The 55,000-nt window shown below is 60.2% G+C and carries 49 protein-coding genes and 1 pseudogene (1 of these 50 cut by a window edge); 26 read left to right on the top strand and 24 right to left on the bottom strand.

The annotated features are described in order from the left end of the window. Positions 1-765: 765 nt before the first annotated feature. The 3 genes from BLW62_RS18610 to BLW62_RS08075 all read left to right on the top strand — a co-directional run bounded on the left by BLW62_RS18610 (position 766) and on the right by BLW62_RS08075 (position 4,055). Positions 766-1,173, top strand: a complete 408-nt coding sequence (locus BLW62_RS18610; RefSeq protein WP_175459708.1) for a hypothetical protein — start codon at positions 766-768, stop codon at positions 1,171-1,173. Positions 1,174-1,461: 288 nt separating this feature from the next. Further along, the gene (locus BLW62_RS08085) at positions 1,462-2,097 is read left to right on the top strand and encodes a chalcone isomerase family protein (protein WP_090506604.1); all 636 of its coding nucleotides are present in this window, start codon (positions 1,462-1,464) and stop codon (positions 2,095-2,097) included. Between the two features lie 695 nt (positions 2,098-2,792). Continuing rightward, positions 2,793-4,055 (top strand): hypothetical protein, encoded by a 1,263-nt coding sequence (locus BLW62_RS08075; protein WP_245726694.1) that lies wholly within the window; start codon positions 2,793-2,795, stop codon positions 4,053-4,055. A gap of 127 nt (positions 4,056-4,182) precedes the next feature. On the opposite strand, the gene larC is transcribed toward BLW62_RS08075, so the two are convergent. Then, entirely contained in the window at positions 4,183-5,559 is a 1,377-nt protein-coding gene (gene larC / locus BLW62_RS08070) for a nickel pincer cofactor biosynthesis protein LarC (RefSeq protein WP_090506602.1), read from the bottom strand. A gap of 236 nt (positions 5,560-5,795) precedes the next feature. Here larC and BLW62_RS08065 point away from each other — a divergent pair, with 236 nt between their 5' ends. After that, positions 5,796-8,027 carry a CDC48 family AAA ATPase gene (locus BLW62_RS08065; RefSeq protein WP_090506601.1) on the top strand — a complete coding sequence of 744 codons (2,232 nt, stop codon included), beginning with the start codon at positions 5,796-5,798 and terminating at the stop codon, positions 8,025-8,027. Between the two features lie 413 nt (positions 8,028-8,440). Here the strand turns inward: BLW62_RS08065 and BLW62_RS08060 are convergent, their stop codons facing one another. Then, on the bottom strand, positions 8,441-9,406 hold the full coding sequence (locus BLW62_RS08060; RefSeq protein WP_090506600.1) for an NADPH:quinone reductase: 966 nt from the start codon (positions 9,404-9,406) through the stop codon (positions 8,441-8,443). A gap of 139 nt (positions 9,407-9,545) precedes the next feature. Here BLW62_RS08060 and BLW62_RS08055 point away from each other — a divergent pair, with 139 nt between their 5' ends. After that, the gene (locus BLW62_RS08055; protein ID WP_090506599.1) at positions 9,546-10,103 is read left to right on the top strand and encodes a type 1 glutamine amidotransferase domain-containing protein; all 558 of its coding nucleotides are present in this window, start codon (positions 9,546-9,548) and stop codon (positions 10,101-10,103) included. Between the two features lie 6 nt (positions 10,104-10,109). Here the strand turns inward: BLW62_RS08055 and BLW62_RS08050 are convergent, their stop codons facing one another. Further along, positions 10,110-11,231 carry a pyridoxal phosphate-dependent aminotransferase gene (locus tag BLW62_RS08050; protein WP_090506598.1) on the bottom strand — a complete coding sequence of 374 codons (1,122 nt, stop codon included), beginning with the start codon at positions 11,229-11,231 and terminating at the stop codon, positions 10,110-10,112. 144 nt (positions 11,232-11,375) lie between these two features. On the opposite strand from BLW62_RS08050, the gene BLW62_RS08045 reads away from it, so the two are divergent. From BLW62_RS08045 to BLW62_RS08035, 3 genes are all read left to right on the top strand, one after another. Next, complete coding sequence (locus BLW62_RS08045) at positions 11,376-12,032, top strand: DUF6517 family protein (RefSeq protein ID WP_090506597.1); 657 nt, start codon at positions 11,376-11,378, stop codon at positions 12,030-12,032. Positions 12,033-12,189: 157 nt separating this feature from the next. Further along, the gene (locus BLW62_RS08040) at positions 12,190-12,564 is read left to right on the top strand and encodes a hypothetical protein (protein WP_139305385.1); all 375 of its coding nucleotides are present in this window, start codon (positions 12,190-12,192) and stop codon (positions 12,562-12,564) included. Positions 12,565-12,750: 186 nt separating this feature from the next. Then, positions 12,751-12,972 carry a hypothetical protein gene (locus BLW62_RS08035; protein WP_090506595.1) on the top strand — a complete coding sequence of 74 codons (222 nt, stop codon included), beginning with the start codon at positions 12,751-12,753 and terminating at the stop codon, positions 12,970-12,972. A gap of 158 nt (positions 12,973-13,130) precedes the next feature. On the opposite strand, the gene BLW62_RS08030 is transcribed toward BLW62_RS08035, so the two are convergent. Beyond that, positions 13,131-13,493 (bottom strand): helix-turn-helix domain-containing protein, encoded by a 363-nt coding sequence (locus BLW62_RS08030; RefSeq protein ID WP_090506594.1) that lies wholly within the window; start codon positions 13,491-13,493, stop codon positions 13,131-13,133. On the opposite strand from BLW62_RS08030, the gene BLW62_RS18605 reads away from it, so the two are divergent. Further along, positions 13,492-13,647 carry a hypothetical protein gene (locus BLW62_RS18605; protein WP_175459707.1) on the top strand — a complete coding sequence of 52 codons (156 nt, stop codon included), beginning with the start codon at positions 13,492-13,494 and terminating at the stop codon, positions 13,645-13,647. The genes BLW62_RS08030 and BLW62_RS18605 overlap by 2 nt on opposite strands. 207 nt (positions 13,648-13,854) lie before the next feature. Here BLW62_RS18605 and BLW62_RS08025 read toward each other — a convergent pair whose 3' ends face one another. Continuing rightward, entirely contained in the window at positions 13,855-14,718 is an 864-nt protein-coding gene (locus BLW62_RS08025) for a 2-oxoacid:ferredoxin oxidoreductase subunit beta (RefSeq protein WP_090506593.1), read from the bottom strand. Beyond that, positions 14,715-16,472: a 2-oxoacid:acceptor oxidoreductase subunit alpha gene (locus BLW62_RS08020; protein WP_090506592.1), complete on the bottom strand. Its 1,758-nt coding sequence runs from the start codon at positions 16,470-16,472 to the stop codon at positions 14,715-14,717. The genes BLW62_RS08025 and BLW62_RS08020 overlap by 4 nt, the downstream gene beginning before the upstream one ends. Before the next feature lie 321 nt (positions 16,473-16,793). Between BLW62_RS08020 and BLW62_RS08015 the strand changes: the two genes are divergently transcribed. Both BLW62_RS08015 and BLW62_RS08010 read left to right on the top strand, forming a co-directional pair. Further along, the gene (locus BLW62_RS08015) at positions 16,794-17,471 is read left to right on the top strand and encodes a ferredoxin--NADP reductase (RefSeq protein WP_090506591.1); all 678 of its coding nucleotides are present in this window, start codon (positions 16,794-16,796) and stop codon (positions 17,469-17,471) included. 132 nt (positions 17,472-17,603) lie between these two features. Continuing rightward, complete coding sequence (locus tag BLW62_RS08010; protein WP_090506590.1) at positions 17,604-17,987, top strand: hypothetical protein; 384 nt, start codon at positions 17,604-17,606, stop codon at positions 17,985-17,987. A gap of 79 nt (positions 17,988-18,066) precedes the next feature. On the opposite strand, the gene mce is transcribed toward BLW62_RS08010, so the two are convergent. From mce to BLW62_RS07985, 5 genes are all read right to left on the bottom strand, one after another. Beyond that, the gene (gene mce, locus BLW62_RS08005) at positions 18,067-18,450 is read right to left on the bottom strand and encodes a methylmalonyl-CoA epimerase (protein ID WP_090506589.1); all 384 of its coding nucleotides are present in this window, start codon (positions 18,448-18,450) and stop codon (positions 18,067-18,069) included. Between the two features lie 79 nt (positions 18,451-18,529). After that, a complete protein-coding gene (locus BLW62_RS08000) occupies positions 18,530-20,212 on the bottom strand; it encodes an acyl-CoA mutase large subunit family protein (protein WP_090506588.1) in 1,683 nt (560 codons plus the stop codon). 182 nt (positions 20,213-20,394) lie between these two features. Next, positions 20,395-20,979 carry a GNAT family N-acetyltransferase gene (locus tag BLW62_RS07995; protein WP_090507539.1) on the bottom strand — a complete coding sequence of 195 codons (585 nt, stop codon included), beginning with the start codon at positions 20,977-20,979 and terminating at the stop codon, positions 20,395-20,397. Between the two features lie 149 nt (positions 20,980-21,128). Beyond that, complete coding sequence (locus BLW62_RS07990) at positions 21,129-22,049, bottom strand: phosphatase PAP2 family protein (RefSeq protein WP_090506587.1); 921 nt, start codon at positions 22,047-22,049, stop codon at positions 21,129-21,131. 135 nt (positions 22,050-22,184) lie between these two features. Beyond that, positions 22,185-22,850 carry an HAD family hydrolase gene (locus BLW62_RS07985; RefSeq protein WP_090507538.1) on the bottom strand — a complete coding sequence of 222 codons (666 nt, stop codon included), beginning with the start codon at positions 22,848-22,850 and terminating at the stop codon, positions 22,185-22,187. A gap of 206 nt (positions 22,851-23,056) precedes the next feature. Here BLW62_RS07985 and BLW62_RS07980 point away from each other — a divergent pair, with 206 nt between their 5' ends. Next, positions 23,057-24,733 carry an aldehyde ferredoxin oxidoreductase C-terminal domain-containing protein gene (locus BLW62_RS07980; protein WP_090506586.1) on the top strand — a complete coding sequence of 559 codons (1,677 nt, stop codon included), beginning with the start codon at positions 23,057-23,059 and terminating at the stop codon, positions 24,731-24,733. A gap of 30 nt (positions 24,734-24,763) precedes the next feature. Here the strand turns inward: BLW62_RS07980 and BLW62_RS07975 are convergent, their stop codons facing one another. The 4 genes and pseudogenes from BLW62_RS07975 to BLW62_RS07960 form a co-directional block, all read right to left on the bottom strand. After that, complete coding sequence (locus tag BLW62_RS07975; protein ID WP_245726693.1) at positions 24,764-25,090, bottom strand: ubiquitin-like small modifier protein 1; 327 nt, start codon at positions 25,088-25,090, stop codon at positions 24,764-24,766. A 440-nt stretch (positions 25,091-25,530) separates the two neighbouring features. After that, positions 25,531-26,193 (bottom strand): helix-turn-helix domain-containing protein, encoded by a 663-nt coding sequence (locus tag BLW62_RS07970; RefSeq protein WP_090506585.1) that lies wholly within the window; start codon positions 26,191-26,193, stop codon positions 25,531-25,533. A gap of 117 nt (positions 26,194-26,310) precedes the next feature. Beyond that, positions 26,311-26,834, bottom strand: a pseudogene (locus BLW62_RS07965) (YciE/YciF ferroxidase family protein). Positions 26,835-26,902: 68 nt separating this feature from the next. Next, positions 26,903-28,315, bottom strand: a complete 1,413-nt coding sequence (locus BLW62_RS07960) for a uracil-xanthine permease family protein (protein WP_090506584.1) — start codon at positions 28,313-28,315, stop codon at positions 26,903-26,905. 378 nt (positions 28,316-28,693) lie between these two features. On the opposite strand from BLW62_RS07960, the gene BLW62_RS07955 reads away from it, so the two are divergent. Then, positions 28,694-29,137, top strand: a complete 444-nt coding sequence (locus BLW62_RS07955; protein WP_175459706.1) for an ester cyclase — start codon at positions 28,694-28,696, stop codon at positions 29,135-29,137. Positions 29,138-29,411: 274 nt separating this feature from the next. Here the strand turns inward: BLW62_RS07955 and hpt are convergent, their stop codons facing one another. From hpt to grpE, 5 genes are all read right to left on the bottom strand, one after another. Next, positions 29,412-29,957, bottom strand: coding sequence for a hypoxanthine/guanine phosphoribosyltransferase (gene hpt / locus BLW62_RS07950; RefSeq protein ID WP_076581946.1), 546 nt, complete (start codon positions 29,955-29,957; stop codon positions 29,412-29,414). An 85-nt stretch (positions 29,958-30,042) separates the two neighbouring features. Next, positions 30,043-30,798 (bottom strand): hypothetical protein, encoded by a 756-nt coding sequence (locus tag BLW62_RS07945; RefSeq protein ID WP_090506582.1) that lies wholly within the window; start codon positions 30,796-30,798, stop codon positions 30,043-30,045. Between the two features lie 102 nt (positions 30,799-30,900). Beyond that, positions 30,901-32,070: a molecular chaperone DnaJ gene (gene dnaJ, locus BLW62_RS07940; protein WP_090506581.1), complete on the bottom strand. Its 1,170-nt coding sequence runs from the start codon at positions 32,068-32,070 to the stop codon at positions 30,901-30,903. 454 nt (positions 32,071-32,524) lie between these two features. Next, positions 32,525-34,459 (bottom strand): molecular chaperone DnaK, encoded by a 1,935-nt coding sequence (dnaK, locus tag BLW62_RS07935; RefSeq protein WP_090506580.1) that lies wholly within the window; start codon positions 34,457-34,459, stop codon positions 32,525-32,527. A 201-nt stretch (positions 34,460-34,660) separates the two neighbouring features. Further along, the gene (gene grpE, locus BLW62_RS07930; protein ID WP_090506579.1) at positions 34,661-35,782 is read right to left on the bottom strand and encodes a nucleotide exchange factor GrpE; all 1,122 of its coding nucleotides are present in this window, start codon (positions 35,780-35,782) and stop codon (positions 34,661-34,663) included. A gap of 235 nt (positions 35,783-36,017) precedes the next feature. On the opposite strand from grpE, the gene BLW62_RS07925 reads away from it, so the two are divergent. The 5 genes from BLW62_RS07925 (at position 36,018) to BLW62_RS07905 (ending at position 41,426) form a co-directional block, all read left to right on the top strand. Next, positions 36,018-37,088, top strand: a complete 1,071-nt coding sequence (locus tag BLW62_RS07925) for an ABC transporter substrate-binding protein (RefSeq protein ID WP_090506578.1) — start codon at positions 36,018-36,020, stop codon at positions 37,086-37,088. A 119-nt stretch (positions 37,089-37,207) separates the two neighbouring features. Beyond that, a complete protein-coding gene (locus tag BLW62_RS07920; protein ID WP_090506577.1) occupies positions 37,208-38,272 on the top strand; it encodes an ABC transporter ATP-binding protein in 1,065 nt (354 codons plus the stop codon). Next, a complete protein-coding gene (locus BLW62_RS07915) occupies positions 38,269-39,129 on the top strand; it encodes an ABC transporter permease (RefSeq protein ID WP_090506576.1) in 861 nt (286 codons plus the stop codon). Before BLW62_RS07920 ends, BLW62_RS07915 begins: the two co-directional genes overlap by 4 nt. Continuing rightward, positions 39,126-39,908, top strand: coding sequence for an ABC transporter permease (locus BLW62_RS07910; RefSeq protein ID WP_090506575.1), 783 nt, complete (start codon positions 39,126-39,128; stop codon positions 39,906-39,908). Before BLW62_RS07915 ends, BLW62_RS07910 begins: the two co-directional genes overlap by 4 nt. Before the next feature lie 48 nt (positions 39,909-39,956). After that, positions 39,957-41,426: a DEAD/DEAH box helicase gene (locus tag BLW62_RS07905; RefSeq protein ID WP_175459705.1), complete on the top strand. Its 1,470-nt coding sequence runs from the start codon at positions 39,957-39,959 to the stop codon at positions 41,424-41,426. Between the two features lie 1,021 nt (positions 41,427-42,447). Here the strand turns inward: BLW62_RS07905 and BLW62_RS07890 are convergent. After that, the gene (locus tag BLW62_RS07890) at positions 42,448-42,834 is read right to left on the bottom strand and encodes a CopG family ribbon-helix-helix protein (RefSeq protein WP_076581929.1); all 387 of its coding nucleotides are present in this window, start codon (positions 42,832-42,834) and stop codon (positions 42,448-42,450) included. A gap of 125 nt (positions 42,835-42,959) precedes the next feature. Here BLW62_RS07890 and BLW62_RS07885 point away from each other — a divergent pair, with 125 nt between their 5' ends. Further along, positions 42,960-43,733, top strand: a complete 774-nt coding sequence (locus BLW62_RS07885) for an ABC transporter permease (RefSeq protein WP_090506571.1) — start codon at positions 42,960-42,962, stop codon at positions 43,731-43,733. Positions 43,734-44,332: 599 nt separating this feature from the next. Next, complete coding sequence (locus tag BLW62_RS07875) at positions 44,333-45,892, top strand: DUF790 family protein (RefSeq protein ID WP_090506569.1); 1,560 nt, start codon at positions 44,333-44,335, stop codon at positions 45,890-45,892. Positions 45,893-45,916: 24 nt separating this feature from the next. Here BLW62_RS07875 and BLW62_RS07870 read toward each other — a convergent pair whose 3' ends face one another. After that, positions 45,917-47,236, bottom strand: coding sequence for an MATE family efflux transporter (locus BLW62_RS07870; protein WP_090506568.1), 1,320 nt, complete (start codon positions 47,234-47,236; stop codon positions 45,917-45,919). A gap of 336 nt (positions 47,237-47,572) precedes the next feature. Here BLW62_RS07870 and BLW62_RS07865 point away from each other — a divergent pair, with 336 nt between their 5' ends. The 3 genes from BLW62_RS07865 (at position 47,573) to BLW62_RS07855 (ending at position 49,880) form a co-directional block, all read left to right on the top strand. Beyond that, positions 47,573-47,779: a cold-shock protein gene (locus BLW62_RS07865; RefSeq protein ID WP_076581923.1), complete on the top strand. Its 207-nt coding sequence runs from the start codon at positions 47,573-47,575 to the stop codon at positions 47,777-47,779. 463 nt (positions 47,780-48,242) lie between these two features. Continuing rightward, a complete protein-coding gene (locus BLW62_RS07860) occupies positions 48,243-49,250 on the top strand; it encodes a malate dehydrogenase (RefSeq protein ID WP_090506567.1) in 1,008 nt (335 codons plus the stop codon). A 177-nt stretch (positions 49,251-49,427) separates the two neighbouring features. Beyond that, positions 49,428-49,880 (top strand): response regulator, encoded by a 453-nt coding sequence (locus BLW62_RS07855; RefSeq protein ID WP_090506566.1) that lies wholly within the window; start codon positions 49,428-49,430, stop codon positions 49,878-49,880. Here the strand turns inward: BLW62_RS07855 and BLW62_RS07850 are convergent, their stop codons facing one another. Then, entirely contained in the window at positions 49,881-50,414 is a 534-nt protein-coding gene (locus BLW62_RS07850) for a DUF7122 family protein (protein WP_090506565.1), read from the bottom strand. Beyond that, positions 50,414-51,322 carry an RsmB/NOP family class I SAM-dependent RNA methyltransferase gene (locus tag BLW62_RS07845; protein WP_090507536.1) on the bottom strand — a complete coding sequence of 303 codons (909 nt, stop codon included), beginning with the start codon at positions 51,320-51,322 and terminating at the stop codon, positions 50,414-50,416. The genes BLW62_RS07850 and BLW62_RS07845 overlap by 1 nt, the downstream gene beginning before the upstream one ends. Before the next feature lie 130 nt (positions 51,323-51,452). Between BLW62_RS07845 and BLW62_RS07840 the strand changes: the two genes are divergently transcribed. The 3 genes from BLW62_RS07840 to BLW62_RS07830 all read left to right on the top strand — a co-directional run. Next, the gene (locus tag BLW62_RS07840; RefSeq protein WP_090506564.1) at positions 51,453-52,193 is read left to right on the top strand and encodes a proteasome assembly chaperone family protein; all 741 of its coding nucleotides are present in this window, start codon (positions 51,453-51,455) and stop codon (positions 52,191-52,193) included. 253 nt (positions 52,194-52,446) lie between these two features. Next, entirely contained in the window at positions 52,447-53,823 is a 1,377-nt protein-coding gene (locus BLW62_RS07835) for a geranylgeranyl reductase family protein (protein WP_090506563.1), read from the top strand. Positions 53,824-54,070: 247 nt separating this feature from the next. Next, positions 54,071-55,000: the 5' portion of a TackOD1 domain-containing metal-binding protein gene (locus BLW62_RS07830; protein WP_342706826.1), read on the top strand. It continues 156 nt past the right edge of the window; only the first 930 of its 1,086 coding nucleotides appear in the window; the start codon lies at positions 54,071-54,073; the stop codon falls past the right edge of the window.

Genomic DNA, 55,000 nt, shown 5'->3' with positions numbered 1-55,000 from the left:
GACAACGGCGACGACGCTGACAACGGCGACGACGCTGACAACGGTGAAGAGGATGAGGAAGGGCTCGCTCTCCTCGAGACTGCCCTCGCCTTCGGTGTCCTCGCATAATTCGGTAGCGTAACCCGAGAACCACACACAATTCGCCACGTTGTTTTTTTTGCCTCGCCCCTCGCGAACATCGGTGGAATTACAGCGAGGACTCGATGGTCATACTGACACGGACGTTCACCGTAGTGCCAGCGACTACTAACGGAGTAGATTGCTCTTCGAAGTGGTCTAACGGTGGTCTGGCAGTGGCTATTTTCATTCCGAGCCGATTGACATCGCATCTACCACCAATCCGACGGAAATGATATCTATTTCACCACTGTTGGCAATTACTACAACGGGTATACGATATCGAGAACGCTTTCACACGAGTAATTTCGAAGACAGGCCGGGTCTGATTCAATCGCGCGATATGAGTGTATCCCATATGTAAATTCGGTGATGAACAATTACTGTCTCGATAGCGTTCTCCGATCAACGACGGTGAATCTTTTCACTGGATCTTACTGATCCCAATTCCGTGTATACATCGAAACCATTCTTCGGTTTAATACTGGAATCCCCTGACCACTCATCCGGGCAACACGGCGTTGGAACCGCTCGAAACCGCCGAACTAAGCATGTGGGAAGTGCGTATCGCACGAGCCGTGCGTGTAGATCGGTGTGACAAATATACCTCGAGCGGTCCACGCGTACGTGGTGCCCGATCAATAAATCATGAAACGCGCAATCGCGATGCTACTGACGTTCGCAATGGTCGGCAGCCTCATGTTCATGGGGTTCGCCGGAACAGCAGCCGCACAGGACGTAGATGTTGACATCGGCGGAGACGGCGGGGATGGTGGACATGCGGGTAACTACGCCGAAGTGAACCAACAGAACAACAACGCTCAGATCGGTATCTCTGAAGCCACCGCCACGAGCGGTGGAGCCGACGACACTAACGAGAAACCGTACAACAACAATGACGAGGCTGCTGACAGCACGTCAGCTACGTCGTCCGTTGACCAAACCCAGGACGTGACGCAGTCCAACGATGCCAGTGTGGACCAGAACGCTGAAGCTGGTGACGGCGGCGACGGCGGTGCCGTCAATGTCGAACTCGGCCTCCTCGGCGTTCTATAACAGCAGTAACGAGTCACATCAACCCCGTTAACTCGGTATATTTTTTGAGTCAACACAGATAGCCGCCGGCTCACCGGCGGAACCGAACGCCACTCGAGACCTTACGATCCGTCGAGTTTAGCTTATTGTCCCTGTGACTGTCCCGTAGACCAAAAGCTGATGTCGCTGTTCGCTCACTCGAGTTGGGACCGACTTACTGTCGAAACGATCCCCGCAACTAAACGTTCCCGTTGACGTCGACCGAGCCAACGGAAGCCAAATGATGGTGCTCCGCTGCTCACAAACACTATGAATCGACGACCGACGATCGGAGTCGTGATCGGACTCGCAGTCGTGGCGATCATCGTCGCGGGTGCGGCGGGGATCGCAGTTCCGGACAACCCCTCGAGCGACGCGGCAGAAAACAGTTCAGAACCGATGACAGACGCAACATTTCCCTGGGGGAACGTAACGGCCGACGAAACTGCCGACGGAACGCACGTCGAGGTGGCGGCTGAGACCGACGCCGGCGTCTCGTTTTCGGTGACGACCGCGTCCGACGCAGCTGACGACTACTCGGCGGAGGAACTCGAGACCGACTCCGAGACGGACGTCGAGACGCTCTCGTGGGGGACGGTGATCCACACGACCGATTCTGAAACCGGTGTGACGGACGTCGAGGTGATCGTCGACGCCGAAGATAACGTCTCGGTGTCCGTCTCGTCGGAGTCAGACGGCGACGTGTACTCGGAGTCGACGTCAATCGTTCAATCGACCGGTGAGGACGGCGAAGACGGCGAAGATGGCGACGCAGGTAACGGCGGTGATGGCGGCGACGGTGGCGACGCGAGTTCGAACGTGAGCATCAGCCAGTCGACCGAATCGACGACGAGCACCTCGAGTGGAGACGGCGTCTCGATCGATATCGACGCGGACGACGGCTAACCGATCGGTTACAACCGGCCGGTTCCCGCCGGAGGGGGGTTCGATTACGACCCACCTCGAGCCTCGGTCCCAGTCACCGACTATCGGTTGTCTCCGTCCTTCAGGCCCTAATCGTCCAGTATCTTCTGTTCCGCACACCGGGCAACCTCGCGATTGGGAGCGTGGTCTCTCGGACCACCGCCAGCGCGTCGTCGTACTCAGCACTCACGTCGTAAATCTCACCATTCGCGTCGCTGGCGACCTCGTACGATTCGCCCTCGAGTTCAATTTCGACCGTTTCGAACACCGCGATTACGGTCTAACGAGGGGGCGACTCTCCACTTTACGCTCATTCCCAATTTTCACCAGCATCCAAATCGTTCGAGACTTCAATTATACCGCGATTCCGACTGTCGTCCCACCCGTTTCTCGAGCGAGTTCGTCGGTTCGAGATGGAACGACCCCGGAATCCGACTGGTTTGCCACAGCATACTTTCACGCCGTATGAGTTCGGTTAGAAATCCGTGAAACTAACCCTCTATATCGATGCTTGGCACAATACTCCGAAAATGGAACCGTAAGTGTGCTTCAAGGTGCTACCATAATCACAACTGGATTTCAACTGGCGTTACCGTTCTGTTTGGTCGACATACTGTCGGCGAAAAGAGTTCTGTCTCTGGATAACAAAGAGTTGGTGTACTGTTCGCAGTTCTTGTATGGCAAGTGACGAAGATCACGACCCTAGTGGTGTCGAACGAAGAACGTATCTACGAGGAATCACCGCGGCTGGCGCGGCCAGTGCAGTCGGGTTGGGTGGGCTCTCAGCAGTGTCTGGATCTACGCAACAAGAAGCTCCCCAACAGAATCAGCCGCCCATCACCGCCGAATTCTGTGGGACGTTCGTCCCCGGTCCGCAGGTCCGACAGTGTATCGCGTGCGTCGAAGCGCAAGAGGACTGCGACGAGGTCAGCCCGCTGTTCCCGCTGTTCACGGACCTCACCGGACAGTGTTTCACGCCCGACGAGATCCCCGAGGGTGCTGACTACGTCACGCTCAAGGCAGGACAGTTCTGTTACGTCGCACCCGTCGAGGAGGGCGTGACTACGTTCTGTCTGCCGCCGGGTTCGCCCGACATCAGCAACGCGACGTTCTACGAGTGCGATTCCGACGACCCACAACCCGCGCTGATGGACTTTAAGGTGACCTGCGATGAGATCACCGTCACCACGATGAACATCGACGACGGGACTGAGCTGACCGCGGAGGTGACGTTCCTGGACGCCGATGGCGAGGAGTCGACACAGACGTTCACGGCAACCGTTCAGAACAACACCGCGACGTTCACGCTGCCCGGAGATCTCAACCCGACTCGCTTCATCCTCACGCTGAACGACCTCGTGCTCGACGATCAGCATGTCGTCGCCCAAGACGCGCCGTGTACCCCCGAACCGCCGGACCCACCGGAGCCGGAGGATCCACGGATCGAGGCCCTCGAGGTTACCTGCGACGCGATCACGATCACGACGACGGACATCCCCGTGGGAGAGACCATCTTTGCGCAGGTGACTTTCGTCGGAGACATCGTCGAGACGTACAACGTACCCGTCGGCGCGGACGGCGTCGCAGTAGTTCCGTTGCCCGGCGACCTCGATCCTTCGTTCCTCCAGATCGTCTACGACGGCGACATTCTGTTCAACGCGAACGTGCAGGCGATCGACGCGCCGTGTGCGGAGGTGCCACCGGAACCACCGAAGCCACCGAAGCCACCGAAGAAAAAGAAGAAGGGTAAGAAGAAAGACAAGAAGAAGGACAAAGAGAAACTCGAGCGGAAAAAGCGCGCTTACGAGAAGAAAAAACGCGAGTGCGAGAAAACCAAAAAGAAACACGAGAAAGGGCGGGTAGACGAGAAGAAACTCGAGCAGAAAAGAGACGCCTACGAGAAGAAAAAGCGTGAGTACGAGAAATTGAAGTGTGAGTGAACGACTAATTTCCTAATCCCCCTTCTGGAAGTTTCGACACTCTTTACCGACGAATAGTAGCCTTTGAACGCCTGAAAACACTCGGGACGTGAGTACTCACTCACGGCCCAGATTGGCTCACGACGACTCAGTATTCTGTTGAGTACGCCCGTTCAGCACGCCGTAGCACCTCTCGTATCGGACAGTTTGTTTTTGCTGCGACAGCCGCCGCGTCGTCGTACTCAGCACTGACGTCGTAAACCTCCCCATCCTCATCGCTGGCGATCTTTACCGCAACCTCGTACGCCTCGCCCTCGAGGTCTACCTCCACCGTTTCGAACTCCCGATTCGCGATCCATCGATGTGTCGCCCCGGCATCCCGAACGCCGAGTGTGCCCGTCTCTTCGGCCAGCGCTCGAGCCACCCGCTGTCGGTCCGCAGGCTTGCAGATGACCTTCACGAGGTGGCCGGGACGGGACTTCTTCATCGTCGCGGGGAGGATCGAAACGTCTCGCGCGCCCGCGTCCGCGAGCGTTTCCTGTAACCCGCCGAGGACCTCCGGTGTCGCGTCGTCGAGGTTCGTCTCGAGGACGGCGATATCGTCCTTCTCGAGGCCGCCACGTGCTCCGTCGTCGCCGACGAGCACGCGAAGGACGTTCGGGTGCGGGTCGAGGTCGTAGCCACCCGCGCCGTAACCGGTACCCTCGAGGTCGAGCGTCGGCAGCGACTCGATGCCGTCTGCAAGGTGAGCCAGAATCGCCGCACCGGTGGGCGTCAGGAGTTCGGTATCGACGGGGCCACCCCGAAGCGACCACTCAGCCCGTTGGGCGAGTTCGACGACCGCGGGGGTGGGGACGGGGTACTCGCCGTGGCTCATCGACACGGAGCCACCGCCCGTCGCGAGCGGCGTGGTCACGATTCGTTCGATCTCGAGGTCGTGTACCAACAGGGCCGCACCGACGATGTCCGCGATGGCGTCGTCGGCCCCGACCTCGTGGAAGTGAATCTCTTCGAGTGACTCCCCGTGGACACTGGCCTCGGCTTCGCCGAGAAGTTCGAAAATCGCGAGCGCGTCGGCCTCGACTGCCGGCTCGAGGTCCATCGCTTCGACGATTTCGCGGACCTCGAGATAGCTTCGGTGGGGACCGTGTCCCTCGGCGTGCGTGTGGCTGTGGTCGTCGGAATGGCTGTGTTCGTGGGAATGGTCGTGATCGTCAGCGTCACCGTGTTCGTGATCGTGACCGTTGTCGTGCTCGTGAGAGTGATCGTGACTATCCCCGTCACCGTGTTCGTGGGAGTGGTCGTCTTCACTCCCGTCGTCGGCCGTTTCGTCTCGATCTGTCAGGTAGACACCGACCGTCGTCGAGGAAATCCCGGATTTGACGGTCTCGCCGATTCGGTATTCGACCTCGAGTGCGTCGGTGACGGGTTCTAAGGCGTCGGGGTCCGCGCCGGCATCGAGCAAGGCGGCGAGGATCATGTCACCGCTTGCGCCCATGCGCCCATTGAACGCGAGCGTTTTCATAGATAAACGGCTGTGAGGCACGGCTAAAAAGCCATCTTCTCAGCGCCACCGTCTCGCTCGAGATCGAGGGGTTGGAGATGTGTCGGTACCCCCAAAACCGACCGATGCCGGTACAGCTATGTATGTACCTGTGGGAGTTATCCATGGTAGCATTTAGCACAGGAAATGACTTGGGCTAGCAAAAAAACTATCCGCGCACGAGGCGGAGACACAGACAAGGCCGTCCATCCCGAATCATGAACGAAGTTCAACTGGAGGTTGCGAAGGCATACCCGAACGACTCGGGTCGTGGTATCGCCCGACTCGACCCGGACACGCTGTTACATCTGAAGCTCAGTCCGGGCGACATCATCGAAATTGAAGGTGCAGATACGACCGCCGCGAAGGTGTGGCGGGCAGACCGGCAGGACTGGAATACGGACACCGTCCGTATCGACGGGTTCACCCGCCAGAACGCCGACGTAGGGATCGGCGAGCGTGTGACGATCCGAAAAGCCGAGGCGACGAAGGCTGACAAGCTCACTCTCGCCCCACCCGAGGAGGCGTCGGTGCAGTTTGGCTCCGACGCAGCCGGCATGGTCAAACGACAGATCCTCAAGCGGCCGGTCGTCGGCCGCGACATCGTCCCGGTTATGTCCTCGACGAACCATCCATTCATGCGGTCGCCCGGACAGGCGATTCCGCTCATCGCCGTCGAGACGGAGCCGGAGGGTGTCGTCTTGATCACCGAAGACACCGACGTGGAACTCCGGGAAGAGCCGATCAGCGGCTTCGAGAAGACCGGAGGCGGGATCACCTACGAAGACATCGGCGGGCTCCAAAACGAGATTCAACGGGTCCGCGAGATGGTCGAACTGCCGATGAAACACCCCCAGATCTTCAAGAAACTGGGGATCGAGCCCCCACAGGGCGTCTTGCTTCACGGCCCACCCGGCACCGGGAAGACTCTGCTCGCGAAGGCCGTCGCCAACGAGACCTCCGCGAGTTTCTTCTCCATCGCCGGGCCGGAGATCATCTCCAAGTACTACGGCGAGTCCGAACAACAACTCAGGGAAATCTTCGAAGATGCAAGCGAGGAGTCGCCCGCGATCATCTTCATCGACGAACTGGACTCGATCGCACCGAAACGCGAGGACGTCACCGGCGAGGTCGAACGCCGTGTCGTCGCCCAGTTGTTGACGATGATGGACGGCCTCGAGGCTCGAGGTCAGGTCATCGTCATCGCGGCCACGAACCGCGTCGATTCGGTCGATCCCGCCCTTAGACGGCCCGGCCGATTCGACCGCGAGATCGAAATCGGCGTGCCTGACGAGGTCGGCCGCGAGGAGATCCTGCAGATCCACACCCGCGGCATGCCCCTTTCGGACGACGTCAGCCTCGGTCATCTGGCCGACGAGACCCACGGCTTCGTCGGCGCGGACATCGAGAGCCTGACGAAAGAGGCCGCGATGAAAGCCTTGCGCCGATACTTGCCGGAGATCGATTTGGACGAGGAGGACATCCCGCCGAGCCTGATCGACCGGATGATCGTCAAGCGCGAGGACTTCCGAGGCGCACTCAACGAGGTCGAACCCTCGGCGATGCGGGAGGTGCTCGTCGAACTACCGAAAATCTCCTGGGACGACGTCGGCGGTCTCCACTCCGCGAAAGAGCAAGTTCAGGAGTCCGTCGAGTGGCCACTGAACAACCCCGATCGATTCGATCGGCTCGGAATCGATCCGCCGGCTGGCGTCTTGCTCTATGGGCCACCCGGAACCGGGAAGACGCTCATGGCAAAAGCCGTGGCCAACGAGACGAACGCGAACTTCATCTCGGTCCGTGGACCACAGTTGCTCTCGAAGTGGGTCGGCGAATCGGAGAAGGCCATCCGGCAGACCTTCCGCAAGGCGCGCCAGGTCTCCCCGACGGTGATCTTCTTCGACGAACTCGACGCCCTCGCACCCGGGCGGGGCGGCGAAGTCGGCTCGAACGTCTCCGAGCGCGTCGTCAACCAACTCCTCACCGAACTCGACGGCCTCGAGGAAATGGAGAACGTGATGGTCATCGGCGCGACCAACCGACCCGACATGATCGATCCCGCACTCCTGCGCTCGGGCCGGTTCGATCGCCTCGTCATGATCGGCGAACCCGACATCGACGGGCGCGAGCGAATCCTCGAGATCCACACCGAGGACACGCCCCTCGCGGCGGACGTGACGCTGCGTGAAATCGCAGAGATCACTGACGGCTACGTCGGCAGCGACCTCGAGTCGATCGCTCGCGAGTCGGCGATCGAAGCCCTCCGAGAGGACCACGAGGCCGACATCGTCGAGATGCGCCACTTCCGACAGGCGATGGAGAACGTTCGGCCGACGATCACCGACGACATCCTCGAGTACTACGAGCAGATCGAAGAGGAGTTCCAGGGCGGCGGTTCGGGCGGTCCCGGGCCGACGGGCCGACGCGGCAGCCGAATCGGCTTCCAGTAACCGGCTTCGGTCGGTTTCGAAATCGGTCGCGTTTTCCAACTGATTCGATTCCTACACTGCGGTCGTCTGGTCGCCACTGTGAAGTTCTCCGTTCATCGCTGATTCCCGCCGACCGTCACCAAATCTCCCCGTTCGTCGTCGATTCACGTGTTCCGTTCGTTGTGCGACTTTGGGTTCCATAAATCGGTGTATCACGATCAATCGTGCATATCTATGTCAGATAAAAGTGGTTTTCATAGAGTTAAGAATGCCTCTTGCTCACTCCGAAGGTCAACTAAACAGTTGATGCAGGGGTTTCGATGTGAAACAACCGAAGGTGCTGTGCTGAACTCGTTCTCTGTACTGATTACTCGTCAGAGTGTAGCAAAGACGGTATGCAAACTGTTCTATGATGGCCTGATAGCTGGCTTACATCAGGGTTCGATGACCAATTTCCCAAGGTAGCTGTCGTTCATCACGTCCACCTGTGCCTGCCCGGCGTCCTCGAGGTCGTACGTCCGCGCGAGTTCGATCGAGAGCGCGTCGCTCGCCATGAGGTGGGCGACGCCGCCCAGCGGGACGCGCAAGTCGGGGGTGTTGAACATGCTCATGAACTGGTAGCTGACGTCCTTCGAACGGGCCGCACCGTCGTTCGTGAAGCCGGGGTCGGGGCTGTTCTCACCGATCCCGACGACGCGACAGCCGGTCGCAGCGACGTCCGCGTCGAACTGGAGATAGTCGTCCAGTCGGTGGTCGAGAATCGCGTCGACGCCGCCGTCGCTTTCCTCGAGAACGGCCTCAGCTAAATCGTCTCGGCCGTAGTCGAGGACGGTCTCCGCGCCGAGGGAGGCGAGGTCGTCGTGGTATGCCTCGGAAGCGGTCGTAATCACTCGAGCGCTGACCGCGTCGGCGATCTGGACGGCGGTGTGTCCGACGCCGCCGGAGCCCCCGTGGACGAGACAGTACTCGGCCGGGTCGAGGTCCGCGTGGTCGATGAGCGCCCGCCAGGCGGTGACGGCGACGACGCCGGCGGCACCCGCTTCGGTCAGATCGGCGTCGTCGGGAAGGTGGACGACACGGTCGGTCGGAATCGTCGCGTACTCGGCGTACGCTCCCTGTGAGCCCCCGTTTCCGATTCCGGTGCCGAAGACGCGGTCGCCCTCCTCGAACCCCTCGACGTTCTCGCCGACCTCGGCCACGACGCCCGAAACGTCGACGCCGGGCGTGAACGGAACTGCGACTGGCTCGTACGACCCGTCTCGGAAGTAGGTATCGACGGGGTTGACCCCGGCCGCGGCGACCTCGAGGAGGAGTTCGTCCTCGTCGGGCGTCGGTCGCTCGATGTCTTCGACCTGCAGTACGTCGGCGTCGCCGTGTTCGTGAAGACGGACAGCGCGCATATCGTGTAAAACAATCCGCCAGGGCAGTATAAACGTGCACTCTCCCCGGTCAGTCGTCGACGCGCGCGTAGATCGCCGTGTTCGCTGACTGCACCAGCAAGTCCAACGCTTGTCCGTCCGCTGGGTGCAGGGACGGGTGATGAGCAATTCAGACGATCACGATCTCGAAGGTGTCGACGTCGCGATCTTCCTCGCACAGGAAGGGGCGGAAGAAGTCGAGTTCACCGAACCGAAGCAAGCCGTCGAAGACGCCGGCGCATCGGTCGACGTCGTCGGCCACGAAACCGGCGGCGGCCAGACGGTCACCAACGACCTCGAGGAGAGCGACGCGTACGAAATCAAGACGACGTTCGGGGAGGTCTCGGCCGAGGACTACGACGGGATAATCGTTCCCGGCGGTACCGTCGGCGCCGACACCCTTCGGACGCGCGAGGCCGGCGTCGACCTCCTTCGGGCGCACATCGAGGACGGAAAGCCCACCGCCGTGATCTGCCACGGCCCCTGGACACTGATCGAAGCGGGCGTCGTCGACGGTCGGACGCTGACCTCCTACCACAGCCTTCAGACCGACGTTCGCAACGCCGGCGGCGAGTGGGTCGACGAGGAGGTCGTCACGGACGACGGACTGATCACCAGTCGAAACCCGGACGATCTGAACGCCTTCTGTGAGACGATTCTCGAGGAGTTCAGTCGCTGATCGGCGCTATCGAACCGCCTGCGTCGCCGCGTCGATAATTTCGAGGGCGTCTTTCAACTCCTCCATCCCCGTCGCGTACGAGAGGCGGGCGTAGCCCTCGCCGTTCGCGCCGAAGGCGTCGCCGGGGACGACGACGACGTCGCGCTCGAGCACTTCCTCACACCACCCCTCGGGGACTTTCGGCATCACGTAGAACGCTCCCTCGGGTTTCGGAACCTCGAGACCGGCGTCTTCGAGGCCGTCGAGGACGACGTCCCGGCGGTCTTCGAAGGCCGCGACCATTTCGTCGACCGGATCCTGTGGGCCGGTCAGTGCGGCTTCGGCGGCGTACTGTGCGGGCGCGGAGGCACACGCCTGGCCGTACTGGTGGACGCGAAGCATGCGTTCGATACGCGGGTTTGCGCCGACGACCCAGCCGAGTCGCCAGCCCGTCATCGAGTACGTCTTCGAGCAGGCGCTGACGGTGACCACGTTGTCCGACTCGGCGAACTCGAGTGGCGGGTGGTGCTCGCCGTCGAAGACGATGTGTTCGTACACCTCGTCGGAGACACAAAGCACGTCGTGTTCGTCCGCGATGCGTGCGAACTCGCGCATGTCTTCCTCGCTCTGGACGGCACCCGTCGGGTTGGCCGGGCTGTTGACGACGAACACCGCGGTGTCGTCGGTGATCGCGTCTTCGACCGCTGCGGGATCGAGCGTGAGATCCTCGCGGAGGCCGACTGGCTTCGGCGTCCCGTTCGCGATTGTCGTCAGCGCGTCGTAGGAGACGAATCCCGGATCCGGGAAGATAACTTCCTCACCCGGATCGACGTGGGCCTGTAAGACGAGATGGAGCGCTTCGCTGCCGCCCGAGGTCGCGATGATGTCCTCCGGGTCGACCTCGAGGCCGTAGGTTCGGTCGTACTTCGCGGCGATGGCTTCTCGGAGCGAACGCGTCCCCTTGTTCGAGGTGTAAGCGTCGCTCTGGCCGGATTCGATCGCCTCGATCGCCCCGCGACGGGCGTGTGCCGGCGTCGGAAAGTCCGGTTGGCCGATACCGAGGTTGATCGCGTCCTCACCCGCAGCATCGAAGACTTCTCGAATACCGCTGATCGACACCTGCTCGACTCGTCGTGCGAACTCGGTCATACCTAGAGGGTGGTGTGGACCCCGATAACTCTTGATGTGTCTGAACCCGCGTGCGAACGCGACCGAGACTGTCGCCGACACTGTCTTGTCTTCCCCGCTGAACGTTCCACAACTCATATACCGATTCTGCCGAATGTGGTGTCTATGAACTACTCTCGACGATCACTTCTCGCGGCCGGGGCAACTGGCGGATTAGCACTCACTGCGGGCTGTCTCGATTTCGTGCGTGGCGATGGGCCACTGGAACTCTCCGCGGAGCAAGTCACACCAACCGAGGAGGCACTCGAGGAAACGGCGTACGACGAGTACGATATCGACGAGCAATCGATGGAAGAAACGGTCGACGTCGGCATCGAGCGCGATATCGAGGCGACGATCTGGAGTTCGGTCTACTCGAAAGAGATCGATTTCCAAGGATTCGAGGAGGAAGCCTGTTTCTTCGCCGCCATCTCGATTCCGGACGTCTCGGTACTGGGCTACTCGCTCAATCCGATCGAAGACATGGACAACGAGGAGTTACTCGAGGAGTTCATGAGCGAGATTGACAGCGAGCACGCGGATTTCGACAACGTCTCCCACGCGGACTCGTTCTCGCTCGATATCCTCGACGACAGCCGCGACGTCGATCGATTCGAGGGAGAGACCGAAATCGCCGGTCAGCAAGTCGACGTCGATATCGGCGTGGCGTCCTTCAGCCACGACGACGACGTCCTCGTCTTGCTCAGCAGCTATCCGGCCGACATCGAGGAAGAATCGGAGTACGCAGACACGCTGATGGAATCAGTCGAACACCCCGCGTAGGCACCATTTCGCGTGAGTATTGGGGCGATTCTCACGGAGAGCACATCGGACTCTAGTTGTCGAGGCCGTCTGGGGTCTCACTCCGACAAAGCATTTACAGATCCATATTGTAGACAGAATTATGAATCGGCGAAGATTGTTGCTTGGGAGTGTGCCGATGATTGGTATCGCAGGCTGCGTCGACAATTTGGGTGAAGGGTCGAGTGATACTGTACCTGAAGACACTGAAGGTAGCTCAGACGATGTCGATGAGGATTATTCACGTGCGGAGGGTACTACCATGGTGGAAGTAGATGTCGATGCTGGCTTTGAGGGAGAAGTAGTCCTCGAGGCAGAGTGTCGAGGAAAACAGTTCAAAATTGACTCGGGGGAAGAGTTCGGTGTTCGGCGGGAGGAAGATGCAGAGTCTTGTTCATTCGAGATATCTATCGATGGAGAGAAGGCGTACGAAGGGAGTGTCGGCGGATCGGACCGCTATCAAGCGGAGGTAACAGTGAACGGAGAAATTAAGTCAGCGGTTGACACGATATAACGTGATCAGGGTAACTTCCTCGTTCGAACTCGAGTCCAGCGAATACGCTGACGGCAGCTGCGACCTCAACGCAGTTCCCTTCATCAACTCATCAGTTTACCTCGAGCCACGGGGAGTAACTATCCAAACTGAACGCGAACTGTGTCATCAGAAGAGACTATAGAACCGCGCTGACTACGATACGACATGGGTCAAAATCCCGTCGAGGACAATTTTGTCACACGAATCATCCTCGGTCTTGCGGTGATTTACGCGATGATGGTCGCCGGTGGGACGCTCGGAGAGTCCTTCGCTGGCCTCGAAATTCCATACGCAGAGTGGATTGGCGTCGCCGTCGGTGCAATGCTCGTCTTCGCCGTATTTATTCCACTGTACCGATGGTACGACGCCTCGTACAGTAGCGAATAGGAATTCGACGCACCCCGTTGCGGTCGGTATCTGTACCGAATGCGACGACCGAACGAGACGACCAGTGGGTAGTCGAGCGACGACCGACCGTAACGCGGCGAGTGAACGGAGAACGGCGACCGGACGATGAACGGGAAAATTCAGCGTCCGTTACCGACTCAGGATTCGAGGACGGACGTCCCGAAGACGGCTTTCACCAGTCTCGATTCTGCCGCTCGTAAGCGCTGTGACACGGCCGACTCCGAAATCGCTAACTCCGCTGCTAACGGCCCAAGACCGACCGCTCGAGGCCGTCGATAGTACCCCAGTTGGTACGCCAACTCGAGGGCTTCCCACTGTTTTGCTGTGAGCGGGCTGACGTCGATCGTCGCCGTCGACCGGTCGCCGTCGTGGACGGATACCGTCGCGACTTGTATCGACGACTCGAGAGCTTCGAGTCGCTCGAAGACGTCTCGGACGGTCTCCGGCTCCGCGGCAAGCATCGAGACGGTGACGCGAGTCGGCGCTGGTGGCTCGCTCATGCTCCTCGCGCGGCGTCGGATCGGGCCGTTGCTGACATTTCGATACCGACACCGCTGCGTCCTCGAGGCGACGTGCGAAACGACGCCGGGTGGACAGAAGAAACGCGTGCGGTTCTCGAGCACCGTCGTCGAAATTGCTGTTCACGGACGCTGATCGGAGCGATATCGTCGTCGGGCGTATTTTCGTTCATGCACGGTCGATATGGAACGACAACCATCCTTGCTCCGTCGCTGGATATTACAGTAATTCAAAACGCGGGGAACGTCTGGCGCACAGACGAGCGATGCGGTAGCGAATGCAGGCGCTTCGCTGGGGGCTGAGGTGTTCAAAACATTACCGGTCCAAAACTGCGGGCGGTCGTTAGTAGAACTCGCGGACGAGGTCCATTGCGTCTTCCGGCGCGCCGTCAGGGATTTCGGACATGTCCTCGGTGACGCCGTGTTGTTCGTGATACGGAACGGACTCGTCGTCCTGGTACATCACGCCCTGATACTCTTTGTCGCTGTCGAGGATGACCTCTTTGGCAGCCTCGTAGTCGTTTGGATCGTGACCCTCTTCTTGCAGGTCGACTAAGCTGTCGCGGAAGTAGTCGTAGGTGTCGACGTCGTTGAACGTGACACACGGGCTGAAGACGTTGACGAAGCCGAAGCCGTCGTGTTCGATGGCTTCCTGGATGATCTCCTGGTGTCGAAGCGCGTCGGAGGCGAACGACTGGGCGATGAAGGATGCGCCCGAAGCCAGTGCGAGTGCGAGCGGGTTGACTGGCGGCTGTTTCGGTCCTTCTGGGGTCGTCGAGGTCTCGAAGTCCGAGCGCGAGGTCGGCGAGGCCTGCCCCTTCGTCAGGCCGTAGATGCGGTTGTCCATGACGACGTAGGACATGTCGACGTTCCGGCGGACGGCGTGGACGAAGTGACCGGCACCAATCGAGTAGCCGTCACCGTCTCCGCCGGCGACCATCACTTCAATGTCGGGTCGCGCCATCTTGACGCCTGTGCCGACCGGCAGCGCGCGACCGTGAACCCCGTGCAGCGCGTAGCTGTGCATGTAGGTCCCGATCTTGCCGGAACAGCCGATTCCGGCGACCACGAACGTGTTGTCCGGATCGTTGCCGGTCTCGGCGAGGCCTTTCATCATACCGTTCATCGTCCCGAAGTCGCCGCAACCGGGACACCACGTGGGCTGTTTGTCGGATTTGAAGTCGGTGAATCGTACGTCGGAGCTCATTGTGCTGGTACCTCCTCGGAGAGTTGGTCGACAATCTGTTCGGCGAGTTCGTCCGCCTTGAAGCGGACGCCGGTGTACTTGTTGATGCGCTTGACGCGGGTAAGGGCGTCGTGTTCGATCACGTCGGCGAACTGTCCGGTCGCGTTACACTCGACGACGATTGTCTCCTCGGCAGCCTCGATCTCGTCGCTGAGATCAGGCCGTGGGAAGATGTAGGGAACCGAAATGACGCGCACGTCGACGCCATCGTCCTCGAGATAGTCGAGCGCTTCGATAAGTGCACCTTCGTTCGATCCCCACGAGATGACGAGGTTGTCGGCGTCCTCGTCGCCGAATTCGCGGTAATCCCAGTCCTCTTCGTTCTGTGCAGTTTCGACTTTACGGTAGCGTTTGTCGACTTGCTGAACGCGCTCGTCTTCCTCTTCTGTTCGGCGACCGAGTTCGTCGTGCTCGAGGCCGGTCGACATGTGTGCGCCGTCGACCGTGCCGGGTTTTGCGCGCGGACTGATGCCGTCATCGGTGACGGCGTGGGCGCGGAAGCGACCCTGCGAGTCGAGCCACTCGTCGACTTCGTCGTCTTCGACGAGTTTTCCGCGGTCGATTTCGACGTCGTCCATGTCGAATACTTCCGGTTCGAAGGTCTGTTCGGTGACGGCGAGTGCGAGGTCGGAGACCACGTAGACCGGTGTCTGATACTTCTCGGCGTAATTGAACGCCTCGACGGTCTTCCAGAAACACTCGGCGATCGTCGTCGGCGCGACGACGAAGCGTGGAATTTCGCCGTGGCCACCGTAGAGGGTCATGTTGAGGTCGCCCTGTTCTTGTTTCGTCGGCATCCCGGTCGAGGGGCCAGAGCGCATGACGTCGACGATGACGAGTGGCGTCTCGCTCGTCGCGATGAGTCCGAACGTCTCGGTCATCAGGTCGATCCCGGGGCCGGAGGTCGCAGTCATCGAGCGGGCACCGGCACGGGCACCACCGAGCGCCATGTTGATCGCCGACAGTTCGTCTTCGGCCTGGACAACGTGGCCGCCGTAGTCTTCGATCCGTCCCGTCAGGTACTCCATGACGTTCGTCGCGGGCGTGATCGGGTAGCCAGCGTAGAAGCGACAGCCGGCAGCGATGGCTCCCATCCCGATCGCCTCGTCACCGTTGAGCAGGACGTAGTCGTTGTCCGTCGTTTCGACGTTGTAGCCGAGGTGGTCGAGGTCGTAGTTCTCCTGAACGTACTCCTGACCGAGGCGTGCGGCCTCTTTGTTGTTCTCGACGATCTTCGAGCCCTTGCCACCGAAGCGTTTCTCGAGAGCCTCGTCGAGGTATTCGACGTCGAAGCCGGTGATTTCACACGCAGCACCGAGGGCGACGATATTGCGCATGATCGCACCGCCAGCATCCTCTGCGATCGATTTGAGTGGAACGTCGACTGCTTCGACTTCGTCTGGGATCTCGGCTTCCCACGAGCGTTCGCCGTCGTAGATGACGGCACTACCGTCGTGCAGTTCGTCGAGATTTTCGTCGATGGTTCGCTGTGTCAACGCGACGAGAATGTCCAGTCGATCCACGACGCTTTGGACGTCTTCGACGGACGTTCGAATCTTGTACGCTGTGTAGCCGCCGCGGATTCGCGACGCGAAATCTTTCGACGTGAATACGTGCCGTCCGGCTCGGGAAAGTGCCTGAGCGAAGATTTTTCCCGTGGAGTCGATACCGTCCCCGGCCTCGCCTCCAACCGCCCAGTTGAGATCCTCAGCCATGTTATGCCGAACCTTGCCCCCAGTAAATGAAAAGGCTTCTGAAAACCCAACCTCACTTCGACAACAGTCGATGATATGTTCGGCTAGCGAGGTTGTTTTCTATTAATCGTTACAGTCCTTCTGCGAGAAACCACACATGTTGAACTCTGGCAATAATCGCCAAATCAGACCCACTACTCCCGGTTTGGGTATCCTACCTCATGGGTTCGTCAATATTTGCCTCGAATTGAACGGGCCGGGGGATCCCACGACTGTCTATTTACACATTCGAGGACAGCGGGTAACGGAACGCCTTTTCGACGGGGCACCAAACGATCAGGCATGGCAATCGACGGGACACCGGTGACGGTCGAAGCGATACGCGAAGTTGGGAACGGCACAATTGCACTCGAACTCGAGGCACCCGAGGAGTTCGAGGCGCTCCCCGGCCAGTTCGTCTTGCTCCGGGCAGTCCCCGGCGAAGACGATCAGACGGCAGCCGACCTCGAGGAAGACGACGTCGTCATGCGCCACTACACGCTCTCCTCGCCGTCGGTAACGGACACGTTCGAAATCACGGTTGGAATCGACCCCGACGGCGAACTATCGCCCTGGCTCGCCGACTTCGAGGGCGGCGAAACCATCCACATCGAAGGACCCTTCGGCACGATCACCTACGACGGAGACCAGGACGTCGTCGCCGTCGCGGGCGGCCCCGGCGTCGGCCCCGCCGTTTCCATCGCCGAAGCGGCCCACGAGTCGGGTCACGACGCAACCGTGATCTATCAGGACGACGCGCCGGCCCACACCGACCGACTGGACGCCCTCGAGGACGCGGGCGCGGCTGTTACCGTTCTCGACGACGGTGATAGCGACGGACTCGCCGACGCAATCGAGACTCACCTCGAGGACGGGCAACTCTACGCCTTTGGCTTCGAATCGTTCGTGACGTTCGTCTCGGAAACGATCGAAGACGCCGGCGGCGACGCGGACGACGCGCTGATCGAGAACTTTGGGTAAACTCGACCGTCGTCGCTGGGCCACGCGCGCGTTCAAAAAATGCTTGCGATTGACTCGACTGTGCTCCTTTAGCTGGCATCCACTGATACGCAAGCACAGTAGCTACGCGGACACGATACTTTAGGAGCCGATATGGTCGACGATGACCTCGAACTCGAGCGAGACCTCGGTGAGGCAACGATCGTCTACGACGAACCCGACGAGGGAACCGTCAACAAGACGGTTCCAAACGAACACATCGCGTACTTCCAAGATCACTGGATCATCAAGACCGACGAGGACGAAGAGGGTCACGACATCGTCCGTCGGATACCCGCTCAACGAGTCCACTACGTCGAACGATCCGTCGAGCAGTTCGAAGAAGAAGTTCAAACCGTCGTCGATCAGGTCCAGTCGTTCGCTGCAGACCTGCGAACGAAGATTCCCGTCGGCGGCGGCAATAGTGGTGAGAAAGAGCGACCCGAGCCACATCGAATCAGTATCGATCGAGACGAAGACGGCGACTCGAGTCGGTAACTCGAACGCCGAATTTCGGCTTGGCTACGTCCTGTCGGCAGAAAGTAGCACTCGTTTTCCCGCTCCACTGGCGCGAGCGTCAGTGTTCGACTAACTCGAGGAGGATGCCGCCAGTATCCTTCGGGTGGAGGAACGCCACCGAGTGACCCCACGCACCGGGGCGCGGTTCCTCGTCGATCAGCGAAACGTCGTGTTCGCGCGCCGTCTCGAGGGCGGCCTCGATATCCTCCGTCGCGAGCGCGAGATGGTGAATACCCGACCCATTGGCCTCGAGATACTGCGCGATGGTCCCGTCTTCGAACGGCTCGAGGAGTTCGAAGTAGCCTTCACCACACTCGAGGAAGACGACGCGCATGCCGTCGAACTCCTCTTCGTGTGCGATCTCCAGTCCGAAGAGGTCCGAATACAGTTCCGCGAGTTCCTGTGCGTCCTCGGTCGCGATTCCGGCGTGCTCGAAGTGCATCGCTCGAGGGTTCGAGGTCGAACACAAATATTGATGTGGTTTCACCAGACCAGACTCGAAAAACGAAAGACGAGCGCTCTCAGACCGCGCTTCCCGGTTGATACTCGCCGAACTCGTCGCGGAGCACGTTACAGATCTCGCCGACTGTTGCGTACACTTTCACGGCGTCGATGATGTACGGCATCAGGTTGTCTTCGCCCTGAGCCGCCTCCCGGAGTGCTTCGAGTTTCGCCTCGACAGCGTCGTCGTCGCGTCCAGCACGCGTCGACTCGAGGCTATCGATCTGTCGTTGCTGGTCTTCTTCGGTGATCTCCTGTACGTCCATCTCGGGGTCTTCGTCGACTTCGAACTCGTTGACGCCGACGATGATGCGGTCGTTCGAATCGATTTCCTTCTGGCGATCGAACGACGTATCCTGAATCTGGCGCTGGACCCACTGTTGTTCGATCGCTTCGCGCATGCCGCCGCGTTCGTCGACTTCCTCGAGAATCTCGTAGGCTTCTTCCTCGACGTCGTCGGTGAGCGATTCGACGTAGTAGCTGCCGGCGAGTGGGTCGATCGTATCCGCAGCCCCGGACTCGTGAGCGAGAATTTGTTGGGTTCGCAGGGCCGTTCGGACGGATTCTTCGGTCGGCAGCGCGAGGGCCTCGTCCTTGCCGTTGGTGTGGAGACTCTGCGTGCCTCCGAGGACGGCGGCGAGTGCCTGATAGGCGACGCGGACGACGTTGTTCTCGATTTGTTGGGCAGTGAGCATCGAGCCCGCCGTCTGCGTGTGGAACTTGAGCTGTTTCGATTTGGGGTCGTTCGCGTCGAAACGTTCGTCGATGATGTCGTGCCACATTCGGCGAGCGGCGCGGAACTTCGCAACCTCCTCGAAGATGTTGTTGTGGCCGTTGAAGAAAAAGGAGAGTTGGGGTGCGAAGTCGTCGACGTCGAGGCCGGCTTCGATCGCCGTCTCGACGTACTCGATACCGTCACCGAGCGTAAACGCGAGTTCCTGTGCGGCCGTCGATCCAGCCTCTCGGATATGGTAGCCCGAAATCGAGATCGTGTTGAACTTTGGCGTCTCCGAGGCACAGAACTCGAAAATATCGGTGATGATCCGCATCGACGACTCTGGCGGGTAGATGTAGGTGTTTCGAGCGATGTACTCTTTGAGAATGTCGTTCTGAATCGTTCCGCGCAGTTGCTCGCGGTCGACTCCCTGCTGGTCACCGACGGCGATGTACATCGCGAGCAGGACGGACGCGGGCGCGTTGATCGTCATCGAGGTCGACACTTCGTCGAGTGGGATGCCGTCGAAGACGGTCTCCATGTCGGCGAGTGAGTCGATCGCCACGCCGGCCTTTCCGATCTCACCGGCCGACATGCTCGCGTCGGAGTCGTGACCCATCTGCGTCGGCAAGTCGAACGCCATCGAAAGCCCCGTCTGGCCCTGATCGAGCAGGTAGTGATAGCGCTCGTTGGTATCCTCGGGCGTCGAGAATCCGGCGTACTGACGCATCGTCCAGAGGCGACCACGATACCCCGTCGAATACACGCCGCGCGTGTACGGTGGCTCTCCGGGGTAACCCAGATCCTCCTGGTAATCCACGTCCGAGACATCCGCTGGCGTGTAGAGTCGATCGACCGATTGACCCCCCGTATCCGTCGTAAACGTCTCTTTTCGCTCGCCAAACCGATCCACCGTCGGCTCGACTTCCTCCTCGTGCCACTCCGCTTTCCCAGCGCGGATCTCCTCGAGATCGTCAGGATCGAACATTATCGTTACTCGACGACGGGGTGGGGCTTGAAGCTTCATGAACGCGGCCACTCTCGTCTCGAGTTCCACCGATCGCGACGGGTGAGTGCTGACACAACAGAATCACCACATCCACCGATCGCGTGAGGTCCAACTGATTCAGCGCCACCGAAACCGAATCGACACGATCGGCTCACTCCGCCTTAGTCACCGGTGTCGTACTTGTAGGTCGCCGAATCGGGATCGATCCCGAAATCCTCGGCCGACTCCTCGTTTGCGATCTCCTCGCGTTCCGCCGGCGCGCGTTTAAACGCCTCGCGAAGTCGATCTGGCACCCGAAAGCGATCCACGTCGATCGCGTAGGACGAAGCGCCGGGGTCGATCGTCTCGCGTTTGGCCTCGAGTCGATCCTGGAGCGGACCCGGAAGCGCGTCTTCCTCGATCCGTCGGAAGCCAAACTGCGCGAGATAACTCCCCTCACTCGTGAGCGAGTAGACGGTCTCGAACTCCTGATCTCCCGCGTACTCGACCAGTCGCTCGACGACGTGTGCACCGATTCCCTGTCCGCGCCAGCCCGTTAGGACGCCGATGCTGGTCAGTTCACAGATGACCTCGCCGTCGTCGGGTTTGTGAACGCGAATGCGACCGAACCCGGCCGTTTCGCCGGAGGTCTCGTCGACGGCGACGACATAATCGCGTGAACGAAACGCCGTGTCGTCGAGCCCCATCGTCTCGATGTGCTCGAGTAGCCAGGCCTCCTCTCTGTTTTTCGCGTCCCGAACGTACATGATTGGAAAGAGGGGTGCTGGCTCCAAAAGCGTTTGCGGCGGAACGTACGGTATCGGACTCCCAAGTTCGTCGGTCGGGCTTCGGCCTCGAGGTCGAAGCCCCTCGTGTGTCGAAGATCGAAAATGGTACTTGTAATCGAGTTCGGAGGTTACTCGGCCAGTGCTCGGCCGCGACGCTTCGCCGTCGACCACAGCTTCTGGGTTGGTGTGATCCACGGGACGAGAACGATGGCGGCCATGAACAGTGCGGAGAGTGCAGCGAGGAGTGCCTCGTTCCCCAGTTCCACCTCGGCGACGTACCACGTACACAGGACGATGCTGAGACCGACGACGGGGGCTATCGTTTCCCAGACGGTCCCGCGCATTCGCGTCGCGATCTGGGGTGCAAACTGCCAGGCGAGGAGCGCCCCGAATCCGCCGCCGAAGGCGATGTGTGCGTTTCGGCTCCCAACGTAACCGACGGCGATCAGGGCGACAACGAAACCGACCGCGAGGGCGACCGTCGTTTCGTCGATCGACAGCCGCTGGCTCACGAGTCGTCGGGCCGCATAAAACACGACGAGGAAGGCGAGCGCGTAGGCGATGCCACCGACGACGTCACCCGGATAGTGAACCGCCAGGCCGACTCGAGTGAACCCGACCCAGCCGATCGCGAGGAGACCGGCGACGGCGCGTTTTCGGAGCGTACTCACCGGTAGTTCGACGACGAGCATGCCGACGACGATCGTGACTGCCAGCGCGTGTCCGCTGGGAAAACTCGTCGTCGAGATGTGTGCAGCGTGGTCGTACAGCGGGTAGAACCAGCCGGGAAGCGCCTCAGCATCGATCGGTGGGCCGACAATCGGTCGACTCGAGGTGTAGTAGGACTTGGTGATCGACATCAGGCCGTAACAGCCGATCACGCCGCCGAGCCACGGCGCGACGAGGTCGCGATTAGCCCAGTAGGCACCGATGATCGAGGGGGCGATCAGGTAGATGCTACCGAAATACGAGAGGACGACCATGACGACCCCCACCCAGTGGGGAATAACGTCGCGGACGGCCTCGACCACAGCGGGATCAAACCACATTAGCCGATAGTTCAAATCAGCAACCAGTATTTCTTTCGGTTAGTGCAGAGAAGATATTGACGAGCGTCGAGAAGAGCGGGGCACAAGATGGGAGTCGTTGACACAGTAGCTAGCACGCAGTCGCCGAGAACGCCGTTAGGACTCGAGTAGTGGTGGCAACTCGGTGAGCGACGAGCAGTGATAGGTTGGATCGACACCGGAGGTGTCGTCCGGGTGAGAACACCTGTTCTCTCGAGAGAGCAACACCGAGTCGATGCCCGCGTTAGCGGCCGCCTGGACGTCGACACCACGGTCGCCGACGTAGAGCGCCGAGTCGGCCTCGAGCGTCTCCATCGCGGTTTCGATGTTCGTCGGATTGGGTTTTCGTCGAGCGAGTCCGTCCGGCGTCAGCGGACAGCCGTAGACGGTTTCGAAGACCGACCGGAGGCCGAATCGGTCGAGTAGTTTCGTTACGACGGTCGGATGATTGTCGCTGACGACGCCGAGAGAGACCGGGATCGAGCGAACGACGCGGACGTCGTCGAAGACGGAGCGCACGCCGCGTTCGACGTCGGCCAACTGCGTCTGGATCAACTCGCGAGCAGCCTGCGTGCAGAAGACGTCGGTGTCGATTTCGAGGGTCCGACACCGATTCGCGATCGCCTCGAAATCGCCCTGCATGAGTTCCTGGAACGTCTCGGCGGCCGGCCCCGACCGACCGAGTTTTTCGTACGTTCGTCCGAGTGCAGCGTACATGCGTTGTGAGGAGGGGGTCTCGACGACGACCCCATCGAAATCGAACAAGACCGCGTCGTAGTACATCAGTACGAACATGTACTCAGACGGAAATAAAAAGACTCCGTCAGACGTGCTGGAATCGAAAACAGTCGACGCCATGTAGCAGGCTTCACTCGAGGGGAGAGTCTCAGTCGGCGAAATGACGGTCAAAAGAGGTCACAGTCGAGGCGTGTTTCACCGTTCGCCGACACACTACAATACTAAGGTGTTGTCCCACTAACCGTGTGAACATGCTTCACGCGACAGGACCACTGCTCACCGTCGATGTCGGTGAGCGGCGTGCAACTGAGACGGCGATAGACGACCTCCTCGCGGACACTGTCGGCGGTCGAGCCACGGCAACGGCACTCGCACACGACCGAATTCCGTTCGACGCGGACCCCTTCGGACCCGAAAACCGTGCGTATCTCTCGACGGGGCCGCTCCAGCAGTCACAGATGTCCTTCACCGGGCGAATGAACATGACCGGCCTCTCGCCGTTGACCGACGGACTGGTCTCGACGAACGCCGGCGGCTACCTCTCGAGGAACTTCGTCGCAGCAGGCTACAGCGTCCTCGAGGTCGTCGGCGAGAGCGACGAGTTACTCGCGATTCACGTCACGGACGAGGGCGTCGAGTTCGAGGAAGTGCCCGAACTCGAGGGGGCGACCGTCCCCAAAACGTCGGAGCACGTCGAGCGAGAACGCGACCTGGGGGCCGAGCACTGTATCGCCATCGGCCCCGCTGGAGAGAACCTCGTCCGCTTCGCGTCAGTGATGACTTTCGACTCGCGGGCGTTCGGCCGCGGCGGCCTGGGTGCCGTCCTCGGTTCGAAGAACGTCAAGTGCGTCACGTTCGACGGCGATGTCGAGAATCCACTCGAGATTCCAAACCCGCCTGAGATGGACGTCCACCGCGAGGCCGCCCAATCGGACGACCTGATGCGCAGACAGGGGACGACCGGGAACACGGAGTTCATCAACGACAACTTCTCGCTGCCCACGAGGTACTTCCGGGAGTACGAGTTCGAGGATGCAGCAAACATCGGCGGCAACGCCGTCGAGGAGAAGAAGTACAAGAAAGGAGCCTGTTCGGCCTGCGCGTACGCCTGCAAACTCCCGACGCGAGACGAAGAACGCGGCGTCGAGACCGAAGGGCCGGAGTTCGAGACCGTCTACGCCTTCGGCTCTCAACAGGGTGTCGGCGACATCGTTGAGGTCATGAAGGGCAACGAACTTTGTGACACCCTCGGCATGGACACCATCTCCGCGGGGGTGACGGTCGCCGCCTACCTCGACAGCGAAGATGAGTTCGGCAACGCCGACCTCGCCCAGGAGATCACCGAGAAAATCGCCCACAGGGACGGAATCGGCGACACGCTCGCAGAGGGCGTCGCCCGCGCTCACGAAGCACTGGGCGTCGAGAACTACACGGTCAAAGGCATGGAGTTCGCCGCCCACGACGGTCGCGTCCTCCACGGGCAGGGGCTCTCCTATGCCGTGGCGAATCGGGGCGCAGACCACATGTACGCGAGCATGCTCAGTCCCGAGTACGCCGGCAAACTCGACCCCGAAGGAACGCTCGGCAAAGCGGAGACGCTCGTCGACCGCGAGAACCACAACGCCTTCCGCGATACGGGGATCGTCTGTGCCTTCGGCGACGACTACGTGACCGAAGAACGACTCGAGGAACTCTTCGATGCCGACTACGAGGACCTCATGGCCGTGGGCTCTCAGACGATCGAGCGCGAACGACACTTCAACAACCAGCGTGGCTTCGACAACGACGACGACGGCGTCCCCTACGACCTGCCGGACCTCGAGGCGGCGATCGACGAGTACTACGAGGCGCGAGCGTGGTCGGACGACGGCACCGTTCCCGACGCGAGAGTGGAGTCGGCGACCGACGCCGTCCCGTCCGACGACTAACTCTCCCTCTCTTGAATCAAACCGAACGGGTTACCCGCCGTACACTGACGGAACGAGGCGGATAACGTCGGTCTCCTCGAGTTCCGTCTCGAGGCCGTCGATGTGAGTCACGTTTCGCTTATTTTTCGTGACCACGGTCTCACCGGCGAGACCACTTTCGTCGTCAGCAACGAGTCGTCCCTCGAGTTCGGGATACGTCGACTCGAGTTCGCGAAGCAAATCGCCAGCGGTGCGTGCCTCGGTTTCGTACTGGACGGTCTTCTCGTCGATCGCTTCTCGAAACGGACCGAAAAAGATACACTCGAGTTGCATGCGATCTGACTCAACGCGTACGGCCTTGTACCCGACGGTTCCCATCGGGATGTCGGTTACCGCAGAACGGATGGGGTGCGATAAACGCTGTTATGGCGTCGGTTTCGAGAGCGCTTCGAACGCTTTGGATCCGCATCGACAGCCGTCTTTTCGGCCGATGATGTGGATCGAATCGTCGTCCAACAACCACGCCGAGTAAACTGCATCACACGTTCGACACTTTGCGGCAATCTTCGATCTGTTGTCCTCTCCTGACATGATAGACGTGGTCAAGTCCCTCGAAATAGTCTCGATTTGTCTCGTTCCGCATTGGTGACTGTTTTCGATGCTCGAGTCGCATTCGTGGCGGCTAGCGCGAGTGATACAGAACCGGTGTACCTGTGTCGGAACTCACTCATCACACACGCAGGTAGCGGTTGCGCCCCAATGGAACGAACGGTTGTATTGACCAATGGTTCATATAGCGCGTCTACAGCCGCGGAAAATCACGGCTCGTCGGGACTTCGAACGGCCAGCACGTTGGAGATGAGGTTCTTGTGCGCGTTGTGGAATCGTTTCGACAGCGCTTGCTGAGAAATTCCCATTTCGGTCGCTAACTCGTTCATCGTCACTTGCTGGGGGACCTCGTAGTACCCGGCCTCGAGGGCGTTGATCAACGTCTCTCGTTGCTTGGGCGTGAGATCGTACTGTGCACTCGCCATGGGCTGTTCTTGTTCCTGTAGCTGCGTGAGTTCGAACGAAACGTCGTTTTCCCCACAGTACTCGCGGAAGTCGAGGAGCATCTCCTGGTCGTCGAAACGCATTCGAAGCTCCCAGCGGTCGTCCTGTCCGGACGCCTGCAAGATGGTCGCACCGATTTCCACGTACGCGTAAATGACCGTCTCGATGTTTTCGGTCCACTCGGCACGATAGAGCTTGGCCCCCTCAACCACGTCGACTTCTGTGATATTCTTCACCGATTCGTCCTCCTCGAGCGCTCGCTCGAAATCCGACAACGTCCCGCCGCTGACCCAGAAGTACGGCATAATCCGATCTTTCATCGTCGCGACGACCCGCTCGATCTCGACGACCATCTCCGGCGCCGCCGTGAGCGTGTGATGGAGCGCAAGGTCCTCCGAGTGGACTGAAAATTCTGCAATAACTGCCATACGACAATCAAGTAATCGACCGGAATAAGCCCACGGCAGTCTCATGACGCCCCACTCGAGGAATCCACCCTCGTTCGAGAGACCACAACCTGCGTTTGCTCCGGCCCTCGAGCGTCGTTACGACGGTGTGAGCCAATCCCACATCGATTTCAGCTCAGTTGTGGATTCCATCGCCGACAGTTCGCGATACGCGGATTGCCCTCGTCGAAGTTCGACTCGAGTGGCTTTCGAATCTCGTCGTCGTAGCCGATCTGTGTCGCCATCGTCGAGAGCCCCTCGTAGGCGCTCATCTCGATTCCTTCCGTCATCATTGCCGCGTTCAGGGAGATCGTGTTGCGCAGATCGTCGTCTTCGATGGCGTCCTCGAGCATGCGTCGGTCTTGCTCGAGACCGTCGAGGATCGGTGCCTCGCGCTGTTCGGCTGGTCGGTCGAGCGCGGCGAACACGTCCTCGAGCCGCGTCACCTGCATGCGAATCTCGTCGCGATGATCTGCAACTCCCTTGCTCAGGCGGTCGTTGGTCGCGTTCGTCGCCATCTCGTCGAAGATTTCGACGAGTTCCTGCTCGGTGGTGTGCTGCTGGGCGAATTTGTGATGAAACAGTTGCTCAAGGTCGGATATCTGGTCGACACTGGTCCGCATAGGTGTCTCACCGCTGGAGAAGTCCGTGGTCGTGAGCCCCAAACACGCAGGCGGTGAGAACGACCGTGTCAGTCGTCACCCGGACCGACAGGTGCGGGTTCGGACTCTGTAGAGTGACCCGGTGAGCGGGCGTCGAAGAGTGGGCTTTGTTCGCCGGGGACGAACGTGTTGAGCAGCAGTGCGGAGAAGGCGGCCATGATGACGGGTTCGCCGAAGAACATCTCGGCCGAGGTAGGCAGTCCCTGCAGCGCTTCGGGCGTCGTCGCGACGCCGAGACCGAGCCCGATTGAGACGGCCACGATGACCATATTCCGTCGGTTGAGTTCGGTGTGGAGCACGATCAGCCTGACGCCGCTCGCGGCGACCATTCCGACCATGAGTAAGACGGCACCGCCGAAGACGGCGCTCGGAATGGTCGTGACGACGGTGGCGACGAGCGGACTTAGACCGAGGATCGCGAGGATTGCCCCGCAGACGCCGACGACGTGTCGACTCATCACGCCGGTGAAGGTCACGATACCGACGTTCTGGGAGAACGACGTGATCGGGAACGCGGCGAACAGCGAGCCGATCGAACTCAAGAAGCCGTCGTTGAACAGCGCGCCGCGGAACTCCCGGTCGGTCGGATTCCGCCCCTCGGCGGCCGTCACGCCCGACATATCGCCTACAGTTTCCATCGCCGAGACGAGGAACAAGAACGCGAACATCAGGATTGCAACGGGTTCGAACTCGAGGCCGAATCTCGTCGGTTCGGGGATAGCGACCACGGCGGCCTCGCTGAACTCGCCGAAGTCGATGAGGTCGTAGCCAAACTGTACGTCGAGGACGACGGCGACGACGTAGCCGATAGAGATGCCGGCGAGAATGCTCAACAGCCGTGCGATCCCGCGCGTGAACATGTTGAGACCGACTGAGATGGCGAAGACGAGTGCGGCCAACCCGAGGTTGTGCAAACTGCCGTACTCACCGGCTTCCTGGGCGGCGTCGCCGCCGGCAACGTAATCCATCCCCGTCGGAATGAGGTATAAGCCGATGATGACGACGACGAGGCCGGTGACGAGCGGCGGGAAGAAGGGTTTGACGCGTTTAAACTGCCAGCCGATGACGCCTTCGACGGCGAAGCCGCTGACGAGAATCGCGCCGAACACGGCTGCCATCCCGTAGTCGATGCCGATCGTCGCCGCTGCGCCCACGAACGTGAAACTCGAGCCCATCACGAGCGGCAGTTTTGCACCAATCGGACCGACCGTGTAGGCCTGGATGATCGTCGCGAGTCCCGAGAACAAGAGGACCATCTGGACGATGTAGGCCGTATCCGCCCCGCCGAGGCCGACGTCGCCGGCGACGATGTACGCGACTGCCGTCGCCGGGACGATCATGACTGCGACGTGTTGTAAGCCGAGGAGAATCGACTTCGGCCACGGCGGCCTGTCGTCGAGTTCGTATTCGAGTTGCATGCCCCCGTCCGTGCTGTCCGACATAGTATACTCGCTCGGTTGCGAGTCGTTGTACAAAAAATCTCGTATATACGAGTAGACCACCCTGTACAGAACACTAATATATGCATATATGTGTATAACAATTTGCTGCAAATCGATGCTGCGACCTGACGAACCGTCGATTCAACCGGGAGGACTCTATCGAAATCCGTTACGCTCGATCAAATGGGCCGTCACACAGGCTACGCTTGATAAGTCGACTCTCTTCTTCACTGCTCAAATGTGTCGATAACTCGATAAATATATCGTACGTGAATCATTGGTCGATATTTCCGAGACGGGTAACACAAAAAGATTGTTTGGAAAAAGAGCGGTGAAACTCATATCCTCATACGCCGTATAATGTGGTGTGAGTTGGCAATGAGCACGATAGAAGAAACCAAAGACGTCGTTCAGCGTACTTCCTACGACACGTACAGTGGGGCAGAAGAGCTGGACGTCATCGATGAACTCGTGGCCGATGACTTTGTCATGCACGATCCGTTTGCGCTCGTTGGCGAAGAAGTTCGTGGTCGTGACGGACTCAAAGAACACATCGAAGTAGCCCGAACCACCTTCCCCGACTTCGAGTACACGATCCACCACCTCATCGCTGCGGACGATATCGTCGCGGTCCACTTCACGGGCCGTGGGACCAACGAGGAAGCACCCCCGGGTCTAGATGTCGAACCGACCGGTGAGGTGGTCGAATTCGAAGGAATGGAGTTTGACCGGATCGAAGATGGCAAACTAGCTGAAACATGGCTCTTGACCGACGCGCTCGGGTTCTTAGAGCAACTCGGGGCCCTTCCGGACGAGGAGTAATCCGACGAAAGAGATTCGATTGCTTCTTTATCTCATCGACATCGGTCTCCGTATCTGCCGACTCGAATCGATTAATCGATACGGTAATTGAGACACGAGTCCCCACATATCGTCTCTTCCCATCGGTGTGTAACTGCGAAAGAAAACAGTGAGATTTCCACGAGTTGGACAACATGGGGTCGGTACCCGTGGTGCATTCGCGCTGTGTATTCACCATTACCCGTGAATCTAACCACCACGTAAGGACTTCAAGAGAGCAACCGAGAGAAACGACTCAGTGGACGGTCACGTCGCCGTCTTCGACGGTGATATCGAGTAGGCTCGTCGCCTCGAATTGCGTTTCGTCGAGCGCCGACGGGCCGACTTTCCGCATGACGACGACGATGTCGGATATGTCGGCCCCGATGTCGTCCAGTGCGGTACAGATCGACGCTAGCGTCCCGCCCGTCGAGAGCATGTCGTCGACAACCACGACGCGGTCACCCGACTCGACGTCGTTGATATACATCTCCGACTCCGAGTAGCCCGTCTGCTGGTGCAAGGACACTTCGCCCTCGAGTCCGTACGGTCGCTTCCGGATCACGACGAGGGGAATGTCGGTCTGGAGCGAGAGCGCCGTCGCCAGGTGAATCCCCATCGCCTCGGGCGCGACGATCTTGTCGACATCCAGATCGGCCGTCTGCATGACTTCGATGACGACCTCGCGCAAGAGAGCCGGCTCGAGCATCGGCACGCCGTTACTGATCGGATGGACCAGATACTCGTAGCCGTCCTTGTCGATAATCGGTGCGTCGTCGAGCGACGCGACGAGCTTTTCCATACTGCCGATTGGTGGATACCCTCCAAAAACGGATCGCTCTTCGACTCGAGTGCCAGTCACTTCAGGGGTGAACGCGCTCGAGAGACTACGAGATCGTGACTTCGGCAGGATCGATTCGGTGCGATTCGGGGACGGAATCACTCGAGACGGCGTACTCTCCACGAGCCTCGTCGGAGGCCCCACCGTCTGCCTCTGTGTTAGTGAGAACGACGGTCCCGCCGACCACCAGCGGTGCGACGACACCGGCCACGACGGTCTCGAGGTCCGAAAGTGGATGTCGAACGACCACGCGCTCACCCGCCTCGAGTCCAAACGCCGAAATGACGTTTTCGGCGGCCTCGAGCACGTCGCGGTGGCTCACGGTTCGTTCGCCGTCCGTCAGAATCTTCGTCTTCGGATCGACGTCCAGCGGTGGGAACGACGGGTTCTCCGTCCAGACGCCGGCGTCGAAGTGATGAATATCCGGTTGCTCTGGTTTCGCACCGTAACCGACGCGCTGGGCCCCCCGTGGGAGGGCGTACTCGCCCGACTCGAGGTCGTCGACGGGTGCAACGAGCGCACGAAAGTCGTCCTCGTCGGTCAGGTCGGTCGGTGGCTCGAAGCGAGTTGTCCCCTCGAGCAGCGTCGTTCCGAAAAAGGCGAGCAGGGGAAGCGGGCCATCGCCGACGACGCCGACGGTGACGCCGTTTCGTACCCCCGCGTGCCGGAGAAAATTCCCAGATTGCCAGGCCGTCGTACACACCCAGTGGTAGTCGAACGGCCGCCCCGTCGCGTCCTCGAGGGCCGTCCGGTCGTCCCGACGGTCGCGCGTCAAGAGTTCGTCGACTGTCGCCGCGTTCATACTCGTGCCTGGGCACCCCGGCGAAAAAAGCGCGCCGACTCGCGGCGCGTAACGTCGACATTACGTCATACCCTGGCTCCACTCGAGCGAGGAGGAGAACAGTTAGAACGCCCGTTTGATCTTCTCGAAGAAACCGTCCGCAACCTCGATCTCGTCGCCGCCGGCCTCGGCGAACGCCTCGAGCGCCTCGCGTTGCTCGCTGTTGAGGCTCTCGGGGGTGACGATTTGCACCTGCACGAAGAGGTCACCCTGCCCGCGCCGACGGAGTCGCGGCATGCCCTTGCCCTCGAGTCGGAACGTTTCGCCGCTTTGCGTTCCGCTGGGAATCTCGAACTCCGCCGCCCCGTCGAGCGTCGGCACTTCGACGGTGTCGCCGAACGTCGCCTGCGGGAACGAAATCGCGAGGCGATACTGTAGGTCGTTACCGTCGCGCTCGAACTCCTCGTGCTCGCGAACGCGGACGTCGATGAGCAAGTCGCCGTGGCGTCCCCCTTCTGGGCTCGGCGCACCTTCGCCCTCCATTCGAAGCGTCTGGCCTTCCTGAATGCCCGCAGGGATGTCGATGGTCAACGTGGCTTCGTTACGCACGTAGCCCTCGCCTCGACAGTCGTTACACTCCTCCGAATAGATCGTTCCATCGCCCTCACAGCGCTGGCACGTCGTCGTCTGTTGGACGCGACCCAGCGGTGTCTGTTGGACCTGCGTCACCTGCCCTTGGCCCTGACACTCCGAACACGTTCGTGAGTCCGCGTCGGGCGGGTGGCCCGCACCCGAACAGGTTTCACACTCCTCCGGTCGGTGAACGGAGAACTGCTTCTGGGCCCCCTCGTACGCTTCCTCGAGGTCGATCTCGAGTTCGGTTCGGAGGTCGCGGCCCTTCCGCGGACGGCGACGCCCGCGGCCACCGCCGCCACCGCCGCCGAAGACCTGCTCGAAGATGTCGCCGAGTCCGCCACCGCCCATACCGCCACCGCCGCCCATGCCGCCGAACGGGCCGCCACCCATACCGCCAGCGCCGGCGTCGCCCGCGTCGAAGCCGTGCTTTTCGGCCTGTTCGAAGCGGTCGTGGCCCATTCTGTCGTAGGCCGATCGTTTGTCTTCGTCCGTGAGGACTTGCTTTGCCTTTTGAATCTTCTTGAACTTCTCCTCGGCGTCGGGGTCGTCGCTGACGTCCGGATGGTACTCCGTGGCCTTCGTCCGGTACGCCTGCTTGATCTCCTCGGCAGAGGCGTCAGAACTCACACCGAGTACATCGTAGAAGTCCTCGCTCATTCGTTGTTCGACCGATAGTCGGTTGAGACACTTGAAACGAACGTTCCGCAAGTACCTTTTTTAGCAGGGTCCTCACGCGCCGTCGGCACGTTCGAACCCTGCCAAAAAATCTACGCTAAAAAAGCCGCTCGCTCCCTGCGGTCGCTCGCGGGTGCAGCGCTTGTACTACGACCGCAGAGACACCACTCCGCCCTCTTCGAAGCGTTCGCATCGCTCACTTTTCGAAACTACGATGGACTCGTCAAACTCGAAAGCTAATTTCGTTCGTTTTCAAAACTACGGAAGGCGAATACAGTGAGTTTTCCGAGCCAAAGAGGACCACTCCTCGCGTTACTCGTCGTCTTCTTGGACGTCGTCAGACTACGTGTGACAGGCTGACAAAAACGACTCAGTCTTCGTCGTTTTCGTCAACAGTGCGAATCGAAGATTCGCTGGCAGACGAAGACTCGTCCTTTCAGTCCTCGTCTTCGTCGACGTCTTCGAAGTCGGCGTCGACGAACTCCTCGTCCTCGCCGTCCGCTGCAGCGCCGCCAGGACCTGGGTTTGGCCCTCCGCCCATGCCACCGGGGCCTGCACCTGCTGCGCCGCCTGCGGCTCCAGCTCCAGCAGCACCACCGGCTGCGCCGCCAGCGCCCGCACCACCGGCGTCCTGGTACATCTGCTTGCCGATCTCCTGTAGTTCCGTGCTCAGGTTCTCGGTTGCAGCCTCGATATCCTCGGCGTCCGCATCGGTGTCGTCGATGGTCTCCTCGAGGTCGTCGATCGCGGCTTCGATGTCGCTTCGAAGGTCGTCGTCGACTTCCTCGTCGTTCTCCTCGAGGAGCGTCTCGGCGCGCTGGATCGTGGCTTCGGCCGTGTTTCGGGCCTCGATCCGTTCGCGTTTCTTCTTGTCCTCTTCGGCGTGTTGTTCGGCCTCCTCTTGCATCTTGTCGATCTCAGAGTCAGAAAGGCCGGCACCGCCTTCGATCGTAATCTCCTCGCTCTCGCCGCTGCCCTTGTCCTCTGCGCTCACGTTGACGATGCCGTTCTCGTCGATGGAGAACATGACCTCGATCTGTGGCGTTCCGGCGGGGGCTGGCGGGATGCCGCTCAGGTGGAACTCGCCGAGCATCTCGTTTTTCTGTGCGAGTTCGCGCTCACCTTGGAAGACCCGAACCTGGACGGAGGTCTGGTTGTCCGCCGCCGTAGTGAAGATCTTCGATTCCTCGGTCGGAATCGTCGTGTTCTTCTCGATGAGTCGCTCGAAGAGGCCACCCTTGACCTCGATACCGAGGCTGAGCGGCGTGACGTCGAGCAGAACGATGTCGTCGACCTCACCGCCGAGGACACCACCCTGAATCGCCGCGCCCAGCGAGACGGCCTCGTCGGGGTTGACGTTCTTCTGGGGCTCTTTTCCGGTTAGCTCCTCGACCTTCTCGCCGACCTGTGGCATCCGCGTCGAGCCACCGACGAGGAGTACTTCGTCGATGTCTTCTTTCTCGTAGCCCGCGTCCTCGAGTGCCTGCTCGGTCGGCTCGACGGTGCGCTCGATGAGGTCGCTGGTGAGCGACTCGAATTTCGCACGCGTGAGCGATTCCTCGAGGTGAACCGGTCCGTCGTCGGTCGCCGTGATGAACGGCAGGTTGATCTCGGTCTCCTTTCGACTCGAGAGTTCGATCTTCGCTTCCTCTGCGGCGTCTTTGAGTCGCTGGAGTGCCTGACGGTCCTCGCGGAGGTCGACGCCGTTTTCGGCTTCGAATTCCTCCGCGAGCCAGTCGATGATGGCTTCGTCCCAGTCGTCGCCACCGAGGTCGTTGTCACCGTTGGTCGCGACGACTTCGTAGACGCCGCCACCGAGGTCGAGGATGGAAACGTCGAACGTTCCGCCACCGAGGTCGTAAACCAGAACGGTCTGGTCGGAGTCGTCGTCGAGGCCGTAGGCCATCGACGCCGCCGTCGGCTCGTTGATGATCCGCTCGACTTCGAACCCTGCAATCTCGCCGGCGTCTTTCGTCGCCTGACGCTGTCGGTCCGAGAAGTACGCCGGGACCGTGATGACGGCCTTCTCGACCTCGTCGCCGAGGTACTCTTCGGCGTCGCGTTTGATCTTCTGGAGGATCATCGCCGAGATCTGTTCGGGGGTGTACTCCTCGTCGTCGATCTCGACGGTGTAGTCGTCCTCGCCGATGTGGCGCTTGATCGAGGCGATCGTCTTTTCGGGATTTTGAATCGCCTGATTCTTCGCGGGTTTGCCGACGAGGCGCTCGTCGTCGTCGGTAAACGCGACGACGGACGGCGTCGTTCGTTCGCCTTCTGCGTTGACGATGATCTCCGGATCGCCGCCTTCCATCACCGCGAACGCGCTGTTCGTCGTTCCGAGGTCAATACCGAGAATTTTGTTGCTCGCCATCGTGGACGGCTATTGTGCGCACTTTGTTTTAAAGGTTACTAGGCACTTTCTCGAGTCAGATTAAATGGCGAATATCCCAGCCACACGCCCTCTATCGAGGGTACTCTCGGAGCTATCGATGACACTCTACGAGTAACCTATCCGAACGATCGTCGGCAGACCTGTCAATGAGCCCCTACGTCCGAGGGAAGAAGGATCGAACTACTCTTCGCTCGCTGCCGAGCGACTATCTGCGTCGGTTTCGACCTCACCACCGAGTTCGATGGCATCTCCACCATCGCCCGCGTCGTCTCCGTCGCCGCTATTGCCGTCGCCGTCAGTCCCGTCCTCGTCCGCCATTGCACCAGCGTCCTCGCTGGTGTCGCCGTCCGCCTCTGAAGTCGAGTCGGCCGTATCGTCGCCAGCAGAGTCTGATTGCTCGCCCGCGTCGTCCTCGCTCGAGTCGTCATCGAGATCCTCGAGTTCGCCGTTCGAGACGGTGACCTGTGCGTTCTGGATGACTTTATCGCCCATCTCGTAGCCGGGTGTGTAGACGTCGGCGATGGTGCCCTCGGGCTGATCGCTGTCGACGCGCATCATGACTTCGTGGCGCTGTGGGTCGCTTTCGGTTCCGGGGTCGGGATCGATCTCTGAAACGTTCTCGTCCTCGAGGATGCGGTCGAACTCGCGCATCGTCATCTCGATGCCCTCGCGCAGGCTGTCAGTATCGTCGCTTTCCTCCTCGAGTGCGCGTTTCATGTTGTCGCGAACGCCGATGAGCCGTTCGACGAGGTCCTCGGTCGCTCGGTCTTTGATCTGTTGTTGGCGCTTTTTGGCCCGCTTCTTGTAGTTTTGAAAGTCGGCCTGTTTGCGCTTGAGTCGGCTCTTTAGATCCTCTTCGGTCGCTTCGTACTCCTCGAGTTTCTCGCCGCGGGCCTCGAGTTCCGCTCTGAGTTCCTCGATGGTGTCGGCCTGCTCGTTGACGCGCTCGGAGAGATCTTCTAGTTCTTCGCGCTGGTTCGTGACGGTTCTGTTGAGGTCTCGTGCCTCCTCGACGATCGAATTGACCTGCTGGGCGGCGTCCTCGTCGTACTCGGAGAGTTGCTCGAGGAGTTGTTGAATGTCCTCGCTCGTTTCCGGCGTCGTCCGGGGCTCCACATCGTTCGCAGAAGTGTGTGCCGTCGCGTCGGTCGCACCTTCGGCCCGCTCCGATTCGGTATCGGCGGGAGGGGCAGGTTCGGCGTCCGATTCCTCCGCACTCCTCGCCGCGGCGTCGCCGTCCTCGGGATGGTCCTCGGACGAGACTCCCTGGGCGGTCGTGTTCGTACCCTCGTCTTCGCTCATGTGCCAGTCAAGGAACACTGGTAATAAAAGGATTGAGGTCGCCGTCTGGTCCCGATCGGTCGGTCACTGGGAACAACACAACTCACAATCAACTCACACGAATCGAATGAATTCGACTGTCGATACTCAAACGTTATTAGTCACGACTGTTGTTGAACGACGTTTCTAATTTAGCCGCCCATACGTACAAAAATAACCAAAACGGTTTTATTCCGAATGTTTGTGATAGTACTTCATGGGTAAAGATAACAGTCACCAATCGGTGACGCGACGACGAGCGCTCCAACTTGGTGCCACAGCGTCCAGCATCTCACTTGCAGGTTGTTTCGGTGGTGGTGGCGACACCATCCGATTCTTGTCCCGCGGTGGCACGACACAGGATGCCATCGCAGACATCATGGAAAAGTGGTCGGAAGACAGTGGCGTCACCGTCGAACACCAGGAAGCGTCGGCCGACCAGGAGATGATTGAGATCCTCTCGCAAAATCCCGGTGAGATTGACCTCACTGACCTCTCGAGTACCGGGTTGGCTCACGACACGCTGCAACACGACAACGAACTGCTCCACGACTTCGATTACGGCGAGATTCCGAATTACACAGAGAATATCCGTGACGATTGGCAGGACGCACCGCCAATCGAAGACAGAGACGACGCGATCGCGTTTTTCGCGAGCACGCACGGACTCGCGTACAACACCGACGAAGTCGACGATCCGACCTCCTGGGACGTTATGGACGAGTACGAGGGCAGCCTGATGCTCTACAACGTCTCCTACGCCCGGTTCGGGACCGCAGCGATACAACTCGGATACGATCCGACGGAGGCGATCGAAGACGAGAGCACGCGCGAGGAAGTTTGGGAGCAAGTGAGCGATCACAACGACCTCGTCTTCGATTACTGGTCCGGCGGCGACGAGTTCATGCGGATGCTTCAAGAAGAGCAGGCCTACGTCTGTGAGGCTTGGGGCGGACGCGTCGAGGCGCTGCACGAAGACGGGTACCCCGTTGACTACGTGATCCCTGACGAAGGCGCGCTCACATGGTCGAACTGGATGAACATTCCCGAGGCCAGCGAGAACAAGGAGGACGCCTACGACCTCATCAACTGGCTCTACGAACCAGAAAATGGGACCGAACTCGCACTCGACTTCAAGTACTCGATCCCCTTCGAGGAACCAGACGAAGAGATGACGGAACTCTTCGAGTACGTCGAATCACCAGACGACCTCACGTGGATCGACTTTGAGGTCATGTTCCAGCACATGGACGAGCTCGAGGATACCTGGGCCGAGATCAGGGAATGACCGACTCGACGTGCAGACGACGAACTATCGAAGGACGATCCGGCACAGCGAGTGTCGATAGCCAACGCCCACGTCACCGACCTCGGTGACACTGACACACAGCTCTACTCAAAACACACATGCTTGAAGTGACAGATCTCACGAAACACTACGGATCGCTGGTAGCCGTCGACGACCTTTCCTTCCGCTTGGAGCGTGGCGACTTCGCCACACTGCTCGGGCCGAGTGGCTGTGGAAAGAGTACGACGCTCCACATCATCGCGGGCTTGCTCGAGCCGACAGACGGACAGGTTCGCCTACGAGACGAGGACGTAACAACGCTGCCACCGAACGAACGCAACATTGGACTCGTATTCCAACACTCCGCATTGTTCCCGCATATGACCGTTGAGGAGAACCTGCGCTTTGGCCTCCGGTTACAGGAGTTCGACGGCGACCACGACGACCAGATCGACAGATTCCTGAATCTCGTCCAGATGGCCGAATACGGCGACCACAAGCCGACCGAACTCAGTGGCGGCCAACAGCGACGGATCTCGCTCGCACGCGCACTCGCCTACGAACCCGACATCCTGTTGCTCGACGAACCATTGACCGGCCTCGATCGCGTCTTGCGCGAGGACATGCGAAACGAGATCAGAAAGATCCAAGAGGAAGTCGGCGTCACGACGCTTCACGTCACCCACGACCAGACGGAAGCGCTCTCGATGTCCGATCGAATCATCGTCCTCGACGAGGGAGAAAAACAACAGGAAGGTGGTCCGACGGAACTGTATGAAAAACCGCAGACGCCGTTCGTTGCGGATTTCATCGGTGATTCGACCCACATCAGTGGCGAACTCGTCACGACAGATCCACCCCTCGTCCAGAACGGGTCCGTCGACGTTCGGGTAGACTCGAGCAGTGCCGCGGAAAAATCGGTCGGCGACGATGTCTCAGTATATGTCAGACCCGAGCGAACAGAACTGCTCGAGGCGCCTGTCGCCGACGAGGTTCGTGCGAACGGGGCGAACGTGTTTACGGGGACAGCGTCGCGTGTCGAGTATCTCGGAAATCACATCGAGATCGTCGTGACGCTCGGAGATGGAACGCGAGCGATCGCCCACGCGGATTCGCGGACAGACATTGAGGTTGGTGACGACGTCGGCATTCGATTCTCACAGGAGGACGTGATCGCGCTATGAAGTTGTTTTCGTTCCGAACGATCCAACTTCCCAACATCAGCCTTCCCCAGACGTTCCAGGAACGTTCGTCTGCAAGGTGGCTCCTCTACATCAGTCTGGGCTGGCTCACCCTGTTTTTCTTCTTGCCCGTGATCTGGCTGCTCTTCGAGAGTCTGAACTTCGACGGCGGTTCGGTGTTCGCCAACTACGAGACGGCGCTCGGTGCGGTCTATCTCCGCGCGCTGGCCCGGACGTTCCTCTACGCCGCAATCACCACGCTCGTGACGCTCGTTCTGGGCTACGTGCTAGCGTACTACGTCGTGTTTCTGGCACGACGGCGCCTCATCTTGCTGTTATTCATCGCGTTGCCCCTATGGGTCGCCCTGGTGATTCGTTACTTTGGCATACAGTTAATCTTCTTGCCGACGGGACCGGTCGAGTTGATGTTCGACACCGACTTCGGCATCCTATTCTCGACGACTGGGGTCGTCCTCGGGCTCACGAGTGCGCTGTTACCGTTCGCGATTCTCCCCATGTACAGTTCCCTACAATCGATAGACGAGGAACTGGTCGGGGCCGCATCCGTCCTTGGCGCGACGCGCCTGCAGACGTTCCGGAAGGTGATCCTTCCGCTGAGCATCCCCGGCGTCGTCGCCGCGGGCTTGCTCGTGTTCATCCTCGCGGCTGGTTCGTTCCTCGCACCTGCACTCCTGGGCGCACCGTCTGACTTCATGATGGCGAACGTCATCGAGGAGGCCTACGGAACAAGAACGTCGGTCGCAGCGGCGTTATCGCTCATATTCACGGTAGCACTGCTCGCGCTCATCCTCCTCTTCAACTGGGTCGTCAACATCGGGGAGGTGCTCGGCAGCCTATGACGGCCACTAGACCGAGCCTCTTCGAGCGACTGGCGACCTACCCGGTCGTGGTCCTCGTCTACCTCATCGTCTTGATCCCGGTTGTGATGGTCGTCCTAACCTCGTTTACCGTCCAATCGTCGCCGACGATTCCCTACGACGGAATTACCCTCGAGTGGTACGCCAGTCTGTTCGCCGACGATTCGCTGATGGGTGCGCTGTTCGTGAGTACGGTCATCGCAACCTGTGCGGCTATCTTGTCAGGTGTTATAGGGACAATTGCTGCCTTCGGCGTCGTTCGGACCGAGATGAAATACGGCGAAACCTTGGCAACGATCCACCTGCTGCCGCTGATGATCTCTCCGGTAATCACTGGTGTCGCGTTCCTCCAGTACGCGAACCAACTGAATATCCCGCGTGGGTACGCCCAGATCATCCTCGCGCACTCGGTGATCGCGCTGCCATTCGTCTTCCTGTTCGTCAGGTCCCGACTGGTAACGTTCGACGAGCGGCTCGAGGACGCAGCTCGGGTCATGGGCGCGACGAAACTCGAGTCCGTCGTCAACGTGACGCTGCCAGTAATCGCTCCGTCGATGGTCGCGGGCATGTTCACCGCGTTCATCATCTCGTTCGGCGAGTTCACCGCCACACAGTTTCTCACGACGCCGGCGGTGACGACGGTCCCGGTGATTATCTACAACGACATCCAGTTCGGATTGTCGCCAGATATCAGCGCGCTTGCGACCGTCCTCGTCGTCATTATGATCGTGCTGGGCGCACTGAGCGAGCTCATCGAGTGAGCGTTCGGGACCACCTGTTTTTTGCTGACCCAACGGCAACCCGTAGTCGTGACGCGGCCATCGACCGACGAGGTAACCCAGATTCGCCTTCGCTACGAGGACGGAACGGTCCGGATCGACGGCCTCGACGATGGGTCCGTCTCGCCCGGGACGATTGCCGAGACCGTTCCCGATCTCGAGGCGGATCCGCGAACCGACGGCTGGCGCGTTCCCGCGGGACGATACGCCACCCTCCGAACTGCGGTTCTCGAGGCCGTGAATGACTCCGAACGAGTCGACGACGAGGTGCTCGCGTTCGAATCACTCCGACCACTGGAATCGGCCTACGAGCTTCGAGCGTACCAACGGACGGCGCTCGAGGCGTGGCTCGAGACCGACCGGTGGGACGACAGGAATGTTGGTGAAGCGGCCACCGAGCCAGCACTCACCGAGGCCCCTGCGGGAGTCCTCGAGTTGCCCACGGGAAGCGGAAAGACCGTCATCGGATTGAAAGCGATCGAACGGCTCTCGGTTCCGACGCTCGTCGTCGTGCCGACGATCGACTTACTCGAGCAGTGGGAACGAGAACTCGAGGCGGAGTTCGACCAGCCTATCGGGCGCTTCGGAGGCGGCGAGCAACGCCTCGAGGCGATTACGGTCTCGACGTACGACTCGGCGTACCTGAAGGCCGATTCGGTGGGTGACCGATTCGGCTTCGTCGTTTTCGACGAGGTCCACCACCTCGGCGGGGAGGGCTACCGCGAAATCGCTCGGCTGCTCGCCGCCCCTGCCCGCCTGGGGCTAACTGCGACGTTCGAGCGACCCGATAACGCCCACGAGGTCGTCGCGGAAATCGTGGGCCCCCTCGTCCATCGCGTCGATATCGACGAGTTGGCCGGCGATCACTTAGCGAACTACGACGTGAAACGACTCGAGGTCGACTTGCTGCCCGAAGAACGCGAGGAGTACGAACAAAAGCAAGAGACGTTCACGAACTACCTCGCCCGCTCGGATATTCGGATGCAACGGGGTTCTGACTATCAGGAACTCGTCAAACGCTCGGGAAGTGACCCTGCAGCCCGTGAGGCCCTGCTCGCGCGACAACGTGCACGCGAGATTATGTACGGTAGCGACGCCAAACTCGAGGCCCTCGAGGGGATCCTCGACGAGCACCGAGAGGAGCGAACGATCGTGTTCACGGCCCACAACGACCTCGCGTACGACGTCAGCGAGCGGTTCTTGATCCCGACGATCACCCACCAGAGCGGGACCGCGGAACGGCGTGAGATCCTCGAGCGATTTCGCGCGGGGACGTACACGCGGATCGCCACCTCGAACGTCCTCGACGAAGGCGTCGACGTGCCGGACGCCTCCGTCGCGGTCGTGCTCTCAGGCAGCGGGAGCGAACGGGAGTTTACCCAGCGACTCGGTCGGATCCTTCGCCCGAAATCGGACGGCACTCGAGCGATCCTCTACGAAGTTGTCGCAGCGGATACTGGCGAGGAACGAGTCTCAAAGCGTCGACGGGACGAATCTTGATGGCTCGAGTGGCGTCGTCCCGGGAACGTCGCGGGACGTTCTATCGGTGCGGTGGTCGAACCGAGGGTCGAAACGAGTCGAGACTGCCGTGAAACAGTTCGTCTGTCCACTTGGCTGTTATTTGTCGACCGATGAGTATCGGTGAAAGTGTTACCGTTCGAAATCAAATTGGACGGCAATGTCCGCGGGTGCGTATCCCGTATATACAAAGCGGTATCTTCCAGTCTGTAATTCCGGACAGACCACAATTCTGTCAGAGACAGGCCCCGCCTCACTGATTCCGTCTTCAGTGAATTCGATCGTCCAGGAGAATCCGCTCCCGGGTTCCTGACTGACTTCTTCATCAGTGTGCTCGAGTCTGTGGTCTTCGATCGTTCCTCGAACTTCTTCCCATCCGTTTTCGCTATAGAGTTGTAGATTCCACCGGGTATTCGTGCTCGTTACTTGCGCTTCCGACGAGGTGTTCACGAGTTCGAACGTCGCGCTTTCTCCGTACTCGTAGGAAAGATCCATCACTCGTAACGCAAACTCATCTGCGTCCCCGTACACCAACTCATCGTCTTCGTCCTGATACCGAATGCGGTCAAATTCCTCCTCCTCCTCCTCACAGTGTTGTTCGGCAGGGACGTTCTCCGGTCGTCGTCTGGTTGAACTTCGCCAGATACCTCGTCCGAGCCGCCCTCGTTGTCCGAAAGAGTGTCGAGACAACCCGAAACGCCCACCAAAACGGTACATCCGACGAAGAACGTGCGCCTATTCATGTCATTCGAACGCTATTGTACGCGTATATGTTTTCTCCACGTTCAAACAACGATTTCACGTGTCCCCGTCGATCTGCGCGACAAACCGGCTCGATCCCTCACTGGCTTGCGCTCAATACGGACCCCGACGCAGAGGACCTCGAGTCGTCCCTCGAGACCGTCACCGACCCACCGACGGGATTTACCTGATAGTGTTCTCGAACGGCGTCGAATCGATCGGACGGGCATCGATCGACCGGTGGCGAAAACTCCTCGAGTACTCACGACCGAAGTAACAGGACGTTTACCTGTCCCACGGCGTCGAAATCGCGCAGACGATACACGAGTTCGCGCACTCGAGACGCCTCGCCGCGACAGAAAATCGTTTCCAGACACCAGGTACCCTCGTGCGTGTGACTCGTCGTCTTGATGATGTCCTGAAAATCGTGTTGCACGTCGTGAAGGTCGCGGATAACGCGCTCGTGTTGGTAATCGAACGCGAGCGCAGCGGTCACGTCACCCGAGACCGTCTCGAGTTCGGTGTGGGCCTCGATGTACTCTTGCATCGCTTCCCGAACCGCTCGGGAGCGAGAGTCGAATCCCTCGGATTGCCACGTCCGATCGAACTCCGCGAGTAGGTCGTCAGGGATATTGAAACTGGTACGCATCTGTCTACGCCGGTACTAGCGGGGAGAACGAATGGGTGCTGTGGTTTGCTCACGGAGAGTGAGTATTACGGTCCCCGCTATTCGGTGCTAACAGCACTTTTGTGCCGTGTCTGCCGAGAATCGGTATGGATATCGGTCTCGTCGCAGGCGTCGCCGCAATCGGCTTTATTCACGGGGTGCTCCCGGATCACGGGTGGCCGATCGCGGCGACCTACGCGTTGAATCGCTCGCGGACGTGGGTCTATGGGACGGTCACAGGTCTTATTCTCGGGATTGGACACCTGATTAGCAGCGTCGTACTGGTACTGGCGTATTTCTGGTTCAGTCGCTTCGCTGCGTTCGCCGAAGGCCCACTGATGCGGTATCTCGCCGGAACCGTGCTTATTCTACTTGGAATTCACGAATACCGGAACGGCGGGCACGGCACGGGACACGACCACACCGATGAAGCGGGCCACCGTGAACACAATCACACGCATGCTGACGACGAGACACACTGTGACCACGACCACGACCACGGCCACTCGAGTGAGCCCTCCCAGCAGGGGGTGCTGACTCGGATCCGTGAACGGCTGTTCGGCGGCGGGCATCGACACCTGAGCCAAGAAGACGCTGAACGGGGGCTGATGGGCCTCGGGACGACAGCGCTCGTTCTCGGATTCGCCCACGAAGAACCGATTCAAATTCTGGCGATCTGTGCCGGAACGGCCTACTGTCTGGAACTGATGTTGATCTACTCGCTCGTCGTCATCGTTGCAATCCTCGTTCCGACGTTAGTCTTGATCGCGGGCTACGAACGTCATCGGGAAACAGTCGAACGATACACGCCGTATCTGCCGATACTGACGGCGACAGTGTTGGTCGGCATGGGGTTGGCGTTCATTACTGGAATCTTCTAACAGGAGTTGGTCGTACGGTTTTGTTATTCAGAGTAGCGCATGAAAATCGCGTTCAATGTAGGGATTCTATGTCTCGTCTTTTGATTTCATCACTCACAAAGGTTAGACTGACTGGTCGAGTTACCTCGAAGGGGCAAAATGGAGGCAACAAATCCCTACGAGAAATGCTAAAAGCAGAGAATAAGTGGGAATGAGTATCAACCAAAGGAGATTCCCTCCACCAATTATAGATGTGGTCCAAACCGAAAGAAGTGGGCTAATTTGGAAAAGATTGACGAGAAAAAACGTAAGCACAGCAGGGAGAACAAACCACTTTAGCACCGATTTTTCAGTTTCAGACAACATGCACACTAAATAATATTATGTTGACAAATAGTTTCTGGTGATTCACTGCTCCATTTGCAGGTGTAGGTACTGAACTGCCCCGATTCAGTTTCAGTCCCGATTCTGAATACAGAAACTGCGCTCCTATCTACTGCTAAGAGAGACGGAAGAAGCGGATCCCATAATCGAGCCAAAACCGCACTCGAGGCCGTCGAGAACGATCGGGTCGCCGAGAGCGAGTCGCTTTTGACGATACCACACGCAGACCGAGAGGAATGCTGACGAAGGACCTGCTTCGTGTCTCACGGGCCGGCGGCGGCTATCGGCCCCGGTTTGCTGGTCGGGAGCATCGGCCACTCGCTGCGCGCGTCCTCGGGACGTATCAGGGACACGTCGGCGAACCGCGTGCGTCCCTCGAGACCGCCTGCGAGGCGCTCGAGCGCGAGACGGACGATTTCAAACTCGTCCGCGGGTTGGCCGCCTTGCTCGAGCGCGAGGCGACCGTCGAGACCGACGCGGCGATCGATCCCGAACGCGCCCGTCGGAAGGCTTTCGAGGCCGCCGAAGCGGTCGGCGTCGTCACCGAAGACGACCGGGCGATGGCGCTCATTCGTGCGAGCGAATCGCTCGAGTGCTCCGCGGACGACCTCGAGCGAGCGCTGTACGCCGACCTCGAGGAGCGACAGGTTCTCACGGGCGTCGACTCCCGATGGGATCCCGACGATCTCATCGCGCAGTACAACCTTTCGCTCGCTCAGACCGCGCTCTTCGACGCGACCGAGGTTCGGGTTCGCTCGAGCGATCCGAAGACGCTGGTCTCCGCCGTCAAGCGACTGCGGTTGATGTACGAAATAACGCGACTGGACGCGGATTCCACGCCGACGAACGACGACGCAAGAGGAGGAGGTATCGCCGAGCGCGAAGTCGTCGTCACCGGACCCACGCACCTCTTTCGCGCGACGCGTCGGTACGGAACGCGCTTCGCACGACTCCTGCGAACCGTCGCGAAGGCCGAGGAGTGGTCGCTCGAGGCCACGGTCGACGATCGCGGGACCGAACGGACCCTCTCGCTGTCCGACGAGGACCCCATTCGAGTTCCCAACGCGGAGCCAGTGACGGACGTCTCGTTCGACAGCGGCGTTGAATCCGACTTCGCCGGCCGGTTTTCGACGCTCGACCTCGAGTGGGACCCCCGTCGCGAGCCCGAACCCCTCGCGACGGGAACGCGGGTGATGATCCCCGATTTCGCGTTCGACTATGCACACCGCGACTTTCGGGTCTACGTCGAGATCATGGGCTTTTGGACGCCCGAGTACGTCGAGAAGAAACTCGCCCAACTCGAGGGACTCGAGGACGTCGAACTCGTCGTCGCCGTCGACGAGTCACTCGGCGTCGGCGAGGAAATCGAGGCGCGGGATTTCCGGGCGATTCCCTACACGGACACCGTCCGGATGAAAGACGTCGCGGCCGTGCTTCGGGAGTACGAACGCCAACTCGTGGCTGAGAGCGCCGCCGACTTGCCCGCAGAGTTGCGACCCGACGCGGACGTCCGCTCGCTCGAGGACCTCGCCGCGGCTCACGGCGTGAGCGAGGACGCACTGGCGGACGTGGCGTTTCCAGAACACGAGCGGGTCGGGAGAACGCTCGTTCACCCGTCGGTACTCGAGTCGCTGGCCGAGGACGTCGAGGTCGGGATGGATCTCGCGGACGCGGAAGACGTGCTCGAGGAGGTGGGCATCTCCGATTCGAGTGCGATCCTCGCGGAACTCGGCTACCGCGTCGAGTGGGAGGGCTTGGCCGGCGGCACGCTCGAGAGGCGTGATACGCGCGAGTGAGGGCCCGCAACGTCGTTGGAGAGCTCAATCGTTGTTAGAGAGGCTTCCCCGTTCGTGCATCATCGAGAGGCCCCGCTCGAGCCAGCGTCCCCGAAGGTATACGGCACCGACCACGAGGTTTCGCCAGACGAAGTCGGCCACGATGGCGACGTAGGCGGCGGTGACGCCGTACTCGAGTTGGACGCCGAAGACGTAGGTGATGCCGAGCAAGAAGAAGACGGCACCGGTGACCTTCGCGACGAACGGTGGCCGAGTCTCGCTGCCGCCCCGAAGCGAGCCGGCGAGGACGACGTAGCAGGCGATGAGGAACGTCGAGATGGCGTAGGCCTGTGCGAAGCCGACGGCGTAGCCGATCGTTTCCGGATCGTTCGAGAACAGTTGGACGACGGTCTCGGCGAAGACGAAGATCACGACGCCGAGCCCACCGACGGTCAGAACCGCGAGCGCAGCGGTCGCGAGGCCGTTGAAGTACGCCTTCTCGGACTCGCCGCGGCCCAAGGCCTGTCCGGAGAGGACGTTCGCGGCGACGCCGTATCCCCGCGCGAGTGGCGAGGAGATCTGCTGGTAGACCCGCCTGCCAACGTGGTAGGCCGCGTTCACCTCGTCGCCAGTGCCGAACCCGAGCAAGATCGCGTTGAACGGAAACTCGGCGATCAGTTCGGTGATCCCCTCGGCGATGCGCGGTGAACTGATCACGAGCAGTTGTTTCATGATGACGGGCTGGGACGGCCGGACGAATCCCAAATCGCTCCAGGAGCTGTAAATGACGGCGAGAAACGTCAGTGCGGCGAGCACGTCACCGATGGCCGTCGCGACGGCGATGCCGACGATCGATAGCTCCGGAAACGGCCCGAGGCCGAACGCCAGTCCGACGGTGAGGCCGATGTTGAGCGCGTTCGCCACGGCGTTGATGTACATCGGCGTTCGCGTGTCGCCGGTCCCCTGAATCGCTCGCGCGGCGATCATCGTCACGTGAAACGCGGGTGCCGTCAGGAAGATGATCGCCAGATACTGCCCGCCCAGCCGGACGGTCTCGGACCCCGCACCGAGGACGTCGATCGCCCAGTAGCTCCCGACGAGGCCGAAGAGGGCGAAGGGAATCCCCGCGAGAATGCCGAGCAAGAGCGCCTGCGTGACGGCTTCGTCTCGATTGGCCGTCTGTCCGCTTCCCGTATCCTGACTCGAGAGGGCGATCGCGCCGTCGCCGACGCCGAGACCGAACCAGAGGGGGAGGCGGCCGTAGATGTCTGCGAGGCCGACGGCGGCGACTGCGGCGGGAGAGAACATCCCCGCGACGAGGAGGTCGGTGGTCCGCATCAGCGTCCGGAGGACCTGCTCTGCCATTACCGGCCAGGAGAGGCCGAACACGCGTCTCCAGATGTCGATGAGCCGACCACGTCCCGACCCTACCGATGGCTCCACGAATGAGTGGATGTGCCAGGTCTCCCTTGTAATTTCAGTTACCGGCGACCCGCCACGTCGCGAGAATTGAGGGGAAACTCGAGTCGTTCGGCGATGTGAGATGACTAGCTGTGACGATGTGAAGAACGATCGTTGGTCTATTTCAGCCACGTATCACGATACCGTGGTCACAAACGTTGCGTGCGAGTGTCGGTGAAGAGTCGTGGTACCGCGACCCCCGGAAGGGTTATCCCTCGTCCGACTCTCTGTTTGTTTGTAATGGCAAACGGTAAGGTTGATTTCTTCAACGACACTGGCGGCTACGGTTTCATTTCGACAGATGACGGCGACCTCGACGACGACGAAGACGTTTTCTTCCACATGGAGGATGTCGGCGGCGAAGACCTCACGGAAGGTACTGAGGTCGAGTTCGACATCGAGTCCTCGCCCAAGGGGCCTCGCGCGACGAACGTCGTTCGGCAGTAATACCGAAACACAACTGTCGTTCACAGCGACAGACAACAATTTCAATTTTTCAGAAGATTGCACGTCTGAGTTGACGCTCTCTGTCCACTCTGGACGTCCCGTTGTGCGCCTCGGGTTCGCTCGTGAGTCGAGAAACCAGCGGTTTCTCGTCATCACGAACGTCGCTTTGGGTCTTTCGAACGACTTCGATCACTCACCTCTCTGCACAAAAGTATACGTTACAAGGCCGCTCGCTCCCGTCGGCCGCTCGCGGACGGTGTGCTTGCGTCGCGACCGCAGCGGTAGTCTCCACCTGTACGTGCTCTGACAGTGCTGGATACACCATTGAACAGTAACTGCCAGCCAACCGGTCGTGTCTCCGGTGTCGAACTGCGCGACAGAAATCGGATGTCTTCGAAAACGTTACCCACGATATTCGTGTGCCATGGGAACCATTCAAGGAAGCCGACGTAAATTGGCGAGTATGCACGTACTCGTCGTCGGCGGCGGGGGAACGATCGGTTCGACCGTCGCGTACACGCTCGCGACGCAACATCCGTCACTCGAGGTAACGCTCGCCGACCCGAAAGTAGAACGCGCGGAAGGTCACGCGATCGATCTGTTCCACTCCCGCTCTCACGCAGCGCACGCGATTGGCCGCCCGGAGTTCGAGACCTCAACACTCGGCGACGTCTCCGTCATCGACCCCACCTCGAGTCCCGGACCCGACCCCGTCGAGGCTGCAGACGCCATCGTCGTCACCGCGAGCGAGCCTCGCTCACCCGATAGTTTCCAACGCGGCGGCCGACTGTCCGTCCTCGAGCGAAACCTCGAGATCGCGAGCGACCTCGGCGAGTGGTTCGCGTCGGCCGATCCGACGCCGACGGTCGTCGTCGCGAACCCCTCTGATCGGGTGACTCACCGCCTCTGGGAGGCGAGTGGCTGGCCTCGAGGGTCGTTCCTCGGCTACTCGCTCTCGGAAACGGCGCGGATCGCGGACGAAATCGCGCGTCGGGTTTCGGAACGCGAGGCTGCAGACGGCCGAGTATCGGCTGCCGACGTCTACTGTCCAATCCTCGGCGAGCACGGCGAGCACATGGTTCCGGTGTTCTCGAGGACGACCATCGACGGCCGTCCAGTCGAGTTCCCGGAAGCAGAACGCGCGGAGATCCTCGATTACGTTCGGTCGGTCCCCTACGACGTCATCGATATGCGCGACAATGGCGACTCCTCGCGATGGGTTACCGGTCGCGGTATCTCGCTGATCGTCTCGAGGCTACTCGAAGGCGGAACCGACCCCAACTCGGATCCCGTCTGTCTGGCGACGCCACTCGACGGCGAGTACGGACTCGAGGGCGTCAGCCTGAGCGTGCCGGTCGTGCTCGACGAAACCGGCGTCGCCGAAATCGTCGAGTGGGAACTCTCGGCCGACGAGCGCCAACGACTCGAGCGCGCGGCCGAGTCGATTCGCGAATCACTCGAGCACCGCTGAAACTCTCGGGCATCGCTGGTCGCAGACTGCGTGTTTCGAACGGAGTGTGCTGACCGATCGAAGACTGGTGCACTCCGACCTCGAAGACCCACAACCGACCGTATCCGTCCGGGTTCCAACATGTGTAGTGTGCAGCCTTAAGGGGTTGAACTGTCAGTATGAGAATGTGCACTACTCGTGAGCCACTCGCCTTCCACCGAGCCGAGACATATCTTGCTCGTCGAAGACAATCCGGGCGACATCAGGTTGATCGAAGAAGCCTTCAAGGAGATTGTCACCGAGACGGAATTCTACACCGTCACCGACGGCTATCCGGCACTCGAGCGCTTGCGCAACCACCAACAGGATCCGTCGCTTCCTACGATCGATCTCGTCCTCCTCGATCTCAACTTGCCTCGACTAGGCGGATTCGATGTCCTCGAGCGACTCGAGGACGATCCCGACCTCGCTGCCCCACCCATCATCGTCCTGACGAGTTCGGAGACGATCGACGACATCTCCAAAAGCTACGATCTCAGTGCGAACGCGTATCTGACGAAGCCGAGCAGTCCAAACGAGTTCGCCGAGTTGGGGCACGCGATCGAAGCCTTCTGGTTCGAACAGGCTGAGTTGCCGCCTCTCTCGACGTAATTACACCGTTCGCTGGCGTCCCTTCGGCACCATCGAACGCAGTTCGTCGTGAACGTAGAGGCCGATTCCGATCGGTTCGCGTTCGCCCGCAATTTCGTGGGCTGCGATCAGGTAGCCCCAGTCGCCGTCCCATCCCTCGAGGACCTGATCCTCGCCCGCTGCGAAGCGTCTTGCCTGTTCGTCCTCGAGATCGATCACGCACGCGTTCGCGTGGCGACCGAAACGCTGAGCGAAGTCCGTCGTCGGCTTCCAGTGTTCCTGTCGGGTTCGCAGGCATGTCATTCCGATCGCTTCGATCTCGAGAGGCGACGGTGCCTCCCCGGCGTAGATCCAGATCTTGCCGGCCCCCTTCTCCCAGAAGGTGTACTCCTCGAACGTCTCAGGGGGTATCTCGAATCGGTCCGCGAAGTAGTCGACGACCGCTTCACGGCTGACTCGGCCTTCGACGGTCCGTTCGTCGGGTGTTTCGGGGAGTCGATCGAATCGCTGGCCGTCGTTTTGCTCGGTCTCCGTGGGGGACGAGTCGTCACCCATCAGGCGCTCACCTCCAGTTTCGCGACGAAAAAGCCGCCGGTGTCGTTGTGGTGCGGGTAGATTCTGGCGGCTTGCTCGAGGGCCTCGTCGTACCCCTCGCCGTCCCACTCGGTGAGTCCCGGCGAGTACTCGAGGTCGATGTCGAAATCGACGACGCGACAGGATTCGGTCTCGAGGGCGTGTTGGACGACGGCTTCGTTCTCTTCGGGGGCGAACGTACACGTCGAGTAGACGACCGTGCCGCCCTCGCGGGTAGCCTGAATTGCTCGACGGAGAATTCCCTTCTGGATGCCCGCGACCGAACTAATGTGGCCCTCCGACCAGTTGTCCAGTGCGTCGGGGTTCTTCCGAATCGTCCCCTCACAGGAACAGGGCGCGTCGACGAGCGTCCGGTCGAACTCGTCGAAGGTGAATCGCTCGAGCGAGTAGTTTCGGGCGTCGTCGTTCGTCACCGCGAGGCTCGTCGCGCCGAGTCGCTCCGCGTTAAATCGTAGGGCCGAGATGCGACCGAGGTTGCTGTCGTTCGCGACGACGGTGCCGCGGTCGTCCATACGCGCGGCGATCTGGGTGGCCTTCCCGCCCGGCGCGCCACAGCAGTCCCAGACGCGCTCGCCGGGTTGGGGGTCGAGGACGACCGGCGGGACCGCAGACACCTCTTCCTGTCCGTGCGTAAAGCCGTGGAAGGACGTCCACGTCGATCCCGGCGAGTCGGTTTCGAGACGCAAGACGCGAGGGTTCCACGCCGCCTGTTCGTACGCGACACCGTGCTCGTCGAGTGCCTCGAGCGTGCGCCCGACCGAGGCCTTGATCGTGTTGATGCGAACGGCACTGCCGAGTGGCCGCGCGCAGGCCTCGAGAAACGCCTCGAAATCGTCGACGATCGGCCGATACCGCTCGAGTGGCTCCATGTACCCTCGTTTGGGAGAGCCGGCGTTTGTGGGTTTCGAAGCGCGATATCGCTGCCGACTCGCTTTCAGCCCCATCGTATCGGTCGTCTCCCCCGTCGATTTTATGAGCGCGCCGGAACTCTGTTCATCCATGGCACAGATTCACTTGCAAGGTGAGGAAGCCGACCTCGAGGACCCGGTGTTCGTCGAAGGGTTTCCCGGACTCGGACTCGTCGGCAAAATCGCGACCGACCACCTCGTGCGCGAACTCGAGATGCGCTACTACGCGAGCGTCGACTGTTCGGGGCTTCCCGGTATCGGCGTCTACCGAAGCGGCGAGCGAACCGCACAGCCGCCAGTTCGACTCTACGTCAGCGAAGAACACGACCTGTTCGCCCTCCAAAGCGACACGCCGATCGCCTCCGGTGCCGTTCACACCGTCGCCGACTGTCTGACCGAGTGGATCGTCTCACAGGAGGCGACCCCGATCTACCTCAGCGGGCTTCCCGCCGAGCGAGAAGGACGTCCCGCCGTCTACGGCGTCGGAACGGGGTCTGCAGACGAGTTACTCGCGGACCACGACATCGACCTGCCCCCCGAAGACGGCGTCGTCACGGGGCCGACCGGTGCACTCGTCAATCGCGCCATCCACCGCAATTACGAAAGTATCGGCCTCGTCGTCGAATCTGATCCGCAGTTTCCGGATCCCGAAGCGGCGAGCGCGCTCCTCGAGGACGGAGTTATGCCCCTCGCCGGACTCGAAATCAACGTTCAGGACTTAGTCGACCGAGCCGAGGAGATTCGCGAAAAACGCGAACAGTTCGCCCAGCAGATGCAACAGATCGGCCAAGAAGGGAGCACGCAGGCCCAGCCGTTGCGAATGTATCAGTAACGCCGCCCGTCACGTTCCCGAGGGTCGCGGAGTCCGTCAAGGCTTGCAGAGTCCGTCAAGGCTCGCGGAGTCGTGTCTGAGTGCCATCCTGAACGCTGGCCAACTCGTGAACGCCCCGAGGCGTCACCCCACTTCGTCCCCCCAGCCTCGAGATTCTCGGAAATGAACTCGATTCAACGTGTGTTGGTGTCACAGCAGCGTCAGGACAATTTCCCCGTATTTTTTATAACTGAAACCGTTCGAACGGATACCAATGGCATCGAAGACCAGGACGTCCGATATGGTCGTCGTCGGCGGCGGCACGGGTGGGTGCTTCGCGGCATCGACCGCCGCCCGCGAGGGCCTCGACGTCGTCTTACTCGAGCGAAAGAGCGAGGACGACGGCGGCCACATCGCCTGTGGCGACGGCATCAAGGGAAAGAGTACGTTCCCCGACGTCGTCGACCGCGACCGACTCAGAGCCGAGTCGTTCACCAACGAAGGCATTACGCGCGCCGTCTTCGAGAACCCACAGACTGACGAACGCCTCGATATACCCTTCGAACGGTCGGGTGCCGTCGTCGACCGATATCGGTACGGACAGGTGTTGCTCGAGGAGACCGACCGCGCGGGCGTCGACATCCACTACAATACCATCGTCAACGACGTTATCCAGCCGAACGGACAGGTAGAGGGTGTCACGGCTATCCGAGACGACGACGTCATCGAGTACGAAGCCGACGTCGTCGTCGACGCTGCTGGTGCCCTCTCCGTCTTGCAGGACAAAGCTAACCTCGCCCGTTCGTCGTTCGACACGAACGTTAACTACTCACAGTTCTGTTCGGCCTACCGAGAGGTCCTCGAGGTGCCCGAACCGGTCGAGTGGGACGACGCGCTCGTCTTCAAGCCGACGGCCGAACTCGGCTACCTCTGGTACTTCCCGCGCTCTTCGACGGAAATCAACGCCGGACTCGGCTTCCAAATGAGCCAGGAGCCGATGGAACTCGTCGACGTGCTCAAAGACGACATCGCCAACCGCGCGGAGTTCGAGGGAGCGACGGTCAAGAACAAACTCGGAGCGGCGCTGCCAACCCGACGGCCGTTAGATTCCGCAGTTCATCCCGGGTACGTCGCTGTCGGTGACGCTGCTGGACACGTCAACCCCTGTACCGGCGGCGGCATTCCCGGCGCTGCGAAAGCGGGCCACTGGGCCGCGAAGGTTGCAACGGAAGCGATTTCGAACGGCGACGTGAGCGAAGGGGCACTGTGGGAGTACAACCACCGCGTTCAGACCGATTTCGGGAAGCGCTTCGCGGCGATGGACCTCTACAACATCTTCGGCACCGCGCGAGACCTCGACGAGCTAATCTCGGTCATCACCGTCCTCCCCGGCCAGCAACTCGTCGATACTATCGGCAAGCAGGGAACTGCCGAGATGAGTATCGGCCTGAAGCTCAAGACGCTGATCAAGACCGTCGGCCACTGGGACACGCTCTACGACCTCTACAAGGTCCAGAAATCGGCCGGCACGCTCAAAGACGTCTACGATAGCTACCCGGACGGCCCCGAACACTTCGACGCCTGGCAGGCCGAGCGCGACTCCGTGATGGATCGAGTCTACGACATCACGGGCGCGGAGCCGAAGTACTAATTCGACGCCGCGAACTCGATAAAACGGCTGTCCAACCACGTTCCCCCGCAACATATTACGATGTACCGCCTCCACGTCGTTCGGTATCGTTGTAGTTCTCACCGAACGTCTGTTCAGATTCGTCACGACAGCGCGGGCGATAGACACCTACGCCAGCGAAGCCAGTGAACCTGCCGACACGAGTTTGGAACACGACACCCTGAGGCGAAATCTCGGTTGAAATCGTCGTTTGATACGAGGCGTGTTCGTGCCACCCGTGCCCGCTACGACTTTCAACGACTGTTGCGTATTCCTCAACAATGCTCTCCCAACGCGCGTGAGCGAAAATTATACGTCGAGTGGAATTATACAACAGAGATCCATGGTTTCACCAGGGGAACTTCGGCTAGTAAACAAACTGACAGAAAAAGAGTCGTTCGAGCCGGAAATTACCGATACTGGCGCTGTGAGCTATCCGGATGTGACCCAACTCCTCGACGATGCCGACGGCAAACCGGCTGACGTCCTCGAGCACTTCGCCTCTCGTGACGTGTTAGCGGGCGAGTTTGTCTCAAAGGTGTATATTTGCCCGGAGTGTACCACCGAAGGCCTGCAGTATACCACTGTCTGTCCAGCATGCGAGGCCCCGAACGCTACCGAGACACTCGTCCTCGAACACGCCTGCGGATACGCCGGTCCCGAACTGGAGTTCGACGCAGGAGACAAGTACCACTGCCCAGACTGTGAGATGGAACTTCAATCCGAGGACGTCGATGAAACGACGCGATACGTTTGCAACGAGTGTACGGAGATAGCCGACGTTCCGGACGAGCGCCTCTGGTGTCGGGAGTGTTTTTCCATAATCCAGACGTTAGCGGCAATTGAGCGAGTGTTATATCGATACAGTCTCAGCCCCACTGGCAAACAGTGGCTATCTCGACAAAAGGACGCCCGACAGACGATTGCAGAGGCATTAGAGGAACGCCGCTTTGAGATAGAGATTGACATGACAGTCACCACTGAAGCAACGTCCCAGTCTGTCCACGTCTTTGCCGAGGACAGTATGATGGGCGATCAGCGGGTCGTGGGCATTTACGAGACGCCAGACACCGACCGTGTTGACGAGTTCTGTGAAATCGCGAACTCGCTCGAGGCACATCCGATCGTCATTACAACCTCGGGAACTGTCGAGGAGGAT

The sequence above is a fragment of the Natronorubrum sediminis genome (assembly GCF_900108095.1).
GTDB classification, from domain to species: domain Archaea; phylum Halobacteriota; class Halobacteria; order Halobacteriales; family Natrialbaceae; genus Natronorubrum; species Natronorubrum sediminis.
The sequence above is the reverse complement of the archived record's forward strand: the minus strand, read 5'-3'. Positions and strand labels throughout refer to the sequence as shown.

What these genes read in the sequence shown, in the direction of transcription:
- BLW62_RS18610 (WP_175459708.1), top strand. Translation starts at nt 766, where the DNA reads ATGAAACGCGCAATCGCGATGCTACTGACGTTCGCAATGGTCGGCAGC.
- BLW62_RS08085 (WP_090506604.1), top strand. Translation starts at nt 1,462, where the DNA reads ATGAATCGACGACCGACGATCGGAGTCGTGATCGGACTCGCAGTCGTG.
- BLW62_RS08075 (WP_245726694.1), top strand. Translation starts at nt 2,793, where the DNA reads ATGGCAAGTGACGAAGATCACGACCCTAGTGGTGTCGAACGAAGAACG.
- larC (WP_090506602.1), bottom strand. Translation starts at nt 5,559, where the DNA reads ATGAAAACGCTCGCGTTCAATGGGCGCATGGGCGCAAGCGGTGACATG.
- BLW62_RS08065 (WP_090506601.1), top strand. Translation starts at nt 5,796, where the DNA reads ATGAACGAAGTTCAACTGGAGGTTGCGAAGGCATACCCGAACGACTCG.
- BLW62_RS08060 (WP_090506600.1), bottom strand. Translation starts at nt 9,406, where the DNA reads ATGCGCGCTGTCCGTCTTCACGAACACGGCGACGCCGACGTACTGCAG.
- BLW62_RS08055 (WP_090506599.1), top strand. Translation starts at nt 9,546, where the DNA reads ATGAGCAATTCAGACGATCACGATCTCGAAGGTGTCGACGTCGCGATC.
- BLW62_RS08050 (WP_090506598.1), bottom strand. Translation starts at nt 11,231, where the DNA reads ATGACCGAGTTCGCACGACGAGTCGAGCAGGTGTCGATCAGCGGTATT.
- BLW62_RS08045 (WP_090506597.1), top strand. Translation starts at nt 11,376, where the DNA reads ATGAACTACTCTCGACGATCACTTCTCGCGGCCGGGGCAACTGGCGGA.
- BLW62_RS08040 (WP_139305385.1), top strand. Translation starts at nt 12,190, where the DNA reads ATGATTGGTATCGCAGGCTGCGTCGACAATTTGGGTGAAGGGTCGAGT.
- BLW62_RS08035 (WP_090506595.1), top strand. Translation starts at nt 12,751, where the DNA reads ATGGGTCAAAATCCCGTCGAGGACAATTTTGTCACACGAATCATCCTC.
- BLW62_RS18605 (WP_175459707.1), top strand. Translation starts at nt 13,492, where the DNA reads ATGCTCCTCGCGCGGCGTCGGATCGGGCCGTTGCTGACATTTCGATAC.
- BLW62_RS08030 (WP_090506594.1), bottom strand. Translation starts at nt 13,493, where the DNA reads ATGAGCGAGCCACCAGCGCCGACTCGCGTCACCGTCTCGATGCTTGCC.
- BLW62_RS08025 (WP_090506593.1), bottom strand. Translation starts at nt 14,718, where the DNA reads ATGAGCTCCGACGTACGATTCACCGACTTCAAATCCGACAAACAGCCC.
- BLW62_RS08020 (WP_090506592.1), bottom strand. Translation starts at nt 16,472, where the DNA reads ATGGCTGAGGATCTCAACTGGGCGGTTGGAGGCGAGGCCGGGGACGGT.
- BLW62_RS08015 (WP_090506591.1), top strand. Translation starts at nt 16,794, where the DNA reads ATGGCAATCGACGGGACACCGGTGACGGTCGAAGCGATACGCGAAGTT.
- BLW62_RS08010 (WP_090506590.1), top strand. Translation starts at nt 17,604, where the DNA reads ATGGTCGACGATGACCTCGAACTCGAGCGAGACCTCGGTGAGGCAACG.
- mce (WP_090506589.1), bottom strand. Translation starts at nt 18,450, where the DNA reads ATGCACTTCGAGCACGCCGGAATCGCGACCGAGGACGCACAGGAACTC.
- BLW62_RS08000 (WP_090506588.1), bottom strand. Translation starts at nt 20,212, where the DNA reads ATGTTCGATCCTGACGATCTCGAGGAGATCCGCGCTGGGAAAGCGGAG.
- BLW62_RS07995 (WP_090507539.1), bottom strand. Translation starts at nt 20,979, where the DNA reads ATGTACGTTCGGGACGCGAAAAACAGAGAGGAGGCCTGGCTACTCGAG.
- BLW62_RS07990 (WP_090506587.1), bottom strand. Translation starts at nt 22,049, where the DNA reads ATGTGGTTTGATCCCGCTGTGGTCGAGGCCGTCCGCGACGTTATTCCC.
- BLW62_RS07985 (WP_090507538.1), bottom strand. Translation starts at nt 22,850, where the DNA reads ATGTACTACGACGCGGTCTTGTTCGATTTCGATGGGGTCGTCGTCGAG.
- BLW62_RS07980 (WP_090506586.1), top strand. Translation starts at nt 23,057, where the DNA reads ATGCTTCACGCGACAGGACCACTGCTCACCGTCGATGTCGGTGAGCGG.
- BLW62_RS07975 (WP_245726693.1), bottom strand. Translation starts at nt 25,090, where the DNA reads ATGGGAACCGTCGGGTACAAGGCCGTACGCGTTGAGTCAGATCGCATG.
- BLW62_RS07970 (WP_090506585.1), bottom strand. Translation starts at nt 26,193, where the DNA reads ATGGCAGTTATTGCAGAATTTTCAGTCCACTCGGAGGACCTTGCGCTC.
- BLW62_RS07960 (WP_090506584.1), bottom strand. Translation starts at nt 28,315, where the DNA reads ATGTCGGACAGCACGGACGGGGGCATGCAACTCGAATACGAACTCGAC.
- BLW62_RS07955 (WP_175459706.1), top strand. Translation starts at nt 28,694, where the DNA reads ATGAGCACGATAGAAGAAACCAAAGACGTCGTTCAGCGTACTTCCTAC.
- hpt (WP_076581946.1), bottom strand. Translation starts at nt 29,957, where the DNA reads ATGGAAAAGCTCGTCGCGTCGCTCGACGACGCACCGATTATCGACAAG.
- BLW62_RS07945 (WP_090506582.1), bottom strand. Translation starts at nt 30,798, where the DNA reads ATGAACGCGGCGACAGTCGACGAACTCTTGACGCGCGACCGTCGGGAC.
- dnaJ (WP_090506581.1), bottom strand. Translation starts at nt 32,070, where the DNA reads ATGAGCGAGGACTTCTACGATGTACTCGGTGTGAGTTCTGACGCCTCT.
- dnaK (WP_090506580.1), bottom strand. Translation starts at nt 34,459, where the DNA reads ATGGCGAGCAACAAAATTCTCGGTATTGACCTCGGAACGACGAACAGC.
- grpE (WP_090506579.1), bottom strand. Translation starts at nt 35,782, where the DNA reads ATGAGCGAAGACGAGGGTACGAACACGACCGCCCAGGGAGTCTCGTCC.
- BLW62_RS07925 (WP_090506578.1), top strand. Translation starts at nt 36,018, where the DNA reads ATGGGTAAAGATAACAGTCACCAATCGGTGACGCGACGACGAGCGCTC.
- BLW62_RS07920 (WP_090506577.1), top strand. Translation starts at nt 37,208, where the DNA reads ATGCTTGAAGTGACAGATCTCACGAAACACTACGGATCGCTGGTAGCC.
- BLW62_RS07915 (WP_090506576.1), top strand. Translation starts at nt 38,269, where the DNA reads ATGAAGTTGTTTTCGTTCCGAACGATCCAACTTCCCAACATCAGCCTT.
- BLW62_RS07910 (WP_090506575.1), top strand. Translation starts at nt 39,126, where the DNA reads ATGACGGCCACTAGACCGAGCCTCTTCGAGCGACTGGCGACCTACCCG.
- BLW62_RS07890 (WP_076581929.1), bottom strand. Translation starts at nt 42,834, where the DNA reads ATGCGTACCAGTTTCAATATCCCTGACGACCTACTCGCGGAGTTCGAT.
- BLW62_RS07885 (WP_090506571.1), top strand. Translation starts at nt 42,960, where the DNA reads ATGGATATCGGTCTCGTCGCAGGCGTCGCCGCAATCGGCTTTATTCAC.
- BLW62_RS07875 (WP_090506569.1), top strand. Translation starts at nt 44,333, where the DNA reads ATGCTGACGAAGGACCTGCTTCGTGTCTCACGGGCCGGCGGCGGCTAT.
- BLW62_RS07870 (WP_090506568.1), bottom strand. Translation starts at nt 47,236, where the DNA reads ATGGCAGAGCAGGTCCTCCGGACGCTGATGCGGACCACCGACCTCCTC.
- BLW62_RS07865 (WP_076581923.1), top strand. Translation starts at nt 47,573, where the DNA reads ATGGCAAACGGTAAGGTTGATTTCTTCAACGACACTGGCGGCTACGGT.
- BLW62_RS07860 (WP_090506567.1), top strand. Translation starts at nt 48,243, where the DNA reads ATGCACGTACTCGTCGTCGGCGGCGGGGGAACGATCGGTTCGACCGTC.
- BLW62_RS07850 (WP_090506565.1), bottom strand. Translation starts at nt 50,414, where the DNA reads ATGGGTGACGACTCGTCCCCCACGGAGACCGAGCAAAACGACGGCCAG.
- BLW62_RS07845 (WP_090507536.1), bottom strand. Translation starts at nt 51,322, where the DNA reads ATGGAGCCACTCGAGCGGTATCGGCCGATCGTCGACGATTTCGAGGCG.
- BLW62_RS07840 (WP_090506564.1), top strand. Translation starts at nt 51,453, where the DNA reads ATGGCACAGATTCACTTGCAAGGTGAGGAAGCCGACCTCGAGGACCCG.
- BLW62_RS07835 (WP_090506563.1), top strand. Translation starts at nt 52,447, where the DNA reads ATGGCATCGAAGACCAGGACGTCCGATATGGTCGTCGTCGGCGGCGGC.